The 57,671-nt window shown below is 64.3% G+C and carries 49 protein-coding genes and 2 pseudogenes (1 of these 51 running past the window's edge); 27 read left to right on the top strand and 24 right to left on the bottom strand.

Translation table 11 applies throughout. The features are described 5' to 3' along the window. Positions 1–537, top strand: the 3' portion of a protein-coding gene (locus Q2941_RS22830; RefSeq protein WP_458193796.1) for an ABC transporter ATP-binding protein. It extends 471 nt beyond the left edge of the window; 537 of the gene's 1,008 nt are visible here — the last part of the coding sequence; its start codon lies beyond the left edge, outside the window; it ends in the stop codon at positions 535–537. Next, positions 534–1,529 (top strand): ABC transporter ATP-binding protein, encoded by a 996-nt coding sequence (locus Q2941_RS22825; RefSeq protein WP_027521627.1) that lies wholly within the window; start codon positions 534–536, stop codon positions 1,527–1,529. The genes Q2941_RS22830 and Q2941_RS22825 overlap by 4 nt, the downstream gene beginning before the upstream one ends. Positions 1,530–1,628: 99 nt before the next feature. Here Q2941_RS22825 and Q2941_RS22820 read toward each other — a convergent pair whose 3' ends face one another. The 7 genes from Q2941_RS22820 to Q2941_RS22790 all read right to left on the bottom strand — a co-directional run bounded on the left by Q2941_RS22820 (position 1,629) and on the right by Q2941_RS22790 (position 10,553). Further along, complete coding sequence (locus Q2941_RS22820; protein WP_458193795.1) at positions 1,629–3,605, bottom strand: acetyl-CoA carboxylase biotin carboxylase subunit; 1,977 nt, start codon at positions 3,603–3,605, stop codon at positions 1,629–1,631. Further along, positions 3,602–5,218, bottom strand: a complete 1,617-nt coding sequence (locus Q2941_RS22815; RefSeq protein WP_027521629.1) for an acyl-CoA carboxylase subunit beta — start codon at positions 5,216–5,218, stop codon at positions 3,602–3,604. The genes Q2941_RS22820 and Q2941_RS22815 overlap by 4 nt, the downstream gene beginning before the upstream one ends. A gap of 113 nt (positions 5,219–5,331) precedes the next feature. Next, entirely contained in the window at positions 5,332–6,198 is an 867-nt protein-coding gene (locus Q2941_RS22810; protein ID WP_027521630.1) for a beta-keto acid cleavage family enzyme, read from the bottom strand. 202 nt (positions 6,199–6,400) lie between these two features. Further along, positions 6,401–7,201 (bottom strand): helix-turn-helix transcriptional regulator, encoded by an 801-nt coding sequence (locus Q2941_RS22805; protein ID WP_027521631.1) that lies wholly within the window; start codon positions 7,199–7,201, stop codon positions 6,401–6,403. Between the two features lie 218 nt (positions 7,202–7,419). Beyond that, on the bottom strand, positions 7,420–8,076 hold the full coding sequence (locus Q2941_RS22800) for a glutathione S-transferase family protein (protein ID WP_254109328.1): 657 nt from the start codon (positions 8,074–8,076) through the stop codon (positions 7,420–7,422). 62 nt (positions 8,077–8,138) lie between these two features. Then, positions 8,139–9,299, bottom strand: coding sequence for an acyl-CoA dehydrogenase family protein (locus Q2941_RS22795; protein WP_458193794.1), 1,161 nt, complete (start codon positions 9,297–9,299; stop codon positions 8,139–8,141). 117 nt (positions 9,300–9,416) lie between these two features. Then, entirely contained in the window at positions 9,417–10,553 is a 1,137-nt protein-coding gene (locus tag Q2941_RS22790) for an acyl-CoA dehydrogenase family protein (protein WP_458193804.1), read from the bottom strand. A 268-nt stretch (positions 10,554–10,821) separates the two neighbouring features. On the opposite strand from Q2941_RS22790, the gene Q2941_RS22785 reads away from it, so the two are divergent. Then, on the top strand, positions 10,822–12,369 hold the full coding sequence (locus Q2941_RS22785) for an acyl-CoA synthetase (RefSeq protein WP_027521635.1): 1,548 nt from the start codon (positions 10,822–10,824) through the stop codon (positions 12,367–12,369). A 3-nt stretch (positions 12,370–12,372) separates the two neighbouring features. On the opposite strand, the gene Q2941_RS22780 is transcribed toward Q2941_RS22785, so the two are convergent. Both Q2941_RS22780 and Q2941_RS22775 read right to left on the bottom strand, forming a co-directional pair. Then, entirely contained in the window at positions 12,373–13,848 is a 1,476-nt protein-coding gene (locus Q2941_RS22780; RefSeq protein WP_458193793.1) for a glycosyltransferase family 2 protein, read from the bottom strand. A 55-nt stretch (positions 13,849–13,903) separates the two neighbouring features. Then, positions 13,904–14,671 (bottom strand): helix-turn-helix domain-containing protein, encoded by a 768-nt coding sequence (locus Q2941_RS22775; protein ID WP_156944122.1) that lies wholly within the window; start codon positions 14,669–14,671, stop codon positions 13,904–13,906. Between the two features lie 181 nt (positions 14,672–14,852). Here Q2941_RS22775 and Q2941_RS22770 point away from each other — a divergent pair, with 181 nt between their 5' ends. The 6 genes from Q2941_RS22770 (at position 14,853) to Q2941_RS22745 (ending at position 23,078) form a co-directional block, all read left to right on the top strand. Next, positions 14,853–17,117, top strand: coding sequence for a marine proteobacterial sortase target protein (locus tag Q2941_RS22770; protein WP_458193792.1), 2,265 nt, complete (start codon positions 14,853–14,855; stop codon positions 17,115–17,117). Between the two features lie 192 nt (positions 17,118–17,309). After that, positions 17,310–17,879: a class GN sortase gene (locus Q2941_RS22765; RefSeq protein WP_458193791.1), complete on the top strand. Its 570-nt coding sequence runs from the start codon at positions 17,310–17,312 to the stop codon at positions 17,877–17,879. 70 nt (positions 17,880–17,949) lie between these two features. Then, positions 17,950–18,666, top strand: a complete 717-nt coding sequence (locus Q2941_RS22760; protein WP_458193790.1) for a DUF1614 domain-containing protein — start codon at positions 17,950–17,952, stop codon at positions 18,664–18,666. 176 nt (positions 18,667–18,842) lie between these two features. Then, on the top strand, positions 18,843–19,835 hold the full coding sequence (locus tag Q2941_RS22755; RefSeq protein WP_458193789.1) for a glycosyltransferase family 2 protein: 993 nt from the start codon (positions 18,843–18,845) through the stop codon (positions 19,833–19,835). A gap of 122 nt (positions 19,836–19,957) precedes the next feature. Next, complete coding sequence (locus Q2941_RS22750) at positions 19,958–22,171, top strand: acetate--CoA ligase family protein (RefSeq protein ID WP_458193788.1); 2,214 nt, start codon at positions 19,958–19,960, stop codon at positions 22,169–22,171. Between the two features lie 85 nt (positions 22,172–22,256). Continuing rightward, positions 22,257–23,078, top strand: coding sequence for an MlaD family protein (locus Q2941_RS22745; protein WP_027521643.1), 822 nt, complete (start codon positions 22,257–22,259; stop codon positions 23,076–23,078). A 165-nt stretch (positions 23,079–23,243) separates the two neighbouring features. Here Q2941_RS22745 and Q2941_RS22740 read toward each other — a convergent pair whose 3' ends face one another. Then, positions 23,244–24,746, bottom strand: a complete 1,503-nt coding sequence (locus tag Q2941_RS22740) for a flavin-containing monooxygenase (protein ID WP_458193787.1) — start codon at positions 24,744–24,746, stop codon at positions 23,244–23,246. 119 nt (positions 24,747–24,865) lie between these two features. Then, complete coding sequence (locus Q2941_RS22735) at positions 24,866–25,627, bottom strand: S1 family peptidase (protein WP_027521645.1); 762 nt, start codon at positions 25,625–25,627, stop codon at positions 24,866–24,868. Between the two features lie 136 nt (positions 25,628–25,763). Between Q2941_RS22735 and Q2941_RS22730 the strand changes: the two genes are divergently transcribed. Continuing rightward, positions 25,764–26,399: an HAD-IA family hydrolase gene (locus Q2941_RS22730; protein ID WP_254109335.1), complete on the top strand. Its 636-nt coding sequence runs from the start codon at positions 25,764–25,766 to the stop codon at positions 26,397–26,399. A 123-nt stretch (positions 26,400–26,522) separates the two neighbouring features. On the opposite strand, the gene mtnA is transcribed toward Q2941_RS22730, so the two are convergent. From mtnA to Q2941_RS22715, 3 genes are all read right to left on the bottom strand, one after another. Next, positions 26,523–27,632 (bottom strand): S-methyl-5-thioribose-1-phosphate isomerase, encoded by a 1,110-nt coding sequence (gene mtnA, locus Q2941_RS22725; RefSeq protein ID WP_027521647.1) that lies wholly within the window; start codon positions 27,630–27,632, stop codon positions 26,523–26,525. Between the two features lie 18 nt (positions 27,633–27,650). Next, positions 27,651–28,526, bottom strand: coding sequence for an S-methyl-5'-thioadenosine phosphorylase (locus Q2941_RS22720; protein ID WP_027521648.1), 876 nt, complete (start codon positions 28,524–28,526; stop codon positions 27,651–27,653). A 204-nt stretch (positions 28,527–28,730) separates the two neighbouring features. Further along, positions 28,731–29,003, bottom strand: coding sequence for a phosphopantetheine-binding protein (locus Q2941_RS22715; RefSeq protein ID WP_027521649.1), 273 nt, complete (start codon positions 29,001–29,003; stop codon positions 28,731–28,733). A gap of 338 nt (positions 29,004–29,341) precedes the next feature. On the opposite strand from Q2941_RS22715, the gene Q2941_RS22710 reads away from it, so the two are divergent. The 4 genes from Q2941_RS22710 (at position 29,342) to Q2941_RS22695 (ending at position 33,378) form a co-directional block, all read left to right on the top strand. Beyond that, complete coding sequence (locus Q2941_RS22710; protein ID WP_458193785.1) at positions 29,342–30,562, top strand: acyl-CoA dehydrogenase family protein; 1,221 nt, start codon at positions 29,342–29,344, stop codon at positions 30,560–30,562. Positions 30,563–30,630: 68 nt separating this feature from the next. After that, a complete protein-coding gene (locus tag Q2941_RS22705; RefSeq protein ID WP_027521651.1) occupies positions 30,631–31,611 on the top strand; it encodes an amino acid--[acyl-carrier-protein] ligase in 981 nt (326 codons plus the stop codon). A 36-nt stretch (positions 31,612–31,647) separates the two neighbouring features. After that, positions 31,648–32,523 (top strand): acyl-CoA acyltransferase, encoded by an 876-nt coding sequence (locus Q2941_RS22700; protein ID WP_458193784.1) that lies wholly within the window; start codon positions 31,648–31,650, stop codon positions 32,521–32,523. Positions 32,524–32,760: 237 nt separating this feature from the next. Beyond that, positions 32,761–33,378, top strand: a complete 618-nt coding sequence (locus tag Q2941_RS22695; RefSeq protein WP_458193783.1) for a class I SAM-dependent methyltransferase — start codon at positions 32,761–32,763, stop codon at positions 33,376–33,378. A gap of 6 nt (positions 33,379–33,384) precedes the next feature. Here Q2941_RS22695 and Q2941_RS22690 read toward each other — a convergent pair whose 3' ends face one another. Continuing rightward, complete coding sequence (locus Q2941_RS22690; protein ID WP_458193782.1) at positions 33,385–34,272, bottom strand: branched-chain amino acid aminotransferase; 888 nt, start codon at positions 34,270–34,272, stop codon at positions 33,385–33,387. Positions 34,273–34,425: 153 nt separating this feature from the next. Between Q2941_RS22690 and Q2941_RS22685 the strand changes: the two genes are divergently transcribed. From Q2941_RS22685 to recQ, 5 genes are all read left to right on the top strand, one after another. After that, positions 34,426–35,361, top strand: a complete 936-nt coding sequence (locus Q2941_RS22685; protein WP_458193781.1) for an alpha/beta hydrolase — start codon at positions 34,426–34,428, stop codon at positions 35,359–35,361. A gap of 178 nt (positions 35,362–35,539) precedes the next feature. Then, on the top strand, positions 35,540–36,841 hold the full coding sequence (locus tag Q2941_RS22680; RefSeq protein WP_458193780.1) for an O-acetylhomoserine aminocarboxypropyltransferase/cysteine synthase family protein: 1,302 nt from the start codon (positions 35,540–35,542) through the stop codon (positions 36,839–36,841). A gap of 12 nt (positions 36,842–36,853) precedes the next feature. Then, complete coding sequence (gene metA, locus Q2941_RS22675; RefSeq protein ID WP_458193779.1) at positions 36,854–37,849, top strand: homoserine O-succinyltransferase MetA; 996 nt, start codon at positions 36,854–36,856, stop codon at positions 37,847–37,849. A 111-nt stretch (positions 37,850–37,960) separates the two neighbouring features. Then, entirely contained in the window at positions 37,961–38,704 is a 744-nt protein-coding gene (locus Q2941_RS22670) for a polysaccharide deacetylase family protein (protein WP_458193778.1), read from the top strand. 252 nt (positions 38,705–38,956) lie between these two features. Next, positions 38,957–40,822 carry a DNA helicase RecQ gene (gene recQ, locus Q2941_RS22665; RefSeq protein WP_458193777.1) on the top strand — a complete coding sequence of 622 codons (1,866 nt, stop codon included), beginning with the start codon at positions 38,957–38,959 and terminating at the stop codon, positions 40,820–40,822. Between the two features lie 206 nt (positions 40,823–41,028). On the opposite strand, the gene Q2941_RS22660 is transcribed toward recQ, so the two are convergent. Next, on the bottom strand, positions 41,029–42,045 hold the full coding sequence (locus Q2941_RS22660) for a 1-aminocyclopropane-1-carboxylate deaminase (protein WP_458193776.1): 1,017 nt from the start codon (positions 42,043–42,045) through the stop codon (positions 41,029–41,031). 164 nt (positions 42,046–42,209) lie between these two features. Between Q2941_RS22660 and Q2941_RS22655 the strand changes: the two genes are divergently transcribed. Next, positions 42,210–42,674, top strand: a complete 465-nt coding sequence (locus tag Q2941_RS22655) for an Lrp/AsnC family transcriptional regulator (protein WP_027527028.1) — start codon at positions 42,210–42,212, stop codon at positions 42,672–42,674. Positions 42,675–42,727: 53 nt separating this feature from the next. Here the strand turns inward: Q2941_RS22655 and Q2941_RS22650 are convergent, their stop codons facing one another. Continuing rightward, positions 42,728–44,284 (bottom strand): serine hydrolase domain-containing protein, encoded by a 1,557-nt coding sequence (locus tag Q2941_RS22650; RefSeq protein ID WP_458193775.1) that lies wholly within the window; start codon positions 44,282–44,284, stop codon positions 42,728–42,730. Between the two features lie 97 nt (positions 44,285–44,381). Here Q2941_RS22650 and Q2941_RS22645 point away from each other — a divergent pair. Next, positions 44,382–44,499, top strand: a pseudogene (locus Q2941_RS22645) (Lrp/AsnC ligand binding domain-containing protein); the annotation flags it as partial. Positions 44,500–44,531: 32 nt separating this feature from the next. Here Q2941_RS22645 and Q2941_RS22640 read toward each other — a convergent pair. Genes Q2941_RS22640 through Q2941_RS22630 form a run of 3 tightly spaced genes read right to left on the bottom strand, consistent with a single transcriptional unit; the run spans position 44,532 to position 48,304 of the window. After that, entirely contained in the window at positions 44,532–45,839 is a 1,308-nt protein-coding gene (locus tag Q2941_RS22640; RefSeq protein ID WP_458193774.1) for a citrate-proton symporter, read from the bottom strand. 27 nt (positions 45,840–45,866) lie between these two features. Continuing rightward, positions 45,867–47,327: an NAD(P)-binding domain-containing protein gene (locus Q2941_RS22635; RefSeq protein ID WP_458193773.1), complete on the bottom strand. Its 1,461-nt coding sequence runs from the start codon at positions 47,325–47,327 to the stop codon at positions 45,867–45,869. Further along, on the bottom strand, positions 47,324–48,304 hold the full coding sequence (locus Q2941_RS22630) for a LysR family transcriptional regulator (protein ID WP_458193772.1): 981 nt from the start codon (positions 48,302–48,304) through the stop codon (positions 47,324–47,326). Before Q2941_RS22630 ends, Q2941_RS22635 begins: the two co-directional genes overlap by 4 nt. Positions 48,305–48,384: 80 nt before the next feature. On the opposite strand from Q2941_RS22630, the gene Q2941_RS22625 reads away from it, so the two are divergent. Genes Q2941_RS22625 through Q2941_RS22615 form a run of 3 tightly spaced genes read left to right on the top strand, consistent with a single transcriptional unit; the run spans position 48,385 to position 50,602 of the window. Then, positions 48,385–49,548 carry a PLP-dependent cysteine synthase family protein gene (locus Q2941_RS22625; protein WP_254109350.1) on the top strand — a complete coding sequence of 388 codons (1,164 nt, stop codon included), beginning with the start codon at positions 48,385–48,387 and terminating at the stop codon, positions 49,546–49,548. Further along, on the top strand, positions 49,545–50,033 hold the full coding sequence (locus Q2941_RS22620) for a CMD domain-containing protein (RefSeq protein WP_027527021.1): 489 nt from the start codon (positions 49,545–49,547) through the stop codon (positions 50,031–50,033). Before Q2941_RS22625 ends, Q2941_RS22620 begins: the two co-directional genes overlap by 4 nt. After that, positions 50,030–50,602, top strand: a complete 573-nt coding sequence (locus Q2941_RS22615; protein WP_458193771.1) for a peroxidase-related enzyme — start codon at positions 50,030–50,032, stop codon at positions 50,600–50,602. Before Q2941_RS22620 ends, Q2941_RS22615 begins: the two co-directional genes overlap by 4 nt. A gap of 24 nt (positions 50,603–50,626) precedes the next feature. Here Q2941_RS22615 and Q2941_RS22610 read toward each other — a convergent pair whose 3' ends face one another. Next, complete coding sequence (locus Q2941_RS22610; RefSeq protein ID WP_156944741.1) at positions 50,627–50,827, bottom strand: hypothetical protein; 201 nt, start codon at positions 50,825–50,827, stop codon at positions 50,627–50,629. A gap of 285 nt (positions 50,828–51,112) precedes the next feature. Between Q2941_RS22610 and Q2941_RS22605 the strand changes: the two genes are divergently transcribed. Next, positions 51,113–51,673, top strand: coding sequence for a carboxymuconolactone decarboxylase family protein (locus Q2941_RS22605; RefSeq protein WP_027527018.1), 561 nt, complete (start codon positions 51,113–51,115; stop codon positions 51,671–51,673). Positions 51,674–51,694: 21 nt separating this feature from the next. Here the strand turns inward: Q2941_RS22605 and Q2941_RS22600 are convergent, their stop codons facing one another. Continuing rightward, positions 51,695–53,275 (bottom strand): GGDEF domain-containing protein, encoded by a 1,581-nt coding sequence (locus Q2941_RS22600; RefSeq protein WP_027527017.1) that lies wholly within the window; start codon positions 53,273–53,275, stop codon positions 51,695–51,697. A 391-nt stretch (positions 53,276–53,666) separates the two neighbouring features. Between Q2941_RS22600 and Q2941_RS22595 the strand changes: the two genes are divergently transcribed. Further along, complete coding sequence (locus tag Q2941_RS22595) at positions 53,667–53,918, top strand: hypothetical protein (RefSeq protein ID WP_027527016.1); 252 nt, start codon at positions 53,667–53,669, stop codon at positions 53,916–53,918. A 346-nt stretch (positions 53,919–54,264) separates the two neighbouring features. Next, the gene (locus Q2941_RS22590) at positions 54,265–55,569 is read left to right on the top strand and encodes a TadE/TadG family type IV pilus assembly protein (RefSeq protein WP_458193770.1); all 1,305 of its coding nucleotides are present in this window, start codon (positions 54,265–54,267) and stop codon (positions 55,567–55,569) included. Positions 55,570–55,720: 151 nt separating this feature from the next. On the opposite strand, the gene Q2941_RS22585 is transcribed toward Q2941_RS22590, so the two are convergent. Both Q2941_RS22585 and Q2941_RS22580 read right to left on the bottom strand, forming a co-directional pair. Further along, the gene (locus Q2941_RS22585; protein WP_458193803.1) at positions 55,721–57,271 is read right to left on the bottom strand and encodes an amidase family protein; all 1,551 of its coding nucleotides are present in this window, start codon (positions 57,269–57,271) and stop codon (positions 55,721–55,723) included. Positions 57,272–57,448: 177 nt separating this feature from the next. Continuing rightward, a pseudogene (locus tag Q2941_RS22580) lies at positions 57,449–57,671 on the bottom strand (DDE-type integrase/transposase/recombinase); the annotation flags it as partial.

The following is a 57,671-nucleotide window of genomic DNA, read 5'->3' as shown; positions in this document are numbered from 1 at the left end:
CACCAGCTTTCCGGCGGCATGCGCCAGCGTGCAATGATCGCGATGGCGCTGGCCTGCCGGCCGGCGCTGCTGATCGCGGACGAGCCGACCACCGCGCTCGACGTCACCATCCAGGCGCAGATTTTGGCGCTGATCCTCGATCTCCAGAAGGAGCTTGGCACCGGGCTCGTGCTGATCACGCATGATCTCGGCGTCGTCGCGCAGACCGCGCAGCGCGTGATCGTGATGTATGCGGGGAAGAAGGTCGAGGAAGCGAGTGTCGAGGCGCTGTTCGCCGCGCCGAAACATCCCTATACGCGCGGGCTGATGGCCTCGATCCCGGCCGTGCCGGCCTCGGGTGTCGCGTCGCAGGCGCGGCTGAACGAAATTCCCGGCACCGTGCCGTCGCTGGTGCGGCTGCCAAAAGGCTGCGCCTTTGCGCCGCGCTGCAAGCTCGCCGTAAAACGCTGCGAGGAATACCCACCGCTGATGGACTGGGGCAGCGGTCACCTCGCCGCCTGCTGGCGCGCGGCCGAGGTTGAGGAGGAGGTGGCATGAGCGAGGCGCTGCTCGAGGTCACCGATCTGATGAAGCATTATCCGGTGCGGGCCGGCGTACTGCGGCGGCAGGTCGGGACCGTGCATGCGGTCGATGGTGTCAGCTTCTCGCTTGGCACGGGCGAAACGCTGGGCCTCGTCGGCGAATCCGGTTGCGGCAAGTCGACGGTGGCGCGCAGCGTGCTGCGGCTGATCGAGCCGACCTCGGGCCAGATTCGGCTCGACGGCGAGGACATCACGCATCTCTCCAAGACCGAGCTGCGGCCGCATCGCCGTTCGATGCAGATCGTGTTCCAGGACCCGTTTGCATCGCTCAATCCGCGCATGACCGCGGGCGACATCGTCGGCGAGCCGCTCGCGGTACATGGCCTCGCGAGCGGCAAGGCGCTGGAGACGCGCGTCGCACAACTGTTCGAGCAGGTGGGCCTGCGGCCGGACCAGATGCGCAACTTTCCGCACCAGTTCTCCGGCGGCCAGCGCCAGCGCATCTGCATCGCGCGGGCGCTCGCGCTTCAGCCACGGCTGATCGTCTGCGACGAGCCGGTCTCGGCGCTCGACGTCTCGATCCAGGCGCAGGTGATCAACCTCCTGATCGACCTGCAGCGGCAGCACGGCTTCTCCTATCTCTTCATCGCGCATGATCTGGCGGTGGTCGCCCATATCAGCCACCGCGTCGCGGTGATGTATCTCGGCCGCATCGTCGAGGTCGCGGGCAAGGACGAGCTATTCAGGAATCCGCGCCATCCCTACACGCAAGCCCTGCTCGCCTCGGTCCCGATCGCCAACCCGCACGCGAAGCGGCTCGCGCCGCTGGTCGACGGCGATGTGCCAAGCCCCGTCAATCCGCCATCAGGCTGCGCGTTCCACACCCGCTGCCGCTTTGCGATGGAGCGATGCAAGACGGAACGGCCGGCGCTGATGGAGGCCGGCGACGGGCATCAGGTGGCGTGCTTGCTGAATGAAGGGACGGGGCGGAGCCCTGTAGACTTGTAGAATGGGTTAGCGAAGCGTAACCTACCGCTTCTCTGTCAGCGCGGAAAGTAGAGAGGTGGGTTACGCCTTCGGCACCCTACGATTGCGGTACTTGCGGCACTATCTCGCCTCGATCTCCACCACGATCTTCCCCGTCGTCACCTGCTCGCCCTCCGCGACGTCGATCGCCGCGACCACGCCGTCGATGCCGGCCTTGTGGACGTGCTCCATCTTCATCGCTTCCAGTGTCATGACCGGCTGGCCGGTGGTGACGCGATCACCGGGCTTGACCAGCACCGCGACGACGCGGCCGTTCATGGCGGCGCGGACCTTGCCGTCGCCGCCATTGGTTGCGGCGGCCTTCGGCGGGGCGAGGGTGAGATCGGTGACCGCAAACGGGACGCCGCGGTGCTGGAGATAGAGCCGGTCGCCGTCGCGCAGGAATTTTGCGGCGTCCATGAGACCGTTGTGGCGGAAGCGAATGGCGTCGGGATCGAGCTGATCGATCTCGAACTTGTGGCTTTGGCTATCGAGCACCACCATGTACCCGCCATCGGGCTCGCGCGTGATTTCGAGCTCGTGCATGTGACCGTCCAACTCAATCTTCGCAGGGAGCGGAAACGTTGCCGCCAGACTCCGTCCGGCCCGCCATGGCGGGGCATGGGGGTTGGTGACGTAGAACAACAAGCCCGCCAGCGCCGTGTCGAACGCACCGTTCTTGCGCGGCGCCAGCAATTCGTGGCAATGGGCGCCGATGAACGCCGTCGTCGCCTCAGCCCCGGCAAAGCCGGGATGCCGCAGGCACGACATCAGGAACGCCTGGTTGGTGGTGACGCCGAAAGCGGTGAGCTGTTCCAGGCCGCAGATAAGGCGGCTGCGTGCTTCCTCGCGGCTCGCGCCGTGGCTGATGACCTTGGCGATCATGGAATCGTAGAACGGCGGGATCTCCGTGCCGGATTGCAACGCGTGCTCGACGCGCACGCCCTCCGGAACCTGCCAGCGCGCGATGCGGCCGGACTGCGGCATGAAATCGTGTGCAGCGTCCTCCGAGCACAGCCGCACCTCGATGGCGTGGCCGAAGAACCTGATGTCCTGCTGCTTCACCGGCAGCAGCTCGCCGCGAGCGACGCGCAGTTGCAACTCGACGAGGTCCAGGCCGGTGATCGCTTCGGTGACGGGATGCTCGACCTGGAGGCGCGTGTTCATCTCCATGAAGTAGAACGCGCCGCTTTCGTCGAGCAGGAACTCCAGCGTGCCGGCTCCCTCATAACGCAGCGCCTTCACCGCTGCGACGGCGACCTCGCCCATCTTCGCACGCAACTCCGGAGTTACGGCCGGCGATGGTGCCTCCTCGATCAGCTTCTGGTGGCGCCGCTGCACCGAGCAATCGCGCTCGCCGAGATGGATGGCGTTGCCATGGGCATCACCGAACACCTGGATCTCGATGTGCCGCGGGTTTTGGATCGCCCGTTCGAGGATGACAGTGGGATCGCCAAATGCCGCCTTGGCTTCGGACCGCGCGCTGCGCAGCGCATCCGGAAACGACACGGCATTAGTGACGAGCCGCATGCCGCGGCCGCCGCCACCGGCCACCGCCTTGATCATCACGGGAAAGCCGATCTTGTTGGCCTCCGCGAGCATCACCTCGTCGCTCTGGTCGACACCCTGATAGCCTGGCACGATAGGTACGCCGGCCTTCTTCATGATCTCCTTGGCGCCGGCCTTGTTACCCATCGCCTCGATTGCCTGCGGCGACGGGCCGATGAAGACGAGACCCGCATCCTTGCAAGCCTGCGCAAACGCCTCATTCTCGGCAAGGAAGCCATAGCCGGGATGCACAGCATCCGCGCCGCTCGCTTTCGCAGCTGCAATGATGGCTGGTATGTTCAGATAGGATTGCGCCGGCAAGGCTTCGCCGATCCGCACGGCCTGGTCGGCCTGCCGCACATGCAAGGCGTCGCGATCCGCATCCGAATAGACCGCGACGACGCCGAGGCCGAGCCGCCGCGCGCTCCGCATCACCCGCAGCGCGATCTCGCCGCGATTGGCGACCAACACCTTGAAGAACGGCCGGTGCTGCACTGATCCGTTCCTCATGGGCGGGCCACCGAGAATTGCATGCGCTGGGGAGTCCGTGCGTCGCCCTCGCGGCAGATCGCGAGAACCTCGGACAGAATTGCGCGGGTGTCGCGAGGATCGATCACGCCGTCGTCGAGCACGCGGGCGCTGGTCGAGAACACATCCATCTGGCCATCGAACACTCCGATGATCTGCGCTTTCATGGCCTCGAGCTTGTCCTGCTCGATCGGCTTGCCGCGTCGCGCAGCGGCAGCCTCCGTCACGATCGCCATGGTCTCGGCGGCCTGCTCGCCGCCCATCACAGCGGTCTTGGCATTGGGCCAGGAGAAGCAGAAGCGTGGGTGGAAGCCGCGGCCGCACATGCCGTAATTGCCTGCGCCGAAGGAGGCGCCACAATAGATCGTGATCTGCGGCACGGTCGCCGACGTCACCGCCTGGATCATCTTCGAGCCGTGCTTGATCATGCCGGCTTCCTCGTAGGCCTTGCCGACCATGTAGCCAGTGGTGTTGTTGAGATACAGCAACGGCGTGCGGGTCTGGCAGCAGGCCTGGATGAAGTGCGTCGCCTTGTTGGCGCCGGCCGGATCGAGCGGACCGTTGTTGGTGACAATGCCGATCGCCTGGCCCTCGATACGGGCATGGCCGCAGACCGTGGCGGGGCCATAGTTCGGCGCCATCTCGGTGAAATCGGAATCGTCGACGATGCGGGCGATCACCTGCTTCATGTCGACTGGGCGCTTATGGTCCATCGGCATGATGCCGAGCAACTCGTCCTGGTCGTAGCGCGGCGGCTTACATTGCGCGCTCGCCCGGCCCGGCCGTTCCCATTCCAGCGCCGCCATGATCTCACGTGCGATGCGCAGGGCATCGCGATCATCCTCGGCGAGATAGTCGCCGAGACCGGAGGTCTGCGTATGCATCTCGGCGCCGCCGAGCTCTTCTTCGGTCGCGATCTCGCCGGTTGCAGCCTTGAGCAGCGGCGGCCCCGCGAGGAATGCGCGCGTGCGGCCGCGCACCATGACGATATAATCGGACAGACCCGTCTGATAGGCCCCACCCGCGGTCGATGAGCCATGCGTCACGGTGACGACGGGAAGGCCCGCCGCCGAGAGCCGCGCGAGGTTGCGAAAGATGTTGCCGCCGCGAACGAAGTCCTCGACGCGATAGCGCAAGAGGTTGGCGCCGGCGCTTTCGACCAGCTGCACGTAGGGCAGCTTGTTCTCCAGCGCGAGCTCCTGCACGCGCAGCGTCTTGTCGAGGCCGTAAGGTTGCAGCGCGCCGGCATCGATGCCGGCGTCGCTGGCGCTGACCATGCATCGAATGCCCGAGACGAAGCCGATGCCTGCGATGACGCCGCCGCCGGGCACGCTCTTGTTGGCATCGGGAACATCGAACATGTAGCCGGCAAGCGTCGAGAGCTCGATGAAGGGCGCGCCGGGATCGAGCACCAGCGCGACGCGCTCGCGCGGCAAGAGCTGGCTGCGCTTGTGGAAGCGGTCCTTCGCAGCGGCGGACGCCGCGCGCGTGCGCTCTTCCAGCGCGCGCATCCGTTCGATCAGCGCGAGCATGCCGTCACGATTGGCGTGGTAGGTCGCGCTGCCGGGGGAGATGGTGTTTTCGATGATGGACATAGCTCTTTCCTACCCGTCATTGCGAGGAGCGAAGCGACGAAGCAATCCAGACTGTTTCCGCGGATACATTCTGGATTGCCTCGCTTCGCTCGCAATGACGGTGGGGGGAATACCTACCGATTCGTCCCAAAAATCCTCCGCGCCTCGGCCGGGCTCGCGATCTCGCGGCCGGCACGCCGCGCGCAGGCCGCCACCGCTTCGATCAACTGACCGTTCGACGTCACCTTCCTGCCGTCGGCGAGATAGAAGGTATCTTCAAGACCAGTGCGGAGATGACCGCCGAGATCGGCGCAGCGCTGGTGCAGCGGCCAGATGTCTTCGCGGCCGATTGCCGTGACCTGCCAATGCGCCTCGGGACGCTTCAGCTTGAGCAGGATCGGCAGCAGCTCGGGATCGGCGGGCATGCCGGAGGCAACACCCATGACGAAATTGTATTCGAGCGGTCCCTTGTACATGCCGACTTGAGTGTACATGCCGACACAGCGGACGATGCCGACGTCGAAACATTCGAACTCGGGGATGGTGCCGACCGCATTCATGACGTCGAGATAGTCCTTCACCTTCTCGACCGCGTTGTCGAACATCATCGGCGGCCAGGCCCAGCTGTTGTCAGCCTTCACCTTCAGATAGTTCAGCGAGCCGGCGTTGCAGGCGGCGATCTCCGGCTTGGTCTCGCGGATGCAATCGAGCGCGCCGCTGTAGTTCGGCCCCGACACGCCCGAGGTGTGATTGATGATCACACCGGGGCAGGCTTCGCGGATCGCCTGCTGGATCTCGCGCGAAACGCTGACCTCCCAGGACGGCAAGTGCCCCTTGTTCGGCGCCTGCTGACGCAGATGAATGTGCATGATGCTGGCGCCGGCATCGAATGCTGCCTTGGCCTCACGCGCCATCTCTTCGGGCGTCACCGGCACGTTGTGCTGCCGGGGATCGGTGAGAACGCCATTCAGCGCGCAGGTGATGACGGCCTTGTCGCTCATGCCTTGGATGTCTCGCAGGTTGAGAATGCAACGCTTGCGATCATGTGACGAGGGGGCTGCGGCTTCTTGCGCGGAGAAGCTAGAGCAGCCGAAGCTACCGTAGGGTGGGCAAAGGCGCTCTTGCGCCGCGCCCACCATCTCTCCAGACTTCAGCTGAAGCGGTGGGCACGCTTCGCTTTGCCCATCCTACAAGGTCCCTCGGCTAGCTTGCTTCCGCAAGCTTCACCGTCTCGCCGCTGCGATAGATCGCAAGATCGCGCGAGCCGACGAAGATCGCGCGCGGCTTCAGGCCATAGAAGCGGCGGATCGAGTGGCTGAAATGCGTGCTGTCGGGATAGCCGATGTCCTGCGCGAGATGGGCGAGGTTGAGGTCCTGGTTGGCGAAATTTAGGAGATACCGCGCGCGCTTCCAGGCGCGGAAGGAGCGGAAGGAGATGCCGGTCTCTTCCTTGAACAGGTGCAGGAAGCGCGAAGCCGAGAGGCCCGCTTCCGCCGCGCATGCTTCCGCCGTCACCGGCTCGCCGGAGAAGCGTTCGATGCGCGCGATCGCCCGCGTCACGCGAGGATCGAGCACGCGGCGCGGCAGCGCTTCGCCAAAACACGTCCCGTCGAATTCGGCGGTGGTGACGTCGCCATAGCGGCGCTGGCGCAGCAACGCGTAAGCCGCGAGGATCTTTCGCGCATAGGCCGCCTTGTCGGGCCCGGTGAGCCGCTCGGCCAGTGCCTCGATCACGCCGTCCGGCATGCTCTCCGGCTCGAGCGTCACGCTGATGACGGTGCGATAGTCGCTCGCGATGGTGTGCCGCTGGTTCGGCAGGGTCACGACAAGGATATCGGTGGTATGGACATCGTCGATGGTCAGATGCAGGCTGCCCTTCACCGCGACATAGACGTGGCAGCAGCCGGCGGTCCGCCGGCGCGGCCGGCCGAGCAACCCCGCATAGAACACGCGCTCCGGCGTGATCAGCATCAAATGGTCGGATTCGCGACCCTTATCTTCCATTGGCGTCTTCCATCGGCGGTCCTCCTCGCGCGGCTCTTCGGGCCGCTGCGGACGGGGCCACCTTAGCGGAATTTTGGGCGGTGTCACGACGGGATAGCGCTGTCATAAAACACGCTGCGTCGTTCCGGGGCGGTCCGCAGGACCGAGTCCGGAACCTGGAAATTGCAGCGCGAGATTCCGGGGTCGATGCTTCGCATCGCCCCGCAATGACGGCTTCGTTACGCCCTCAGCCTCGGCGCGACCTTCTGCTCGATGCCGGCCTTCTGTTCCGCCGCCACCGCGCGTTTGAAACCCTCGCGCCGTTGCAGCCGCGCCCAATAGGCTGCGACATTTGGCCCGAAATCCCGCGAAAGGCCGATGCTTTCTGCAAGCCGCAGGGCATAGCCGATCACGATGTCGGCGGCGGTGAAACGGCCGGCGCACAAGGCCTCGGTATTGGCAGTCGCTGCCTCGACCGCGCGCAGGCGCCCGAGGAACCATTTTGCATAGTCGCCGGCGACCTGCGGATTGCGCCGTTCCTCCGGCTCGAGCTGGGCGTAACGGAGCACCAGCGTCTGTGGGAAGGTTAACGTCGCATCGCTGAAATACATCCAGTTCAGGAAGGCGCCGAAATCGGGATCATTGGCATCGACCATCAGCGGCGTCGGCCCGTATCGGGTGCCGAGATAGTGGCAGATGCCGGACGATTCCGTCATCCGCGTCTCGCCATCGATCAGATAGGGAATCGTGCCCAGCGGATTGATCGCGAGGTACTCCCTGGCAAAGACGCGCGGCGGGAACGGCAGCATCTTCAGCTCATAGGGCAGGCCCATCTCCTCCAGCATCCAGAGCGGGCGGAAGGAGCGCGCAGCGTCGCAGTGGTAGAGCGTGATCATCAGGCGTTTCCCCTAGAGCATGATCCGGAAAAGTGTGCAGCGGTTTTCCGAAAAGATCATGCTCAAACCTTAAAGCTGCCGGGCAGCGTTCCCATCATCTTGCACAAGACCATCAGCATGACCTCATCGGCGCCGCCGCCGATCGAGGTCAGGCGGCTGTCACGATAGGCGCGGCTGACCGGCGTCTCGTTGGTAAAGCCCATTCCGCCCCAATATTGCAGGCAGGCATCGGTGAGCTCACGTCCCAAGCGGCCGGCCTTCAGCTTGGCCATGGTTGCAAGCTTCGTCACGTCCTCGCCCGCCACCAGCGCCTCGCCCGCACGATAGACCAGCGCGCGCAACAACTCGACCTCGGTCTGCATCTCCGCAAGCTTGAAGTGCACGATCTGGTTGTCAAGGATGCTCTGGCCGAAGGCCTTGCGGTTGCGGGTATATTCGATCGTCTCGTTGATGATGTATTCGTGCGCCTTTAGGCAGGCGGCCGCGCCCCACAGCCGCTCCTCCTGGAACTGGATCATCTGGTAGGTAAATCCCTTGCCCTCCTCGCCGATCCGGTTGCGCCTGGGCACTCGGACATTGTCGAAGAAGATCTGCGCGGTGTCGGAGGAGCGCATGCCCATCTTGTCGAGCTTACGGGCCACCGTGACGCCCCTGCTCTTCATGGGGACGCAGATCAGCGACTTGTTGCGGTGAACGGGCCCGTCGCCGGTGTTGGCGAGCAGGCAGATCCAATCGGCCTGGGCGCCGTTGGTGATCCACATCTTGCCGCCGTTGATGACATAGTCATCACCGTCCGAGCGCGCATTGGTCTTGATCGAGGCGACGTCAGAGCCTGCGCCGGGTTCGGAGACGCCGATGCAGGCGACATAGTCGCCAGCGATCGACGGCGCGAGGAACTCGCGCCGCACCTCGTCGGAGCCGAAGCGAGCCAGCGCCGGCGTCGCCATATCGGTCTGTACCCCGATCGCCATCGGCACCCCGCCGCAGGTGATGGCCCCCAGTTCCTCCGCCATCATCAGCGCGTAGGAGTAATCGAGGCCCGAGCCGCCGAACTCGACCGGCTTGTTCAGCCCGAGGAAGCCGAGGCTGCCTATCTTCTTGAACAACTCGTGCGCCGGGAAGATGTCGGCCTTCTCCCATTCATCGACATGAGGATTGATCTCGTTGGCGATGAATTTTTGCAAGGAGCGGCGGATGTCGTCGTGGTCGGCGGTGAACAGCATTTCTTTCCCTTCGTCATTCCGGGGCGCGCGAAGTGCGAACCCGGAATCCAGATATGAGTCCAAAATATCGAGATTCCGGGTTCGACGCTTCGCGTCGCCCCGGAAGGACGGTGAAGATCACAACCCCATCTGCCGCGACGCCAGATCCTTCATGATCTCCTCGGTGCCGCCGCCGATGGCGTTGACCTTGACCTCGCGGTAGATGCGCTCGGCCTTGATGCCGCGCATGAAGCCGGCACCGCCAAAGATCTGCACTGCTTCCGAGGCGCAGAACGCCATGGTCTGCGTGGCCTGGTTCTTCATCATGCAGATTTCGGCCACCGGGCTCTCGCCCTGCTCGAGCCGCCAGGCCAGCATTTCCAGCATCGCTTGGCTGGCTGCGACCTTCTGCGCCATGTCGACGATCTTGTGGCGGATCACCTGGTGCTGGGCAAGCGGCTTGCCGAACGTCTTTCGTTCCTTCGCATAGGCGATCGCCTCATCGAGGCAGACGTGGGCAAAGGCCGTGCAGCCGGCCGCCATGCCCATGCGCTCGCTGTTGAAGTTTTGCATGATGATCTTGAAGCCCTGCCCTTCTTCGCCGATCAGGTTCTCGGCCGGCACGCGGCACTCGTCGAAATGCAGCGTCGCGGTGTCCGACGCCCACCAGCCCATCTTCTTCAGCTTGGTGCGCGACAGGCCGGGCGTATCGCCCTCAATCAGCAGCAGGCTGACGCCGCCGGCGCCCTCGCCGCCCGTGCGCACGGTAACGGTCAGATAGTCGGCGCGCATGCCTGAGGTGATGAACGTCTTCTCACCGCTCACGACGTAGTGATCGCCATCACGCCGCGCTCTGGTGCGGAGGTTCGCGACGTCGGAGCCGCCGCTCGGCTCGGTGATCCCGAGCGCGGAGATCTTTTCGCCGGCAAGGATCGGCGGCAGCACCCTGGCCTTGATCTCGGCACGGCCCGCGCGCGCAATCGGCGGCGCGCCGATAGTGTGGCTCATCAGCGACGCACTGATGCCGCCGGCACCGGCCCGCGCCAGCTCCTGGCTCGCCACGATCCTCATGAACTGGTCGGCGGGGACGCCGCCAAATTCCTCGGGGAACCCAAGCCCCAAGAGGCCGATCTCCGCGGCCTTGCGATACAGCACGCGCGGGAATTCGCCGGCCTCGTCCCATTCATGGGCTTGGGGCTCGATCTCCTTTTCGACGAAGCGGCGCATCACGGCGCGGAAGGCGTCGTGCTCAGCGGTATAGAACGGGCTCGTCATCGCGTGGTCGCTTTCGCTGGCGGCGATTCTTGTTGCCACCATGGCCGGAACACCACCCGCCCACTTGCGTCGAGTGGCTGGCTTGGGACACCCGACTTCGGTCGGGCCACGCTCCAGCAACTCAACGCAAGACAGTTTAGCCCCTCGCGGACCAACTCCGAACCAAAAAAGAAACTTGCACAAAACTCCGGCCGGCCCCTCGGGGCTGGCCTGGGCATGTTTCACGGCATGACGGGCAGGCAGCGCACGACCGCAAATGGAGGGACACTTGACCGTTCGCCATTACGACTGGATCGCCCATCATAGCCGCCGCGCGCCAGACAAGATCGCGGTCCACGACCTCGCAAGCGAGCGCCGCTTCAGCTACGCGCAATTCGATGCACGGATCTCGCGCCTCGCCACACATCTGCGCGACAGCCTGAAGGTCTCGCGCGGCGATCGCGTTACGGTGCTGGCGCAGAACACGACCGACACGCTGGAGGTGCAGTTCGCCTGCTTCCGGCTCGGCGCGGTGTTCGTGCCGCTGAACACCCGCCTCACCGTTCCCGAATTGCAATTCATCGTCGCCGATTGCGCGCCGAAGGTGATGGTTCATGACCGCGATCTCGCCGACACCGCCCTTGCGGTGACAAAACTCTGCGGCGTCGGCACGACGCTGCTGCTTGGCCCAGGAGCCTCGTACGAAGCCGGCATCGCGACGGCAAAGCCGCTCGACAGGGTCGAGCAGGTGACGCTCGATGATATCTCGACCATCATGTACACCTCGGGCACCACGGGCCATCCCAAGGGCGCGACCATCACCCATGGCATGACGTTCTGGAATTGCGTCAATCTCGGTGGCCCTGCCGGCATCGGGCCGTCCACGGTGCTGCTCACTGTGCTGCCGCTGTTCCACACCGGCGGGCTCAACTGCTACACCAACCCCGCGCTGCATGCCGGCGGCACCGTGCTGATCATGCGCGCCTTCGATCCCGCCCTCGCGCTGCAGCTGCTCGGCGATCCCGCGCAAGGCATCAACGTCTTCTTCGGCGTGCCCGCGATCTACCAGTTCATGGCGCAGCATCCGGCCTTCGCGACCACCGATCTGAGCCGGCTGGCCACCTGCGGCGTCGGCGGCGCGCCGATGCCGGTGCCGCTCTTGAAGGTCTGGGAGGCGCGCGGCGTCGCGCTTCAGCAGGGCTATGGCATGACCGAGACCTCGCCGGCCGTGCTGGTGCTCGATCGCGAGGACGCGGCGCGCAAAGCCGGTTCCGCCGGCAAGCCGGTGCTGCACACGGAGGTGCGGATCGTGCGGCCGGACGGCCGCGATGCGGATGTCGGCGAGCTAGGCGAGCTCTGGGTGAAGGGACCGAACATCACGCCCGGCTACTGGAACCGGCCGGAGGCCAACAAATCCTCCTTCACCGACGGCTGGCTGCATACGGGCGATGCGACGCGCGTCGACCAGGAGGGCTTTTACTACATCGTCGATCGCTGGAAGGACATGTACATTTCCGGCGGCGAGAACGTCTATCCGGCCGAGGTCGAGAACGTCCTGCATCAGCTCAGCGCGATTGCCGAAGCAGCCGTGATCGGCATTCCCGATGCGCAATGGGGCGAGGTTGGCCTTGCCATCGTTGCGGTCAAGCCGGGACAACGCTTGAGCGAAGCGGACATCTTCGCGCACTGCGCTGCCAATCTCGCGCGCTTCAAATGCCCGCGCCAGGTCCGCTTCGTCGACGCGCTGCCGCGCAACGCCACCGGCAAGATCCACAAGCCGACGCTGCGAAAGGAATTTTCGGCGGCTTCGGAAGTCGACAAGGCCGCGACCGCCTGAGCGTCAAGCCTCGCGCGGCTGCACGTCGCTCGCCACTTCGATCGCCACCACCGGCAGGCCGAGGCGGCGCGAATCGCCCACGGCCGCAAAGCGCGGGCAGGTCCATGCCAGCGTGGCCTCACCGGGCGATGGCAGCTCAAGGCGCAGTTCGAAGCCATCCTCATGGATCGCGATCGATCGCTCCGCGATACGTTCGCCGTCGAGATAGAAGCGAAGCCCGATTCGATTAAAGGGTTCGCGGACATTGAGGCATTGAACACGAACCACGTTGCGGCCGGGCCGCGCGCTGATCCGGACCGCGGCTTCGGGCTCACTCCAGCGGAAGGCGCGGCCCTGCCAGGTCTCCACCGCATTGAAGCCGGCCTGCGCGAGCACAGGATCGCCCAACCGCTGCAAGGGACCACCTCCAGCCTCGCGAACGCGGCGGATGCAATCGAGACGCTGAAAATCGATCAGGGCCGCAATGTAACGCTTCATCCAGCGCGCGATGCTCTCGCGCGAGCCGACACGCGCCAGCGCGGTCAGGACGCAGCGGGCATAGGCCGCAGCGAGCCGCGCCGCACCGCGCGCCGAGAGGTTGCCAAACAACGCAGGTCCGACCCAGCGCCGGAAGCCGCGCCATGTCTCGTGAGGCCGCCTCGACCATGCACGGCCATCAAGCACCAAGGCGCGAAGCGCGCTTCGCGCAAGTGCGGGATCGAAATCGTCCTGACTGCTCCATTCGACCGGAATGTCCAGAAGCTCGCTGCCGGGTTCACGTCGTCCTTCGCTGAGGTAGCGGATCTCGCCTTCCACGAAATCGAGCGTGAACGTCTTCAGGTCGGACAGCCGTCCGATGTAGTAATGATGGAAGCGCGCCTCCTCGAGATAACCGATGACGTGGCCGCGCGCATGGTAGGCGGCTGCGAGCACCCATTCGGCGAAATGGCCGAGCTCCTCGCGCAGGCCGCCACATTCCTCATAGGCCTCGCGGCGCGTCACGAAGCATTGGTCCAGCACCTTGCGCCAGGGATGTACCTTCATGCCGAAATCGATGTCGGCCTGGTACATCGCGGCCTCCGCCTCCGACAGGCGGTTGCGGCAGACCGGAATCGACTTGCAGGAAAAGCCCGACCACTCGGGATGCTCCTCGAAGGCGCGGACACACAGCGCGAGCACATCGGGCTCCGGCCAGCAGTGCGATTCCGTGAAGAACAGATATTTCCCGCGCGCCCTCGCCGCGCCGATCGCGCAAAGGCCGATGTCATGAGCCGAATCGGAGAATTCGAGCCGCGCCTCACCGCCAGCAAGCGCGGACAGATTTTCACGCGGCGAAAAGTCCGGCGGCACGACCAGGATGATCTCGTAAAGCTGGCGCGCGATGGTCTGCGACATCCAGCCCTGCCATGACTGCTCCCACTGCCCGCGGTGAAATTCAAGCGGAATGATGACGGAGAACAGCGGACGCTCGGCGTCGGGCGCGGCTTGCGGACTGGGCATGAATGACACTGGCAAATAGATTCAATAAAAAGGCAATGCCGGGACGAAAGAGCCGCTAGACCGGAAGGAACAGCGCGAATGACTCGTCCACCGTGCGGCGCAGATGGTCACGGTACAGCGCGTAGTTGATATTGTCGGGAGCAATCCGTCCCAAGGTCGGCGTCTTGACGTTTCGCGCGGGCACGAGCGCGATCGGCGCCGCAATCGGCGTCAGCTGCGAGCCGGGGCCGGCACGCAGCGTCGAGATGATGCCATACATCTCGCCGGCCACCGTCGGCCGCGACACCGTGATCACGCGATGCTGACCGTGCCGGTTGATGACGAGATATATGAAGCCGGACTGATGGGGAACGGCGACCTCGCCGGTGTGCTCATAGGCGGCGTCGGTGCGCTCACCCTCGCGGAAGACCAGCGACGAAACTTTCGGCTCCCAGACGATCTCGGTGCGATAGGCAAAGAGCGCATCCTTATCGCCGAATGACGGCCGCAGCGTGATGTAGACGTCCTCGAGCCAGGTCACCGCGCGGTGCGAATAGGAGCCGAGACTGTCGGGCGCGACATCGTTGCCTGCGGCAGGCGCCGGCGGCGCGGCGTGATTTTTCCGCAAGGCGACCCCCAGGGCCTGCTCCAGCCGCACCGTGGTCGCCAGCGTGAACGGGCGCCGGCCGCCCAGCACCTTCTCCAGCGTCGACAGGCTGAGCTTGGCCTGCTCGGCCAGCGCCTGCCGGGAGATGCGCCGCTTGGCGAGCTCCTCGCGGATTTTCTCGGCGACCTCGCGGCTTTGCTCGTCGGTAAGCTGCTTGTCCGGCGTCTGCATCGTCATTCCCTGCTCCAGACGGACATTCTAGCAGGCCGGACAAATCAGCACAAAACCGCACAGGGCCGTCTCCACGACGGCCGGCCCGGGTGGCCGGCGGCCGAACATTGCCGATCATTCTGCTCGCGAAATCAGGGCTCCGAGGCCGAAATAGAGGCCAGCCAAACGTGCTTCGGGAGCAGATGAGATGAGCATTTATGACGAGACCGACAGTGACGAGCACCCCTTGCTGCGAAAGCTGATCAATCTGGGGCTGTTTCTGCTGGCGCAGGGCGTTGCCGTGATCCTGATCGCCTTCGTGGCCCTGCTCGTGAGCTTCGTGCCGAGCTGGTCGGCCACGTCAGAGCAGGCAAGCCTGCTGCAGCCCGGCGAGACCCGCTCGGGGACGCTGTTTCTGAAGGACGACGGCGCCACCACGGAGGCCGTCCGACTCGGCATCGACGTCGACATCACCGTCTCCGGCCCGACGCTGCGCGCCCGCGTCACGCAGGTGTTCAGGAATCCCTCGAAGAACTGGGTCGAGGCAACCTACGTGTATCCGATGGCCACCAACGGCGCGGTCGACACTCTGAAGATGGTAGTCGGCGACCGCGTCATCGTCGGCGACATCAAGGAACGGCAGCAGGCGCGCGTGATCTACGAGCAGGCGCGCCGGGACGGCCAGAAGGCCGCACTCACCGAACAGGAACGGCCGAACATCTTCACCAACTCGGTTGCCAATATCGGCCCGGGTGAAACCGTGCTGGTGCAGATCGAATATCAGGAGCCGGTGCACCAGTCCGGCAACGAATATTCGCTGCGCGTACCGCTCGTGGTCGGGCCGCGGTACAATCCGACGCCGATCGTGCAGAGCGTCGATTTCCGTCCCGACGGCTCTGGCTGGGGCGCGAGCAAGACCGACCCGGTGCCGGATCGTGACCGTGTCTCGCCGCCCGTGCTGGATCCCGCCAGGAATCCGCCGGTCAATCCGACCAGCATCACGGTTCGGCTCCAGGGCGGCTTCGCGCTCGGCGAGGTCAAGAGCCATCACCACGCCGTCAAGATCGAGAGCCCCGACAATGCAACGCGGATCGTTCGTCTTGCCGACGGGACCGTGCCCGCGGACCGCGATTTCGAGCTATCCTGGAAGCCCGCAGCCGAGAAAGCGCCCTCGGTCGGCCTGTTCCGCGAGCATGTCGGCGACGCCGATTACCTGCTTGCCTTCGTGACCCCGCCGTCGGTCGAGCAAGCGACGCAAAAACCGTTGCCGCGCGAAGTCGTGTTCGTGATCGACAATTCCGGCTCGATGGGCGGCACGTCGATCATCCAGGCCAAGGCGAGCCTCAACTACGCGCTCTCACGCCTCCAGCCGAATGATCGTTTCAACGTCATCCGCTTCGACGACACCATGGACGTGCTGTTCACGACGTCGGTGCCCGCCGATGCCGAGCATGTGCGGCAGGCAACCGCTTTCGTGGACGCGCTTCAGGCGCGTGGCGGCACCGAGATGGTGCCGGCGATGCGCGCCGCACTGACCGACAGTCTCGGCGACACCAGCATGGTCCGCCAGGTCGTATTCCTGACGGACGGCGCGATCGGCAACGAGCAGCAATTGTTCGAAACGATCACGGCGATGCGTGGCCGCTCGCGCGTCTTCATGGTGGGCATCGGCTCTGCGCCCAACACCTATCTGATGACCCGCGCCTCCGAGCTTGGACGCGGCGCCTTCACCCATATCGGTTCGGTCGAGCAGGTCGAGGAGCGCATGCGCGGCCTGTTCGCCAAGCTGGAAAATCCGGCCGTGACCGGCCTCTCCGCCAAGTTCTCGGATGCCTCGGCCGATATCACGCCGGCGATCATTCCCGATGTCTATCGCGACGAGCCGCTGGTGCTCGCGGCAAAGCTCGACAAGCTTGCGGGCTCGCTCGAGATCAAGGGGCGCGTCGGTGACCGGCCATGGTCGGTGACGCTGCCTCTGCAGAACGCCGCCGAGGGCAAGGGTCTGTCAAAGCTCTGGGCCAATCGCAAGATCGGTGACGCAGAGGTCGCGCGCACCATGCGCGAGATGAGCCCCGACGATGCCGACAAGACCATCTTGCGACTGGCGCTGGAGCACCAGATCGTCACCCGGCTGACGAGCCTCGTCGCCATCGACAAGACGCCGAGCCGCCCCGAAGGCGAACCGCTCAAGCTCAGTGAGCTGCCGATCAACCTGCCGGCCGGCTGGGACTTCGAAAAGGTGTTCGGCGAACGGCCGCAGCAAGTGCCGACGCAGCTGAAGGAGCGTCATGCGGATGCGAGCACCCAGCCGACCGCGCGGCGCCCGACGCCTGCGGCCGCCGACACGATCCGCCTGCCGAAGACGGCCACCTCGGCCGAGTTGAAGATGACCGCAGGACTGATCGTGTTGTTGCTCAGCCTGGTCCTGTTCCTGTTCAACCGGCGTCAGCCCTTGCTCACTGACGCCGGGTGAAAGAGGAGGTCTCAGCCACCTTCTCTCCTTCAGCGCGCGCGGCTGCCCGTCACCCGCCCCAAACAGCCGCGCGCGCCTTTTTTCTCAGCACCGTCATTGCGAGGAGCGAAGCGACGAAGCAATCCAGACTGCCGCCGCGGATGCAGTCTGGATTGCTTCGCTCCGCTCGCAATGACGAGAGAGTGAACACTCATGCGCCGCATCATCTCCTCCCTTATCCTGGCCCTCGTCGGCGTCATCCTGTTCGGCGACGGCGCCTATATCCACGCCAAGGCATGGCTGGCGCAGGTGCTGCTGGAGCGCGCGTTCACCAAGAGCATCGCAAGCGGTCAACCGACCAAGCCGTGGTCATGGGCGGATACGTGGCCGGTGGCACGGATCGAGGTGAAGCGGATCGGCGCCAGCGCCATCGTGCTCGCCGGCAGCAGCGGCCAGGCGCTCGCCTTCGGTCCCGGACATGTCGAACAGACCGCAGATGCCGGCGAGCGCGGCGTCGCCGTCTACGCGGCGCATCGCGACACGCATTTCCGTTTCCTGCAAGATGTTGTCGTTGGTGACGAGATCGAGCTCACGCGCAGCGACGGCAAGCGCTTCCACTACCGGGCCGACGCCTCGGCCGTGGTGCGCTTCGACGCTTCGGGTATCGATCCCAATACACAAGGCTACGAGCTCGTGCTGTCGACCTGCTGGCCGTTCGACGCGCTCACCTCAGGCCCGGACCGCTACATCCTGCACGCGACGCTGATTGGAACCGGCAGCTAGGTTTGTCATCGCCGCCGTCCCGTGAGATGCTGGCAGCAGGCATACTACTTCCAGATCCAGCCGTGTGACCATGCATTCACAAGTTCAGTACCTGCCGATCACACTGGGCCTGTTTTCTATCCTGGTACTGCTGTTCGCGGGGCTGATCATCCTGATCCAGCTCCGCATCCTGCGCTATGCCTATATGAAGCTTGGCGTCGGCCCGGGAGTTGCGCTGCTGCTGTTGTTCGGCTCGCTGGTCGGCAGCTATTTCAACATCCCGATCACGGTGCTGCCGGGAAAGGCGGTGCGCTCGGGCGAGATCGTCGATTTCTTCGGCATGCGCTATGTGGTGCCGCTGGTGACGCAATGGCCGGGCACGGTGCTTGCGGTGAATGTCGGCGGCGCCGTGATCCCGACATTGATGTCGAGCTATCTCGTGCTCCGCTACCAGCTCTGGCTGAAAGCTGCGATCGCGGTGATCGCGATCGCCTTCGTCATCCACATGATGGCGACGCCGGTGCAGGGTGTCGGCATCGCGGTTCCTGTCTTCGCGCCGGTCGTAGCCACGGCGATCCTGGCCTTCCTGCTGTCGCGCGAATATGCCGCGCCGCTCGCCTATATCGGCGGCTCGATGGGCACCCTGATCGGCGCCGATCTGCTCAACCTCGACAAGATCGGCAGTCTCGGCGCCCCCGTCGCTTCGATCGGCGGTGCCGGCACGTTCGACGGCATCTTCCTGACCGGCATCCTGGCCGTGCTGCTGGCCGGCATCGCCTCGCCCTCAAGACCCAGGGAGGTCTGGTGAGAGCTTCTCATGTTGCGCACAATTAACGATGGCTTCTAACCATGGCTTCCGGCACTCCGTTTTGAGCGAGGAACTGAACTGGCGTCTCCGGCAGTAGACCTATAGAGAACGACTTGTGGCGAGCGGCTTCGCCGGGGCGATTTTTGATACTGCATTCCTGTTGCGGAACTTTATTGATGGACGACGAATTCAAGCAGAAGGTCTTGCAACAGCTCGATCAGATCGAAGGCCGTATCGCACTTCTGGAGAGAAACCAGCATCTCATCGCCGCGGGACAACGACGGGAGTCGCTGCGCAGTCTCTGGCGACGACCGCCGATGTGGACGTTCGAGCAATATCCGCCGCGCCTGCTCAACGCGAACGGCTTTCAGCCCGCGCCATCGGCGCCCGCGAACGCACCGCGCATCGCGATGGTGACGCCGAGCTACAATCACGTGCACTATCTCGACGCCACCATCGACAGCATCCTCAACCAGAACTATCCGAACCTACACTATCACGTGCAGGATGGCGCCTCGATCGACGGAACGGCTGAGCTGCTGAGCAGGCGCGGCAACGGCCTGAGCTGGTGCAGCGAGCCCGACAAGGGCCAGTCCAACGCCATCAATATCGGCTTTTCCGGCATCGACTGCGAGATCATGGCCTACCTCAACAGCGACGACATGCTGCTGCCCGGCACGCTCGCCTATGTCGCCAACTATTTCATGTCGCATCCGGACGTCGACATCGTCTATGGGCATCGCGTGTTCGTCGATCGCGACGGGCTGGAGGTCGGCCGGGCCGTGCTGCCGCCCTATCACGGCAAGACGCTCAGATATGCCGACTACATTCCGCAGGAGACCATGTTCTGGCGCAAGCGGGTGTGGGACAAGGTCGGGCCGATCGACGAAAGTTTCCATTTTGCGCTGGACTGGGACTTCATCCTTCGCGCGCAGGCGGCGGGCTTCAAATTCGTTCGACTGCCGCGCTTCTTATCGTGCTTCCGCATCCACGATGCGCAGAAGACCGCCGCCACCTATGCGGTGGGCGTCAAGGAGATGGGAATTCTGCGGCGGCGCGTGCTGGGCTTCGATCCGACGCAGGCCGAGATCCGCCGTGTCATCGCCCCCTATCTCGCGCTCCAGATCGCCTATCACTACGGCTACAAACTCGGTCTCCTGAAATACTGATTGAGGCAGGCCTATTCCGCGCGGCGGCATACGCGCCGCGCGGTTGCCACTCGTTCGAACTCACCCTACAAAAGCGGACGTGCCAACAAGAACGCACGCCAAGAAGAACAAGGTGAGGAACCATGGAAGCAAAGGTAACCGCTGCAACCGCCCTGCCATGGTCTCCAGCTCCCGATGTCAGCGACGTCGTGAAGGGTATCCACGCGATGCTGCATCCGCGCAACATCGTGCTGGTCGGCGCCACCGACAAGCCCGGCAACTACGCCGAGCGCATCTGGAACAACCTGATCAAGTACAGATTCGCAGGCTCGCTGTTTCCGATCAACGCGAAGCGCGAAACGATCTGGGGCGTGACCTGCTACAAGGATTTTGCAAGCCTTCCCGAAAGGCCCGATCACGTGCTGGTGCTGGTGCCGGCGCGCTTCGCCGTGCAGGTGATCCGCGACGCGGCCGCAGCCGGCGCGCGCTCGGCCACCATCGTCACCTCGGGCTTCAGCGAGTTGCAGGACGAGGAGAGCCAGAAACTCGCTAGCGAATTGCAGCAGGCGATACGCGAGACCGGGCTCGCCGTCACCGGGCCGAACTGCCTCGGCAACTTAAGCGCCGGCGAAAACCTCTTCACCAATATCGACGATCGCGTCGTCACCATGGACCAGGGCGCGGTGGCGATCGCCGGACAATCCGGGGCCATCGTGATGGCGATCCGCCAGGCGCTGGAGGATCGCGGCGTCGGCGTCGGCTACATGGTGACAACGGGCAACGAGGCCGGACTCGAGACACCGGACCTCATGCGCTATTTCGCCGAGGATCCGAGCATCCGCGTGATTGTCGTCTATCTCGAGGGCGTGCGCAACACCAAGGCGTTTCGCGATGCCTGCAAGGCGGCGCGTGCCGCCAGCAAACCGGTGATTGCGCTCAAGCTCGGCGCCTCCGAAGGCGGCCGGGCGGCGGCAATGGCGCATACCGGCGCGCTTGCGGGCTCCATCGAAACCTTCGACGCGATCGCAACGCGCGAGGGCGTGATACGGGTGCGCGGTCTCGACGAGCTGATCGAGACCACGGAATGCTTCGTGCACAGCACTGTGCCGAAAGGCAATCGCCTTGCGGCGGTGACGCTCTCGGGCGGCAAGCGCGGGCTCCTGATCGATGCCTTCTACGCGGCCGGGCTCGACTTTGCGCCGCTGAGCCCGCATGTCAGCGGCGAGCTCGCAAAGATGCTGGGTCCCGGCTCGATCGTCGGCAATCCGCTCGACGCCGGCTTTGCCGCAGTGGTCGATCCCTCCGTCTACATGAGATCGATCAAGCTGATGATCGATGATCCCGACATCGACATCGTCATCATCGACGCCGAGCTGCCGAAGGCGCCGCATGAGCAGCGCGAGCGTAACCTGCGCATCGTCAACGAGATGGCGAGCCAGGCTGCAAAGCCGGTAATCTACATCAGCGCGATGTCGATCGGATTCACCGATTTTACAAAAGCCTTGCGCAAATCGCTGCCGCATATCGCAGTGATGCAGGGCCTCGACCGCGCGGTGACCGCGATCAAGTCGCTGCTCGACTATGCAAAGCTCGCCAAGGAAGTGCCCGATGTCGTCGCAAGCTCGAAGCGCGCGGCGCGCGCCTTGCTGGAGAAGACGCTGAAGGCGGCGAACGGCGCCGCGCTCGATGAGGTCGCATCGAAGAAGCTGTTGAAGGCCTACGGCATCCCGATTTCCAAGGAAGGGATCGCGCAGACGCCGGCCGAGGCCGTGAAGATCGCCAAGCAGATCGGTTTCCCCGTGGTCGCCAAGGTCGTGAGCGCCGAGATCCTGCACAAGTCCGACATCGGCGGCGTCGTGCTCAATCTCAACAGCGCGAACGAGGTGAAGCAGGCGTTCAACGACATCACCGCGCGGGTCAAGAAGCTGAAGCGCAAGCCCAGGCTCGACGGCATCCTGATCGCTCAGCAGGTCAAGGCCGATCTCGAGCTCGTGGTCGGCGCCGCGCTCGACGCCGAGATGGGACCGGTGGTGCTGTTCGGCACCGGCGGCGTCGACATCGAGCTGATGAAGGACGTCGCGTTGGCCGGCGCGCCGCTCAATGCGGCGGAGGCACGGCAGTTGATCGGCCGCACCAAGGCTGGCGTCAAGATGCGCGGCTATCGCGGCAAGCCGAAGCTGGACGAGGCCTCCGTCGTGAAGGCCCTGGTCGGCCTCTCCAACCTGATCGCGGACGCCGGCGACCGGATCGCCTCGATCGACGTCAACCCCTTCCTGATCAATGCCAGGACCGGTGTCGCCGTAGACGCATTGATCGTCCTGAACAACGCGGCCGCCCGGCGCGCGGCCGGGCATTGATCGGCTTCCACTGGCCGCGCTTTGCCCATAAAATCGGCGCGCGGCTCCGCTTTCCTCGGCGGCGGGGCGCGGGTCGGAACGGATAATGGCGCGCAGACGTAATTTGATGATCGGAACCGTGACGCTGCTGGCGATCGCCGTGGCGTTCGGCGGGCTGCTTGGCGTGCAGAAATATCGCGCGGCCCAGAGCCGCAGCCAGCTGCGCGTGGTGTTCGAGGGCGGCTCGGCCAGCGGCCTACGCCGGGGCGGCCCGGTGAATTTCGACGGCGTGCCGGCCGGCCAGATCCTCTCGATCAAGCTCGACAATCCGCGCAAGATCGTCGCGCTCGTCATGCTCGATAACGCAGCGCCGATCCGCAAGGACACCGTGGCGGGCATCGAGTTCCAGGGCCTGACCGGCATCGCCGCGATCTCGCTGATCGGCGGCGCGCCCTCGGCACCGCCCGTGCCGCTGGATGAAGACGGCATTCCTGTGCTGACGGCCGATCTCAGCGACGCCGAGTCGATCGTCGAGACCCTGCACAATGTCGACCGCATGATCGTGAGCAACTCGGGCGCGATCAAGGACGGCCTGCGCACATTCGAAGACTATACCGCCGACCTCAAGGGCAAGGGCGAAGAGATCGACGCCGTGATGGGCAAGATCGACAAGGGCTTCGCGAGTTTCGACAATGCGGTCACGAAGATCGAAAACGTCGTACCCGGCTTCGCCGACGGCAAGGCCGACGAGCTGTTCGAGAAAGTGAAGGGACTGCGCGAGCTAGCCGACACCATGAAGAAGAAGTCGGCGAGCTTCATCGAGGACGGGCGCCGCACCCTCCTCGACATCAGCGAAGCCGCCAACAAGATGGCCGGCACGCCGGTAGCCCCTCGCCCGCCGCGCAAGCCGCAGCAGCAGAAGCAGTGACGCTACGCGTCGCCCCGGACAAGCGAGCAGAGCAAGCGCAGATCAACCCCAGGGCATGGTTTGGCGAAGACTCGCGGTTATTGGCACACGCCACGACTCTTCCCTGGGGTTGGGTCCAGGCCTTCGCCGGGACGACGGCAGAGTGTGGGGCTAGACGCACCTACCTCACCCGTAGACAAACGCCTTGTCGTCCAGATCCGTCCTCGGGATCTCGTCCTTCTCGGTCCAGTAATCCTGGCTGTGCTGCCATTCCGGCTTGTCGCCGCGCTTCGGCAGCAGGTCCATGTTGCGCATCATGTAGCCGGGGTTGAAGTTTTCCGGATCGATCCAGGGCAGGATCGGCATGTTGTGGTCTTCGGGGCGCAGCTTGACCTCGATCTTCTTGGCGCCCTTGTCCTTCATATGGCCGAGCAGCCGGCAGACGAAGTCGGCGACGAGATCGACGCGCAGCGTCCAGCTGGCGCGGAAATAGCCGAAGACCCAGACCATGTTCGGCACGCCCGTGAACATCATGCCGCGATAGGTGACCGTGCCGCCGAAGGCGAGCGGCTTGCCGTCGATTTCGAAGGCGATGTCGCCGAGCGCGGCGAGATTGAAGCCGGTCGCGGTGACGATGACGTCCGCCTCGAGCAGCTTGCCGGATTTGAGCTGGATGCCGTCCTCGACGAAGCATTCGATCTCGTCGGTGACGACCGAGGCCTTGCCGCTGGCGATGCCCTTGAACAGATCGGCATCGGGCACGAAGGCGATGCGCTGCCGCCACGGCCGATATGTCGGCGTAAAATGCGTCTCGACATCGTAGTCCGGACCGAGGATCGCGGAGATCTGCCCGATCAGCTCCTTCTTCACCTGGTCGGGCTTGGCGACACAGAGCTTCGTGAACGCGTCCTGCTCGAACAGGATTTTCCGCCGGACGATCTCGTGGATCCATTCCTCATCCACCTGAAGCCTGCGCAATTCCTCTGCGATCTCGATGGCGTTGCGGCCGATACGGAAATAGGTCGGAGAGCGCTGCAGCATGATGGCGTGCGCGCATTTGTCGGCGATATTCGGCAGCAGCGTCGCAGCGGTTGCACCCGAACCAATCACCACGACCTTCTTCTCGGTGAGATCGAGATCATCCGGCCAGTTCTGTGGATGGACGATGCTGCCCTTGAACCGGTCCATGCCCTTCCATTCCGGCGTATAACCTTCGGAATGGCGATAATAGCCCTGACACATCCAGAGGAAATTCGCGGTGAAGGTCTTGGCCTCGCCGGTATCGGTCGTTATCGCTTCGATGGTCCAGCGATTGGTTTCGCTCGACCAGCGTGCCGAATTGATCTTGTGCTTGTAGCGGATGTGCTTGCCGAGATCGTTCTCTTCGATCACGTCGTTCATATAGGCGAGGATCTCCTCGGCAGTCGCAATCGGCGGTCCGACCCAGGGCTTGAAGCGATAGCCGAAGGTGTGGAGATCGCTGTCGGACCGGATGCCGGGATAGCGGTGCGTGATCCAGGTGCCGCCGAAGCTGTCCTTGGTTTCCAGGATGACGAAGCTCGTGCCAGGAAGCTGCTTTGTCAGGTGATAGGCGCTGCCGATGCCGGAAATGCCGGCGCCGACGATCAGGACATCGAAATGTTCAGTGACTTGCTGCGTGGTGGGCTGAGTACGGACGGCGACATTCATTGTTGATTCTTTGCCTTTTGAGGCCGCCCTTGATCAGGCGACGCGTTTCCTCCGCGAGGGGTTCATGGTCGCCCGCCGCGCTTCCGCTTCAAAATGGCATAGATCAAATCGCAATCAAATCACAGCGCCGCACCCCAGCTCCGCGCTGTCTGCAGAATCCAGTCGCGGTAGAGCGTGAGCGGCGTGACGCCGGTCAAGCCGCCGCAGCCCGCGCTGCCATTCGGCCCCGTCGACCAGCTGATGACGCCGACGACGACGGGACCGTTCGGCTTGTCCTCGAACGCGGGACCGCCGGAATCGCCGGTGCAGGCGCCGATTCCGGCGCGAACGCCGTTGGTTACGGGGTCCACGAGCCTCATTTGCAGCGTACCGGGCTGGCCCGCCACGACGAGGCCCGCAACGCGCGTCATGCCGCCGCTCTTGCCGTCGCCAGGCACCGTGACGCCGACGCCTGCGATGGTGAAGCGGCCACCGACCACAATCGGAATTTGCGGCGCACCGATCTGCGATGTTGATTTTCCTTTGAGTGGAATTTCGAGTTGCAACAGCGCCACATCGGCGGTCGCGCGATGCGACTGCATGGCCTGCATGTTGAAGCTCGGATGGATCGCGACCGCACGCACGTTCTGCAATTGCGGTTTGCGGTCGGCGGCATAGTCGAGGATCTTGTACTCCGCACCGGGCTGCACGCAGTGTGCTGCGGTGAGCACCAGCCTCGCTGCGATCAGGCTGCCGGTGCAGAAATTGCCGCGCGATCCGACGATCGTGACGATGGAACGCGCGACGCCTTCGGATTGCGGCGTGCCGCCGCCGACGATGGCCTGGGCGGGTGCGGTGAAGAGCAGCGCCGCCGCTGCGAGCAGGATCGACGTCTTGTTCATGGGCTAGTGTGGTAGCCGCTGGGACGCCGTTAGCCAAGAGACGCTTAGAAGAGAGCCTTGAAAGAGATCCTTCGTGCTGGCCGTTGCGGCGGCAGCGTGCTAGCGGTTTTCACCTGATATCGACGAGGGCAGGACGGTGGCGATCGGGGCTGTGATCTTTGACTTTGGCGGCGTGTTGACGAGCTCACCCTTCGAGGCCTTCACGCGCTTCGAGCAGGAGCGCGGCCTGCCCGCCGACATCATCCGCCGCACCAATGCCGCCAATCATCTCGAAAACGCCTGGGCGAAGTTCGAGCGCGCCGAGGTCGACATCGAGACATTTGACCGGCTGTTCGCAGCGGAATCGCTTGCGCTGGGAGCGGAGGTGCGTGGTCGCGACGTGTTGCCGCTGTTGCAAGGCAATCTGCGGCCTGAGATGGTCGAGGCGTTGAAGCGGATCAAGGCGCGTTTCAAGACCGGCTGCATCACCAATAATCTTCCCGCCAACGCCATCGGCAGCATGACCGGCCGCACACTCTATGTCGCCGAGGTGATGGCGCTGTTCGATCACGTCATCGAGTCCGCCAAGATCGGCCTGCGCAAGCCGGATCCACGGATCTACAGCATGATGGTCGAGGCGCTGCAGGTCGATCCGAACGCTTGCGTCTATCTTGACGATCTCGGCGTCAATTTGAAGCCGGCGCGCGAGATGGGGATGACGACGATCAGGGTCGTAAGCGGCGCGCAGGCGATCGCGGAACTCGAGGCAGCCACGGGATTGAAGCTCGGCTAGTTCAACTCGTCATTGCGAGGAGCGGAGCGACGAAGCAATCCAGACTGTCTTCGCGGAGGGATTCTGGATTGCTTCGCTGCGCTCGCAATGACGAGATTGCGGCGGCCTCCTTCGTCAAGCGCTTTACTCCGCCGCAGTCGCAATCCGCTCCGGGAAGGCGGCGGCGAGCGAGGCGCGATCTGGTTTCAGCACGCCACGCTCCGTGATCAAGCCCGTCACCAGCCGCGCCGGCGTCACGTCGAAGCCATAGTTGGCGACCGGCGAACCCTCGGGCACGATCCGCACCGTCTCGAGCCGCCCGTCGGCGGTGCGGCCGGTCATGTCGGTGACCTCGATGGCGCTGCGCTGCTCGATCGGGATGTCGCGGATGCCGTCCTTGACCGCGAAATCGATCGTCGGCGACGGCAGCGCGACGTAGAACGGCACATTGTTGTCGTGCGCGGCGAGTGCCTTCAGGTAAGTGCCGATCTTGTTGCAGACGTCGCCATTGGCCGCGACGCGATCGGTGCCGACGATGGCAAGGTCGACCATGCCGTGCTGCATCAAGTGACCGCCGGTGTTATCGGGGATCACCGTGTGCGGCACGCCGTGGTGCCCGAGCTCCCAGGCGGTGATCGAGGCGCCCTGGTTGCGCGGACGGGTCTCGTCGACCCAGACATGGATCTTGATGCCGCGATCATGCGCCAGATAGATCGGCGCCGTCGCGGTGCCCCAGTCGACGGTAGCAAGCCAGCCGGCATTGCAATGGGTCAGCACGTTGATGGTGTCGCCTGGTTTCTTTCTCGCGGCAATGGCCTCGATCAGTTCGAGACCATTGCGGGCAATGCCCCGGTTGATCTCGACATCTTGCTCCAGAATTTCGTCGGCGCGCGCGTAAGCCGCTTCGGCGCGCTCCAGGGGATCGATCGGCGCGAGCGTGGCGCGCATCTCGTCGAGCGCCCATTTGAGATTGATGGCTGTGGGGCGCGCCACCACCAGCGTCTCGTAGGCGCGCATCAACCCTGCATCCGAACTATCCTCGCGCATGGCGAGCGCCATGCCGAATGCAGCCGTGGCGCCGATCAGCGGAGCACCACGCACCAGCATGGTGCGGATAGCGTCGGCCGCTTCCTCGCTCGTGGTGAGACGGGCGATGACGAATTCGTGCGGCAGCCGGCGCTGGTCGATGGCACCGACCGACCAGCCGTCGCGCTCGCGCCAGATGCTGCGATAATGCTTGCCGTCGACCTTCATGGCGTTCTGCCTTTCGTCCTATGCGCGGAGCACGCGTCCCGCCACGGCATCGAGCTTCCTGAGAAGTTCCGGATCACGCGCCTCGGGCGCGGTGATCAGCGCCGTGTCAAGCGCGCGGTCCGAGCCGATCGGGCACGGCTCATGCTCGCGCGGAAAATCCTTTGCCAGCCGCGCCACCAGGGCCTTGGCCTTGTCCGCGTTCGACGTCAGAACACGGATGATATCCTGAACGGTGACGGCGTCGTGATCGGGATGCCAGCAATCGAAGTCCGTCACCATGGCAACGGTGGCGTAGCAGATCTCCGCCTCGCGGGCGAGCTTGGCCTCGGGCATGTTGGTCATGCCGATCACGGAATAACCCAGCGTCTTGTAGGTCATGCTTTCCGCAAGCGTCGAGAATTGCGGCCCCTCCATGCAGACATAGGTGCCGCCGCGCGCGATTGCGATGCCTTCGGCTTCGGCGGCGGCCGCGAGATGGATACGCAGCCGCGGCGAGACCGGATGCGCCATCGACACATGCGCGACGCACCCCTTGCCGAAGAACGAACTCTCGCGCTTGTGAGTGCGGTCGACGAACTGATCGATGAGCACGAAGGTGCCGGGCGGCAGTTCCTCCTTGAAGGAACCGCAGGCCGACAGCGACACCAGGTCGGTAACACCGGCGCGCTTCAGGACGTCGATATTGGCACGATAGTTGATGTCGGAGGGCGACAGGCGGTGGCCCTTGTCATGCCGCGGCAGGAACACGATCGGCAGACCGGCGATGGTGCCGCGCCTGACTGGCGCCGACGGCTCGCCCCAGGGGCTTTCGATCACCTCTTCGTGCGCACTCTCGAGTCCCGGCAGGTCGTAGATGCCGGAGCCGCCGATGATGCCCAATACCGCCTGCGTCATGCCTGCTTCACCCCGTCCGCGATGTGCAACGTGGTTAAGCTATGCCAGTTTTCGGACCGATTTGGAACGGGGAGGCCGCCCGTTGAGGGCGTCATTCCGGGGCATCGCCTTAGCGACGAACCCGGAATCTCGAGATTCTCAGGTGCGCAATTGCGCACCATAGTTCGATGCTGCGCATCGCCCCGGAATGACGGGGGTCTTCGGCTACGCCGCCGTCGCCGGCTGCAACTGGCTCGCCACCATCCGATGCAGCGTATCGACCGACTGGAAATTCTCCGGCGTGATTTCGGATTGCGGGATGGTGAAGTCGAACTCGGCTTCGACGCCGAGCATCAGGTTGACCATGTCCATCGAGGTGAGGCCGATGTCGACGAGGCGCGCACCCGGCTTCACATCCGCGGCGAGCGAATTCTGTTCGAGGATGCCCTTCACCAGCTTGATGATGCGATCCCGCACATCGGTATCGAACGCCTGCATCTGCAATATCCCATCCTCTGATAAGGTCCGGAGCGCCGTCTACGATGGGCATGACCGGCCGATCCCGCAATGGGCGCGACTCTTAACTCGCGTTTCTTAGTAAACGATGACTCAGATTGACTAAAACTCGTGGCTTCCTTGCATTGTTAACGCGATCTCGGAAAGTCCGGTGGCGCAAAAAACCAGGTCTTAACTGCTCGTTCCGAATTAGGCCTTGTTTACCTTCAATTTCGTCGACGAATTTGAATTAAATCCGTAAGCCTCCAGGCCAAGCAAACATGGTCGGATGATCGTCACGGCGTGACCGATCTCGAACGACGAACCGGAGGCGAACCAGCATGAACGTGCGTGAAGCGGCCCTTCAACCTGTCGACGACGCTCAGGCAAGCTTTCTCGATCACAGCCCTTCTCTGGTGGAGCGCGCCGCGCGCATGGCGACGGTGGCCGCCGGCGAAGCCGAGAGCGTCGATCGCGACGGCCGCTTTCCCAACAAGGCATTCGACGCCGCGCGCGAACAAAAACTGCTCGGCGTGATGATCCCCGTCGAATTCGGCGGCTTCGGCGCCTCGATCTACGACGTCACCGACATCTGCTACACGCTCGGGCGCGCCTGCGCTTCGACCGCAATGATCTATGCGATGCATACGACGAAGGTCGCCTGCGTTATCAGACACGGCCACGGCATTCCCTGGATGGAAACCATGATGCGCCGGGTCGGCCGCGACCAGTGGCTGCTCGCCTCCTCCACCACCGAAGGCCAGAACGGCGGCAATATCCGCGCGAGCGCGGCCGCGGTCGATCATGAAGGTGACATGATCGCGTTGACGCGCGATGCCACCGTGATCTCCTACGGCGCGGAGGCCGACGGCCTCGTCACCATCGCGCGCCGCGCGGGTGATGCTGTCGCCTCCGACCAGGTGCTGCTGGCGCTCGCCAAGGACGATTATTCGCTGAAGCGGACGCTGGGCTGGGAAACGCTCGGCATGCGCGGCACCTGCTCGACCGGCTTCGAGCTGAGGGTCGACTGCCCCGCCGACCGCGTCTTCCCGGAATCCTATGACAAGATCCACGCACAGACGATGACGCCGTTCGCGCATCTGTGCTGGTCGTCGGCCTGGGCCGGCGTTGCGGCTGCCGCCGTGACGCGCGCGCAGGCATTCGTCCGCAAGGCGGCACGTGCCTCCGGCGGGCAGATGCCGCCGGCAGCGGCCCATTTCACCGCCGCGAAGATGTCGCTGGCAAAGCTCCGCGCGCTGATCGCCTCCAATATCGACGCCTTCGCCCATCACGAGCATGACGAGCGCGCGCTCGGCTCGCTCGATTTCCAGTCTTCGATCACGCTCCTCAAGGTGCAGGCCTCCGAGCTTGCGGTCGAGACCGTGATGCACGCGATGCGCACGACCGGCCTTGCCGGCTACCGCAACGACGGCGACTTCACCATGGGCCGCCACTTACGTGACGTGCTGTCCGCACCGATCATGATCAACAATGACCGCATCCTTGCCAACGCCGCGACCTCGACCTTGATGAGCGGCGTGCCGGCAAGCCTTCGCGACTGACAAGCCTTCGAGACCGACGAGCCTACGCGACCAACAAGAAGAATTGCAGATAACAGGAAGTTTTGGCCATGAACGTTGCCGTTCTCCCGACCTCGCCCGACACTGCGCCGCAAGCCATCGATCCGCTCGACCATCTCACCGACGTGCTGTTCCACCGCATGGGTTCGGACGGCGTCTACGCCCGCACCGCGCTCTATGAGGATGTCGTGGAGCGGCTCGCCGCGCTGATCACGCGGCACCGTGAGGCCGGCACCGAGGTGATGCGCTTTCCGCCGGTCATGAGCCGGGCGCAGCTGGAGAAATCCGGTTATCTCAAAAGCTTCCCGAACCTGCTCGGCTGCGTCTGCGGCCTGCATGGAACCGAGCGCGAGATCAACGCCGCCGTGAGCCGTTTCGACGCCGGCGGCGACTGGACCACATCGCTCTCGCCCGCCGATCTCGTGCTGTCACCGGCGGCCTGCTATCCCGTCTATCCGATCGCCGCGAGCCGCGGGCAGCTGCCGAAGGGCGGCCTGCGCTTCGACGTCGCCGCCGACTGCTTCCGCCGCGAGCCGTCGCGTCATCTCGACCGGTTGCAATCGTTCCGGATGCGCGAATATGTCTGCATCGGCAGCCCCGATGACGTTGCCGATTTCCGCGAGCGCTGGATGGTGCGCGCGCAGGCAATCGCACGTGATCTCGGTCTCACCTTCCGCGTCGACTATGCCAGCGATCCCTTCTTCGGCCGCGTCGGCCAGATGAAGGCGGTGAGCCAGAAGCAGCAGCAGCTCAAGTTCGAGCTGCTCATCCCGCTGCGCTCGGAAGAGCAGCCGACGGCCTGCATGAGCTTCAACTATCATCGCGAGCACTTCGGCACGACCTGGGGCATCCAGGACGCCAATGGCGAGCCCGCCCACACGGGCTGCGTCGCCTTCGGCATGGACCGCCTCGCCGTTGCGATGTTCCACACCCACGGCACCGATCTTTCCGCCTGGCCCGCCAAGGTGCGGGATATCCTGGGCCTGTCGCCGCATGTGGCGACTGACGCCCATGTCGAAGGCTGGCGCTAAGCGACGAGGCCGATCATTTCCACGGGCATTACGAGCGTGATCCACACCAAGGTCCGATGCCGCGAGATCACGGAGTCCGATGTCGATGCCATCGCGGACCTCTTGACGCGCGGCTTTGTCGGCCGCTCGCGCGACTACTGGATCCAGGGCCTGCGCAGGCAGGCCTTCCGGCCCGTGCCCGAGGGCTATCCGCGCTTCGGCTACATGCTCGACAATGAAGGCCTGCCGGTCGGCGTGCTGCTTCTGATCTACACGGCGCGCAAGGACGGCGAGGCCATCGCCATCCATTGCAACCTGTCGAGCTGGTATGTCGAGCCGGCGTTCCGCAACTACGCGCCGCTGCTGACCAAGATCGCGCAGCGTCACAAGGACGTGACCTATCTCAACATCAGCCCGGCGGTGTGGACCTGGCCGATCATCGAGACCCAGGGATTCAAAGCCTATTGCCGCGGCCTGTTCTTCTCGGTGCCGGTGCTGTCGCGCGTGCCGCGCTGGACCAAGATCGAGGTGATCGCGCCGCACGCCAAGCGAATCGAGGGCCTCGGCGAGGCCGAGACCGAGCTTTTGACGCGGCATGCGCGCTACAATTGCCTGAGCCTTGTGGTCCGCACGCCGAAGGGCGTGTTCCCCTTCATCCTGCAACCGGTGCGCATCCGCCGCGGCTGGATCGCGCCGCCGGCGATGCAACTGATCTATTGCCGCAGTGTCGCCGAATTCGTCACCTGCACCGGCCGCATCGGCCGCCTGCTGCTGCGGCTCGGCAAGATCTCTGTCATCGTCGATTCCAACGGTCCCATCCCCGGCCTCACCGGCGTCTACACCGAGCGGCGCGGCCGCAAATATTTCAAGGGCCCACACCGGCCGCAGCTGGCCGATCTCACAGACACGGAGCTCGTGCTGTACGGGCCGTAGAGGTCAGCGGGCGGCAAGAGATCGCAAGTCTGCCCCCTCTCCACCGTCATGCCCCGGCTTGACCGGGGCATCCAGTACGCCGCGGCCTGTCCGTATCCCATCACTGTCTCTGGAATACTGGGCGGTTTCAACCGGTCAAGCCGGGCGATGACGGCTGGGTGTGTGGCGAGCTCGCGCCTTTCACGGCCAATGACACGGCCGACGTGGTAAGCTCTAGCGATTACGGGGAGCCAACCCATGTCCGAACGCAGCACACATTGGGAAAAGGTCTACGCGACCAAGGGCGAAAACGAGGTGAGCTGGTTCCAGGAGAGCCCAGCCATCTCGCTTCAGATGATCCACGCAGCCAATCCAGGACGAGACGCCGCCATCATCGACATCGGCGGCGGCGCGTCGCGCCTCGTCGATGCGCTATTGCGGGAGGGCTATCGTTCCATTGCGGTGCTCGATCTTTCCGCCCATGCGCTGGACACTGCAAAGGCGCGCATCGGCCCTGCCGCGGCGCACGTCGACTGGATCGTTGCCGACGTCACGACATGGCGGCCGTCACGCACATACGACATCTGGCACGACCGCGCCGCGTTTCATTTCCTGACCGAGCCTTCCGATCGGGAGGCGTATATCGATCGCCTGCGGTCGGCGGTCTGCGAGGGCAGTCACCTCATCATCGGCACCTTCGCGCTCGACGGACCCGAGAAATGCAGCGGCCTTCCGGTGCAACGCTATGACGGCAACAGTCTCGCCACAGAGCTCGGCCCGGATTTCGAGCTGCTGGAGACGCGTCACGACATCCACCGCACGCCCTGGGATTCGACGCAGGCGTTTCAGTTCAGCCGTTTTCGCAGGCTCAGGTAAGCAGTCCTACGCCGCGAGCTTCACGGCATGCGCAAAATCCCAATAGAGCTTGCGCGCCTTGGTGTAGAACGGACCCGGCTTCAGCTCGCGCTCGTCGATACGGATGACGGGGGCGACCTTGGCGAAGTTGCCGCTCGAGAAGATCTCGTCGGCGGTGAGGAAATCGGCATAGCGCAAGGTCTTCTCGACCACTGTGACGCCGTCGGCACGCAGCAGGCCGATCACGCGCTGGCGCGTGATGCCGTTCAGGAACGTGCCGTTCGGCGCCGGCGTGTAGACCACGCCGTCTTTCGCCATAAACACGTTGGAATTGCCGAACTCCGCGACATTGCCGAGCATGTCCAGCATCAGGGCGTTCTGGAAGCCGCGGGAGGCAGCTTCGGCGAGCGCGCGCGAATTGTTCGGATAGAGGCAGGCCGCCTTCGCCTCGACCGGCGCGCATTCCGCCGTCGGCCGGCGGAACGGCGACAGCGTGATCGCGTTGCCGACCGGCTTTGGCATCGGCGCCTCGTAGATACACAGGCACCAGTTGGTGGTTTCGGGATCGAACAGCACGCCGCCGCCCGCGCCATTCTGCGCCCAGTACATCGGACGGATGTAGAGCTCGGCGTTCGGCGCAAAGCGCGCAATGCCGTCGCGCGCGAACGTCATCCAGCTGTCGGTGTCGACCACCGGCTTGAGGCCAAAATTGATCGCGGATTGATTGGCACGGGCGACGTGGCGATCGAGATCGGGCGCAACGCCTTCGAACGCACGGGCACCGTCGAACACGACCGAGCCCAGCCAGGCGCCATGCGTGCGCGGTCCCATGATCGGCACGTTGCCTTCGTGCCACTTGCCTTCGAAAAAGGTCCAGCTCGGCGAGTATTCGATGGGTTTTGTGCTCTCGGCCATTAGCGAGCCTCCCCTGATTGTGATGCCGCAATATGCGTCACTATTAGCCCAATTCCTAAAGGATTTCCTGCTTGAAACTACCATTAACCTGCGTGCGCGCGCGTTCAGATTTGCAGTAATATCCGGCCATCATTTGTCGTTCACTGGTGCCCCATGCCGCTCGATCCACTTGCAAAGCGCTTGTTGACCATGATGGCCGCGGCAGGTCCCGCGGCGCGCGCCCGCCCCAGCGTCGAGGCGCGACGGCAATCGCTGGCGAAGCTGATGCAGTTTGCGCGCGCGGAGGCTCCCGGCGTTGCAACATCGGACGGCACGCTGCCCGGCCCCGGCGGCGAGCTGGCTTACCGTCTCTATGCGCCGGAAAACGCCGCACCGCGGGCGCCGGGCTTCGTGTTCTTCCACGGCGGTGGGCTCGTCGCCGGCAGCATCCAGACCCATGACCGCATCGCCGCCGGCATCGCGCACGTGACCGATTGCCGCCTGGTGTCGGTCGACTACCGGCTCGCGCCCGAGCACAAATTCCCCGCCGCGATCGACGATGCGATCGCTGCGACCGAATGGGTGGCGCGGAACGCTTCTCTCCTCGGCATCGACGCCGAGCGGCTGGTGATCGGCGGCGATTCCGCCGGCGCAACGCTTGCCGCCGTCGTGTGCCAGGAGGCGACGCAGAACGCCGGCCTCTCCGTCGTCGCGCAATGCTTGATCTGCCCGGTGCTTGATTTCGAGGAGACCTCGCCCTCGCGCGAGGCCTTTGCCGAAAATTACCTGATCGACCGTGTCACGATCGACGCCGATCTCGCCGATTATCTACCCGACGGCATCAACGCCGCCGATCCCCGCATCTCGCCGCTCCGCGCGTCGCGGTTGACGGGCTTGCCACCGGCGATCATTCACACGGCCGAGTTCGACCCGATGCGCGACGAAGGCAACGCCTATGCACGCAAGCTGCTGGCGGCCGGCGTTGTCGTCGAGCATGTCTGCCACGACGGCATGGTTCACAATTTCCATGCCATGGGTGCGATCCTGCCGCAGGCGCAGCTCGTGCTGTCGCAGATCGGCGAACAGGTGCGGCGGGCCGTGGGCGCGTGAGCCCTCCCGCAATTTGGTTCAAATTTTAGCTAATTCGACAACGATCGTTAGGGTTACTTCGTCGATCTCTAGACGAATTATTGCCCGCTTTACCACCCGCCTCTAACACGAGGACGGCGGATAACGCACATCCATTGACGTGCCAATAAGTGCGACCCGCCGGACGCGGAGGTGGACGATGCGCAACGAAACGATCGCTATTCACGCCGGCTACGAACCAGAAGCGACCACGCATGCGGTCGCCGTGCCGATCTACCAGACCGCCGCCTATTCGTTCGATAGCGCCGATCATGGCGCAGCTCTCTTCAATCTCGAAGCGGAAGGCTATCGCTACAGCCGCATCGCCAATCCGACCACCGCGGTACTCGAGAAGCGCATCAGCGAGCTCGAAGGTGGCGTCGGCGCTCTTGCGGTCGCAACCGGACAGGCGGCGCTGCATTTCGCCTTCGTCAACGTCGCCGATCACGGCGGCAACATCGTTTCCGTGCCGCAGCTCTACGGCACGACGCACACCCTGCTCTCCCACATCCTGCCGCGCCAGGGCATCACGGGCCGCTTCGCCGAGAGCGACAAGCCCGATGCACTCGCGCGCCTGATCGACGAGAACACCCGCGCGGTGTTCGCCGAGACCATCGGCAACCCGGCCGGCAATGTCTGCGACATCGAGGCGCTGGCGAAGATCGCCCATGCCCATGGCGTGCCGCTGATCGTCGACAACACGGTGGCGACGCCGATCCTGCTCAAGCCGTTCGACTACGGCGCCGACATTTCCGTGCATTCGCTGACGAAGTTTCTGGGCGGCCACGGCACCACGCTCGGCGGGGCCATCGTCGACTCCGGGCGTTTTCCCTGGGCGCAGCACGCCGCGCGCTTCCCGGCCTTCAACACGCCCGACGCGTCCTATCACGGCCTCGTCTATGCCGAGCGCTTCGGCAAGACCGCCTTCATCGAGCGCGTGCGCAGTATCTATCAGCGCACCATGGGCTCGGTGCTATCGCCTTTCAACGCCTTCCTGTTGCTGCAGGGTATCGAGACCGTGGCACTGCGCATGGAGCGCCATGTCGAGAACGCACGCATGGTCGCCGAATTCTTGCGCGCGGATCCGCGCGTGGCCTGGGTCAATTATGCAGGCTTCCCGGACAGCCCGTATTATCCGCTGGTGCAGAAATATCTCGCGGGCAACGGCTCGTCCCTGTTTACCTTCGGCATCAAGGGCGGCATGGAAGCCGGCAAGGCATTCTACGACGCGCTGAAGCTGATCACGCGGCTCGTCAACATCGGCGACGCAAAATCGCTTGCCTGTCATCCGGCCTCGACCACGCACCGCCAGATGTCGGCCGAGCAGCAGCGTGCCGCCGGCGTGCTGCCGGAGACGATCCGCCTCTCGATCGGCATCGAGCATATCGCCGACATCATCGAAGACATCGACCAGGCGCTGGCAAAGGCCCGCCCGTCGGAACGGCTTCAGGCTGCGGAGTAGACGGCAGCGCCGATGACCATCTTGATCGACAAGGATCAAGGTATCTTGAGCCCGGCCCTGGTGCCGGCGCTGGACGACGCACGGGGCAATGGTCGCGAGATCACGATCGGGCTGATCAACAACATGCCGGATCCGGCACTGAAGGCGACCGAGCGACAGTTCATGAAGCTGTTGCAAGCCGCCGGCCGCGGACGCCGCATCCGCTTCCAGTGTTTCTCGCTGCCCTCGGTCAAGCGCTCACCGGAGGCGCGCTGGCATGTCGAGAGCGAATATTCCGATCTCTCCGATCTGAAGCGGCAAAGGTTCGACGGCTTGATCGTGACGGGCGCCGAGCCGGTCGCGCCCGATCTCGACCAGGAGCCCTACTGGCGCGATCTCACCGACATCATCGATTGGGCGAGGACCAATACGCGCTCGACGATCTGGTCGTGCCTTGCCGCGCATGCAGCGGTGCGGCATCTCGACCGGATCACGCGGCGGCCGCTTGCCGCCAAATGCCATGGCATTTTCGACTGCGAGACGATCGGCAGCGACCCGCTGACGCGCGCCGCGCCGGCAACTCTCAAAGTCTCGCATTCAAGGCTGAACGAGGTCGCAGAGGCCGACCTCACCGAGCATGGCTATCAGGTGCTGACGCGCTCGGCGAAGGCCGGCGTTGACGTTTTCGTCCGGCAATATGCCAGCCGTTTCGTGTTCTTCCAGGGCCATCCCGAATATGACGCACTGTCGCTGCAGCGTGAATATCTGCGCGATATCGGTCGCTTCCTCGCGCGCGAGCGCGAGGCCTATCCAGCGCTGCCCATGAGCTATTTTGACGCGGCGACCGAGGAGAAGCTCATCCGCTTCGAAAAGCGCGCCAGGCATCAGCGTCATCCCGCAATGGCGAGCGAGCTGCCTGCACTGAACTTGCGCAGCGATATCGCCGCAGGAAGTGCCGCGGCCGTGCTCTTCAGGAACTGGCTCGATTTTCTCGCCGAGGATGCGGCCGCGCCGTTGTCTCTGCGCTGAGGAACCGAGCGGGTTCTCCGTTAGGCATAACGAATCGTTAAGCTTGCGTCAGGCCGAGGGCGGATGGTTCATTGCTGCCGCCCCATTTGGAAATACAGGGAAACAACCCCCGTGTGGTCGGCGATCAACGGACGTGTAAGCAATCGGCTGGCCCGGCATTTCGCGGTCTCGCCGCATCGGCTGTCGGCTCATGCGCCAATGGTCAGCTTCACCTTCGATGACGCTCCCGACAGCGCCGCGAACCTTGGCGCCCCCATGCTGGAAGAGCATGGCGGCCGCGCCACGTTCTATCTGGCCGGCAGCCAGATCGGGCAGTGGTCGGGTCACTGGCTCGGGTTGTCCAACGACGCTATCCTGAGGCTCCATCATCGTGGCCATGAGATCGCTTGCCACACGTTCTCGCATCGCCGCGCGGCAGATCTCGATCAGGCCGGGCTCGCGCGCGAGATCGAGCAGAACCGCAACTACTTTCACGCGCTCGACCCGACGATCAGGCTCGAGAATTTCGCCTATCCGTATGGTCTCGCCTCGATCTGGCGCAAGCCGCAGCTCACCAGGAAGTTCCGCTCGGCACGCGGCATCCTTCCCGGCGTCAATCGCGACGTCATCGACCTGCAGCTCCTGCGTTCCACGCCCTTGATCGACAAGGATATCGATGCCGGCGGCATCGATCGCTATTTCGACGAGACCGCTGCGAGTGGCGGCTGGCTGATCTTCTATGGCCACGATGTCATCAACCAGCCGAGCCCCTATGGCTGCTCGCCGTCGTTGTTGCACCACGCATTGAAGGCGGCGCAAAAGCGCGATGTTCCGATCGTGACGGTCGCCGAAGCCCTGCGGCGAATCGGGGCTTAGCGCTCTTTCCTCCTTCTCCCCTAGTGGGAGAAGGTGGCGCGCGCAGCGCGCCGGATGAGGGGTTGCTTCAGCGAATTCGAACGCCAAAGTTTCACTTGTGGAGAGAACCCCTCACCCGCCGAGCTTCGCTCGGCACCCTCTCCCACAAGGGGAGAGGGTAAGCACTGTCCGTTCCGCGCAAACACTCTTGCCACAACCGTGCCGGCATGCGACTGCCGTTCAGCTCTTCTCACGGCCCGGTTCGACACGCCCATGTCCGCCCCCTCCAATGCCCCGCTGCCAGCGCCGGCCGATGGCCGCGACCCGTTGTCGGTGCTGCATTCGGTATTCGGGCTCTCCGGTTTCCGCGGCGCGCAAGGCGAGATCGTCAGGCACGTGACGTCGGGCGGCAATTGCCTGGTGCTGATGCCGACCGGCGGCGGCAAGTCACTCTGCTACCAGCTGCCATCGCTCTTGCGCGAGGGCTGCGGCATCGTGGTGTCGCCGCTGATCGCGCTGATGCGCGACCAGGTCGCAGGGCTGATTGAATCCGGCGTCAACGCCGCCGCGCTGAATTCTTCGCTGACGCCGCAGGAGGCTTCCGAAGTCGAGCGACGCCTGATCGCGGGCGATCTCGACCTGCTCTATGTCGCGCCCGAGCGGCTGGTCACGCCGCGCTGCCTGTCGATGCTGGCGCAGGCCAGGGTCGCGCTGTTTGCGATCGACGAGGCGCACTGCGTCTCGCAATGGGGGCACGATTTTCGTCCTGAATATGTCGCGCTCTCGGTCATCGCCGAGCGCTTTCCCGACGTGCCGCGGATCGCGCTCACCGCCACCGCCGACGAACTGACGCGGAAGGAGATTGTCGAACGGCTGCAACTCTCAGGCGCGCCCCAATTCGTCTCCAGCTTCGACCGGCCGAACATCCGCTACGAGATCGTCGACAAGCGCAATTCCGTGGCGCAATTGAAGGAGTTCCTCCGGGAGCGCCATGCCGGCGACGCCGGCATCGTCTATTGCCTGTCACGCAACCGGGTCGAGGAGGTCGCGGCTGCCTTGAGCGATGCCGGCATTCCGGCGCTGCCCTATCATGCCGGCCTCGACGGCAGTGTGCGCTCGCGCAACCAGGATCGCTTCCTGAACGAAGACGGCATCGTCATCGTCGCGACCGTCGCCTTCGGCATGGGCATCGACAAGCCCGACGTACGCTTCGTCGCGCATCTCGACCTGCCCAAGAGCATCGAGGCCTATTACCAGGAGACAGGGCGCGCCGGCCGCGACGGCAATCCGTCCGCAGCCTGGATGGCTTATGGCCTCTCCGACATCGTGCAGCAGCGCCGGATGATCGACGAGTCCGGCGCCTCCGACGAGTTCAAGCGGGCGTCGATCGGCAAGCTCGACGCGCTGGTGGGGCTTGCCGAGACCGCGCATTGCCGGCGCAGGCGGCTGCTCGCCTATTTCGGCGAGACGGTTACGGTGGAGAATTGCCGCAATTGCGACAACTGCCTGACGCCGCCGCAGATGCGCGACGGCAAGGTGCTGGCGCAAAAGCTGCTCTCCTGCGTCTACCGCACCGGACAGCGCTTCGGCGCCATGCACCTGATCGACGTGCTGGTAGGGCGCCTGACCGAGAAGGTGACGCAGTTCGGCCACGACAAGCTGACGGTGTTCGGTATCGGCCGCGAGCTCAACGAGAAGCAGTGGCGCACGGTGCTCAGGCAATTGGTGGCGATGGGGCACTTGCAGAGCGACAGCGAGGCTTTTGGCGCGCTGAAGCTGACGGAGTCCTCGCGCGGCGTCTTGCGCGGCGAGACGGAAGTCTGGCTGCGCGAGGAAACTCCTGGCACCCACCTTCGCGCCAGCCGCGCGAAATCTCGTCGCGGCGATCTTGCGCCGGCATCGAATGCGCCACAGGGCGACGTCGATCCCGAATTGCGCGCGCGCCTGCGCGCCTGGCGCTCCGAGGTCGCCCGTGAGCGCGGGGTGCCCGCCTATGTCGTGCTGCATGATGCAACGATCGACGGCATCGTGCGCGCCTGGCCGACGACGCTGGATGAACTGCGCAATGTGCCAGGGATCGGCGACAAGAAGCTCGAGCACTACGGCGAAGAGCTGCTGCGGCTGGTGCGAACGAAATGAAATCGCGCGCCAATCACTCAGCTGTCATCCCCGGACAAGTGAGCGTAGCGAGCGCAGATCCGGGATCCATAGCCACAGGCAGATGTCGTTAGCGCAAGCTGGTAACCACGAGTCTTCGCCAAACCACATCCTGTGGTTATGGGTCCCGGGCTCGCGACTTGGTCGCGCCCCGGGACGATAGCCTTGATGGGGCTACAGTGTGCGCCTCAGCCGTTGCGGAACGCGTAGGCGTAGCCGTTGAGCGCGGGTGCACCGCCGAGATGCGCATAGAGAATCTTCGCGCCCTTCTCGAAATAGCCCTTCTTGGTGAGGTCGATCAGGCCCTGCATCGACTTGCCCTCGTAGACGGGGTCGGTGATCATGCCTTCGAGACGCGCGGTGAGGCGGATGGCTTCCTTGGTCTCTTCCGACGGCACGCCGTAGGTCGGATAGGCGTAGTCCTCGACCAGCACGACGTCGTCTTCGACGATCTCCTTGCCGAGTTCGACGAGTTTTGCGGTGTTCTGCGCGATCGAAAGAACTTGTGCCTTGGTCTGCGCCGGCGTGAAGGATGCATCGATGCCGATCACTTTTCGCGCACGGCCGTCCGCGGCGAAGCCGACCAGCATGCCGGCATGGGTCGAGCCGGTGACGGTGCAGACGACGATATAGTCGAACTTGAAGCCGAGCTCCTTCTCCTGCTTGCGGACTTCTTCCGCGAAGCCGACATAGCCGAGGCCGCCATATTTATGCACGGAGGCGCCGGCCGGAATCGCGTAAGGCTTGCCGCCCGCGGCCTTCACTTCCTCGAGCGCCTGCTCCCAGCTCTTGCGGATGCCGATGTCAAAACCGTCCTCGACGAGACGGACATCGGCGCCCATCACGCGCGACAGCAGGATGTTGCCGACGCGGTCGTACACGGCGTCCTCGTGCGGCACCCAGGCTTCCTGCACCAGGCGGCACTTCATGCCGATCTTGGCTGCAACCGCGGCGACCATGCGGGTGTGGTTGGACTGCACGCCGCCGATCGACACCAGCGTGTCGGCGTTCGAGGCAATCGCGTCGGGAACGATGTATTCGAGCTTGCGCAGCTTGTTGCCGCCATAGGCGAGACCGGAATTACAGTCCTCACGCTTGGCATAGATCTCGACATTGCCGCCGAGGTGCTTGGACAGACGGTTCAGCTTCTCGATGGGGGTCGGCCCGAAGGTCAGCGGGTAGCGTTCGAATTTTTCCAGCTTCATTGCGAAATCATCCCGATTTGCCGTTGAACTGAAGGGAGGAACTATCACCCCCTAGATGAAATGTGCTCTCGAATATTGCGAGGATTTTGCGGGAGTTATTGCGACGTTGGCGCAATTGACTAACATCTCTTCCGAAATTTTGTGCTTTGACGGAATTTTCTTCCATGTCCGGCAGGTTAGACCGCACCGACCTTAAGATATTGCGATTGCTGCAGAATAACGGCCGGCTGAGCAACGCGGAGCTGGCGGAAACCGTGGCGATCAGCCCGGCAACCTGCCACCGGCGCACCCAGCGGCTGCTCGAAGAGGGTTTTATCACGGGCGTCCGCGCCATGGTGGCGCCGCGCAAAGTCGCCAAGGGCACGCTGGTGATGGTCGGCGTCGTGCTCGACCGCTCGACGCCGGAGAGCTTTGCGCTCTTCGAGCAGGCGGTAGCGAAGCTGAAATGCGTGCTCGACTGCCACCTCGTCGCCGGCGACTTCGATTATTTCCTCAAGATCCGGGTCGGCGACATGGAGGACTTCAACCGCATCCATGGCGAGCAGCTCATCGCGCTGCCCGGCGCGCGCCAGACCCGCACCTTCTTCGTGATGAAGGAGGTCGTCGACAACGCACCGCTGGAGTTTTGAGCGGCCGGCGCCGTGGCAGGCCACGTTGCTCGCGTCAATCCGGACCGAGATCGCTAGCCGCCCACCGCCCCTTCCGCCGACTCCTCGCGTCCGTCCCTCGCCTTGCCGCGTAGCGCGATCTTGTCGCCGTCGAAGGTGAGCGTCCATGTCCAGGCGTCGCCGCCTCCGACATATTGGAGGTCGATGACAAAGGTTCGCTCGTTCTGCCACGTGCCCTTGGCGGCGCGAACACCGAGAATGCCTGGCGGACTTTTGCGGTACAGGCCATCGAGACCGATCGGCCCGTCGAGGCGGCGCCGCGCGGGATCGCCCGCGCTCGTCTCCACGACGTAACGCGGGTTCTCATCGGCCAGGAACAGCGTCAGTGTTTTGATGCCCGAGGCGTTGTCGGACAATTTGTAGGTCTTGCCCGAGATCGCAGAGGCGGTTGCGGGCGTGGCGCCGACCGATGTCGGCTTCTCCATGGACACGTCCGCGACCAGCTTTGCTAGCTCTTCTGCCGCGGCTGCATCGGCCGGCAAAGCAGACTCGGATTTGACGGCGGCAGAGATCTCGTCGGCCAGCTTGCGGAATGGACAGAAATTGGTCGCCGTCATCACGGCGACGATGTCCTGCTCCGGCAGCACTATGATCACCTGGCAGTGATATCCGACGGTCATGAAGACGGGCTTGTCGGGAATGGCCCAGAACTGGTTGGCGTAGCGCAGCCCGGGCTCAAATCGCGCATTCATGTTGACGGTGGCATGGTTGACGGCATCGAGGAAATCCGCCGGTAGCAATTGCTTGCCGGCCCACTCGCCGTTGCGCAGATAGAGATAGCCGATCTTCGCCATGTCCCGCGGCCGCATCGCAAGGCCGAAGCCGCCGATCGGGAGCTTTTGCGGATCGCGACGCCAGAACGGCTGAGCGATCCCGAGTGGCCCGAACAGCTTCTCCTGCGCATAGTCAGCGGTGCTCTTGCCGGTGATCCTTGCCACGATCGCGGATAGCAGATGCGAACCGCCGCTGTCGTAGTAGAACACTTCGCCCGGCGCATGCGCCATCGGGCGATCGAGGATGAATTGGACCCAATTGGAGCTCGCGCCCATGTCGCGAAGCGACTGCTCCCGGCCGCCGACATACCCCTCGTCCCACTCGAGGCCGGATGTCATGTTGAGCAACTGCTGGACCGTAATGGCCTTCTTGCGCTCGTCGAGATTGGCGACGTCGCGATCAGAAAAGAAATCCAGCATCGGGCGATCGAGACGATCCAGCAGGCCATCCTTGTAGGCCATCGCCAGCAGCGTCGCGACCACCGCCTTGGTGGAGGAGTTGATCACGTGCGGCATATCAGCCGTATAAGGTGCGTAATAGGCATCGAGCACGATGCGGCCGTGGCGCGTCACCAGCAGGCTGTCGAAGCTGCGCGGGATGCCGGACGCGACCAGTTTGGCCAACGCAGCCGAATCCATGCCCTGCTCTTCTGGCGTAGAGGTCTGCCATTGAGCGGTCGGCCAGATCGGCTCAGTGCCCTGTGCACTTGCGGTGCCGGAGTAGACTGACGTGAGGAGGACGAGCGTGCCAAGCAGGGCCTTGCTTCGTGATGAAAGCCTGACGACGAAATCAGCCACCTGCATGCTCTACCCTGCCTGTGATCGTTGCGCAGAGGCATATACCACAGGCGGCATCTGCTCAATGACACAATCTTCTGATTTGCACGACCTCCGCCACCTCGTCGCCGGCGACTTCGATTATTTCCTGAAAAATCCGGGTCGGCGGCATGGAGGATTTCAACCGCATCAATGGCGAGCAGCAGACCCGCACCTTCTTCGTGATGAAGGAGGTCGGCGCCGCTGGAGTTTTGAGCGGCCCGCGCCGTCACGAGACCTGTTCGGCGACGCGCTCCGCCGCGACCACGCCGCGCTCGCTGTCCTCGGGCCGCATCGCGATCACCGAGATCAGGCCGAGACCGACGCCGATCATGACGTAGAAGATCGGCGCGAGCGGGGAACCCGTCAGCGTGATCAGCCAGGTCACGAAGAACTGGGCGAAGCCGCCGAAGATCAGTACCGCGACGTTGTTGACGATCGCAAGCGCGGTCGAGCGGACGCGGATCGGGAACAGCTCGACCAGCGTGGTGCAGTAGACGCCGAGGAAGAACGCGCTGAAGAAGCCGATCACGACCTGGGCGACCAGGAGCTTTGCGATCGACGGTTCGGAAATCACCCAGGCATAGAGCGGATAGAGCGAGACGAAATAGCCGGTGAGCGATGCGAGCAGCAGCGGCTTGCGCGGATAGCGGTCGGAGAAGGCGCCGGCGATGGGGACAACGACGACCATCACGATCGCCGCGATCATCTGCACCAGAAAGCTCTGCATCAGCGGCAGCTTCAGCACTTCCTTGGCGTAGGTCACGGTATAGCCGAAAGTGACGTAGAACGAGACCGCGCTCGCGACCACCATGCCCATCCCGATCAGGAAGTTGCGGCCGGGGTGCTTCAGCGCGGCGATGAAGCGCTCCTTGTGCACGGCCGCCATGTTGCGCTGGGACGCATCGGGCTCGACGACTTTGGCGCGCATGTAGAGCAGGATCGGAACGATCACGAGGCCGACGAAGAACGGGATGCGCCAGGCGCCGGCCGCGAGCTGCTCCCGCGTGAACGCGAGCGTGAGGACGGCACCGAGCACCGCGCCCAGAACATTCGCCATGAGCTGGCCAGCGATCTGCCAGGAGCCGTAGAAGCCGGTGCGGCCGGCAGGCGCCGCCTCGATCAGATAGGCCGTCGAGGTGCCGAACTCGCCGCCGACAGAGAAGCCCTGGAGCAGCCGCGCCAGCAGCACGATCAGCGGCGCGGCGATACCGGCCGTCGCATAGGTCGGCGTCAACGCGAGCAGTGCGACCGAGAGCGCCATGATGCCCATGCCAAGCGTCATCGCCGCCTTTCGCCCCTTGCGGTCGCCGAAATAGCCGAGCACGAGACCGCCGACCGGCCGCATGAAGAAGCCGGTGCCGAACAGCGCGGTGGTGAGCAGCAGCGCGTTGATCTCGCTGCCCGGGACCTTCGGGTCGACGGAGAAGAACAGGTTCTTGATGACCGGCGTCATCAGCGCGAACACCGTGAAGTCGTACCACTCCATCGCGTTGCCTGCGATCGCCGCCACGATGGCTTTTCTGTTCGTCTGCATCTCGCGCTTGCCTGTCAGGTTGGTGGGTTACTCGGCGGGTTGATGAATGGCGTCGGCGTCGATCCATTCGTCGCCGAGGATCTCGGGCGTGGCGAACGCCTTGAGATTGGCAAAATGGATCTCGCGATCCTCGACGAAGAGGCGGCGGACGATGCCGCGGGCGAGCCGGTCGGCGCCTTCGCTGATCGCGGGGATATCGCCGGAGAGCTTTCCATGGCTCAGCGTGGCCGGATAGTTGAAGCCGTAGAGCCGCGACAGCATGGGACAGGCGCCGGTTACCCTCTCCTGGAACTGGAAGATGTCGCCGAGATCGGGCGAGCCTTCGAGCTCGGCATTATCCGTGCCGACAGGCGTCGGGAAGCGATCGCGCCAGAAGCGGATATGGGGCGCGAACTCCTTCAGCTCGGGCCGCAACGCGAGATCGACCTTGAAGCCGGTGCCGAAGATGATGAAGTCGGTCTCATAACGACCCTTCGGCGTCGTCACGACGAGATGATCGCCTTCGACGACGAGATCATCGATCGGGCTTGCGAGATGGAAATGCGCGTGCGGATAGGCGGCGACGCGCAGCACGCTCTGCCGCGGCGGCGGCGTCTGCGCTTTCAGCGTGTGGTCGAGGAAGCGCCATTTCCACTGGTCTGTGAGGCCGGCAAAGCCGTGCACGACGCCCTGGCTGCCGATGCCCGTGAATTTGTTGATGCGCGGAATGTCCGCGCGCCGAATGAAGAGATCGAGCCGCGCGGCGCCGCTCTCCAGCGCCACCGCCGCATTGTCCATCGCCGATGCGCCCGCGCCGATCACGGCGACGCGCTTGCCGCACAGCTTTTCGAAGTCGATCGCATCGGACGAATGCGCCCAGAAGCGCCGGTCGATGCCATCGGCCAGCGGCGGCACGTAGGCGCCGCCAAGGCCGTCGCGCCCGGTCGCCAGCACGACATGGCGCGCCAGGATCTTTCGCGGCGCGCCGCGCTCGCTGACATCGAGCTCGAACAGCTCGTCGGCACGCGCGTGGATGCGCGCGACCGTCACCTCGTTGCGGACCGGCAGGTTGAGCACCTTGCGATACCAGACGAGATAATCCATCCACATCGTGCGCGGTGCGCGGTCGAGCGCCTTCCAGGCGTCGCGGCCGTATTGCGCTTCATAGAACGCGCGAAAGGTCAGCGCCGGCATGCCCATCGCGGGGCCGGTCAACTCCTTCGGCGAACGCAGCGTGCGCATCCGCGCGAAGGTAACCCATGGCCCCTCTTCGCCGGCGCGCGCACGATCGAACACCAAATGGTTGTCGACGCCGAGCCGCTTCAACACGGCGGAGGCAACGAGGCCCGCCATGCCGGCGCCGACGATCACGACGTCGACGACGGCTTCGCCATCCACGACACGACGCGGCACCCAGGATCTGGCCGGCAGTTCCAGCCAAGACAAATCCTGCTTGAGTCGCTCTTCGAGCGCCGCGAGGCCGGCTGCGTTTGGCGTCATCGTCGTCATGAGTTGGCTTTCTCGAATTCGTCGGCTGCCTCATTGGGCTCGAGGCTTGCGGCGGCGCCGCTGTGCAGCTTTGCGCCGGGCATCAGCGCCACCGCCGCGCGTAACGCGTCGTTGAGTGCCGCAACCGTCGGCGTCAGCTCGCGCCCGGTTGGCGAGAGGGCAGCAAACAGGAAAGGAATGGAGACATCGAGACGCCGGGTGACGACGCCTTCTACCGGAAGGCTCGACGTCAGCACCGGCTCGACGATGGCGATGCCGAGCGACTGCTTGGCCATCGCGATCGCGGTCATCGAGGAATTGGTGTCGATGATCTCTGCGGGCATCACGGCCTCGCGCTCCAGCGCTTCGTCTACCCGACGGCGCAGCCGGTAGGGATTGGCCATCGTCAGAAGACGGCCGCCGCCGAGATCTTTCAGCCGGATCACTTTCTTCTTCGCGAGCGGATGATCCATCGCGAGGCAAGCGACGCACGGCACCTCGCAGACCCATTGCACGTCGAGGCCGGGATGCTGGACCGGCAGGCTGGCGAGCCCGAAATCCACCGATTGCGACAGCACCGACTGCACGACGTTCTCGGCCGAAAGCGCCTGCACATGCACTTGGCCCGGCAGCAGATCGCGCTCCAGCGCGGCAAGCGCGGCCGGGATGAAGCCCGCTGCGAGCGCCGGGATCGCGGCGAGGCTCAGCACCGGAAGCGCACCGGCGCCGATCGCGTTGGCGCGCTGGCGGATGTGCTTCAGGCCCATCAACAGCCGTTCGACCTCGGCATGAAACAGCACGCCCTTCGCCGTCGGGCTGATGCGCGGACCATTGCGGGTGAACAGGAGGTAGCCGACATCGGCCTCGAGGTCCTGGATCTGCCGTGTCACCACAGGCTGCGAACGGCCGAGCAGCCGCGCCGCGCCAGTGATGCTGCCGGCCGACATCACCGCCGCGAAGGCCTCCAAGAGCCGGATGTCGATAATTTCATTGTTCATGGGCGCGCCGCTTGGATTATTCGAATACAGCATGAATGATATTTCTTGATGCGCAAGAAGAATTATGAGAGATTTTTGTCATGCCAAAGGAGCCAGTCCCTTTCCGTCATCAAGACCCGGCCGGACCGGCCTACAGGCGCGGCTGGGTCGACGAGGCCGTGGCGGCGATCGAAGCGGACCAGTGCCGCACGGCTGATACGCATCTGATCCGCCTGATCGTGCCGGCGCTGGCAGGCATCGACATCTATCTCAAGGATGAGTCGACCCATCCGACCGGCAGCCTGAAACACCGGCTGGCCCGATCGCTATTCCTCTACGCGCTCTGCAACGGCCACATCCGCGAAGGTACGCCTGTGATCGAGGCCTCGTCGGGATCGACGGCAGTCTCGGAGGCCTATTTCGCGCAGATGATCGGCGTGCCCTTCTATGCCGTGATGCCGCGCACGACCTCGGCGGAAAAAATCGCCGCGATCGAGCATTACGGCGGCAACTGCCATCTGATCGACGACGGCCGCGCGCTCTATGCGGAAGCCGCTGCGCTCGCCGCGCGGCTGAACGGCCACTACATGGATCAGTTCACCTTTGCCGAGCGTGCCACCGACTGGCGCGGCAACAACAACATCGCCGAGTCGATCTTCACCCAGCTCAAGGGCGAGCCGCGCCCGGTGCCGGACTGGATCGTGATGGGCGCCGGCACCGGCGGCACTTCGGCGACGATCGGCCGCTATTTGCGCTATCGGCAATATCCGACACGACTGTGCGTCGCCGACGTCGAGCATTCCGCCTTCTTCGACTGCTTCAGCACCCAGGACCGCACGCAGATCTGCGAGCGGCCCTCGCTGATCGAAGGCGTCGGCCGTCCGCGCTGCGAGCCCTCCTTCGTGCCCGGTGTGGTCGACCGCATGATGAAGATTCCGGACGCCGCGACGATCGCCGCGATGAATTTGCTGACACGCCGGCTGCGCCGGGCGGTCGGCGGATCCACCGGCACCAATTTCCTGGCGCTGTGCCGGCTCGCCGACGAGATGCGCAACGCGGGCGAGACGGGATCGCTGGTGACGCTGATCTGCGATTCCGGCGAGCGCTACCGTCAGACCTACTATGAGCCGCAATGGCTCGCCGCGCGCGGGCTCGACCCCGCGCCCTATGAAGCCGAGTTGTCGGCCTTCCTGGAAACAGGCAAGCCGCTCAGCTTTGCGGTCGCGGATGCCGCGAACCCACAGAGTTCGCGAGGTGCCGCGTGACGCTGATCGAAACGATGGCCGGCGTGCCCGAGGGGTCACGGCTTGGTCAGGCGCTGAAAGCGCGTGCCGAGATTCTTCGGCTGAGCGAAGCCGCCCATGACGCGGTGCTGGTGCCGCGGGAGCCGGGCGGGCTGAGCCACGGCCTGCGCGCTGCGCTCGCGGCACGGATGTGCCGGCATGTCGGCGATGCCGCGCTGACCGCACATTACGAATCCTATCTCGCGCATTCGCATGATCTGGATGTCGTCGCCCTCGCCGAGCCCGGCGGCGCTTGCGGCAATGCGCTGGACGACGCCATGGCGCGTCACGCCGACCTGTTGACGCTCTCCCCGCGCGAGGCGACGCGACAGGACATCGAGACGCTGAAGGCCGCCGGCGTCAGCGAGGCCGACATCGTGCGGCTCTCGGAGCTCGCCGCCTTCGTGAACTATCAGTTGCGGGTCGTTGCGGGCCTAAAGCTTCTCAAAGCAGTCGAGGCCCGATGAGCAAGGTCGTTCACACCTTCACCGCTGCGATACCGACCTGGTCGCCCTACGTCACCCCGGTCGAGCTCGCCTCCGCAACGCCGGAGCAGCTCGCGGCGATGAAGGTCACGCCGTCGAACAAGGGCGTGTCGCCTTACGTGCTGACGCTGGCGCACGATCCGGAATCGCTCGAGGTCCGCTCGCCGCTGTTCAACATGATCATGTACGGCAAGGACGGCCTGTCCTCTGCCGAGCGCGAGCTCGGCGCGCTCAGCGCCTCCATCGTCAACCGCTGCATCTACTGTGCGGCCGTCCACGCCTCGCGCTTCATCGGCCTTACGGGGCAGAACGATGTCGTCGAAGACATCTTTGCCGACGAGCGCGACGCCACGCTGGAGACGCGGCAGCAGGCCTTGTTCGATTTCGCCACGAAACTCTCGACCACGCCGATCGAAGCCACGGCGGACGACGCCCTCAAACTGGCTAACGCCGGTCTCAGCGAGCTCGAGCAGCTTGACATCGTGCTCTCGGCCGCGATCTTCGGCTGGGCCAACCGGCTGATGCACACGCTCGGCGAGCCGCGGGCGTGACGCCTGATGTCACCGGTTGGGAGCTCAGTCCTCCCATGTCCGAATGCTGAGCGCCGGCGCCAGAAAATCGGTCCAGAGCAGATAGCCGCCCAGCAAGGCCAGGAAACCGCCGACGAAGAGCAGCCGGAAATAGACGGCTTCACTCAAAAAAAGCTCAACGCCCGCGATATACAAGCCGGCGGCGAACATCGCGCTGGCAAGAACAAACACGACGAACTTTCGCATCCCGGGCGCTCTCTTGATCAAACCTACCCGCCTTTGTCGGCGATCGGGAGAGACCGGTTCGCAAACTCGAGCCTAATTCCGCCAACCAGGGTTATGGCGCCATCGCAGCGTCACGAAGCGTCTTCGCAAGCCCGTCAGCCGCGGCGAGATTGGCCGGCAGCACTGCCGCGGAATTTACGGCGCCTGCGACCTCAAAAGACCGCGATGCGCATGTCACGGCAACTTCACTTGCCTCGCGCGAGCATGCGGGCGACGTTCGCCGTTCCCAGAACGAGGAGACCTGCCGTGCGCCTTCCCATTCTCGATCCGAAAGAGCTGACCGCCGAGCAGAAGCCGCTCTATGACGACATGCGAGCGGGCATCAAGGATCATTTCAAGGGCTTTGTGAACATGCGCGAGGACGGCGCGCTGCTCGGCCCCTGGAATCCGTGGCTCCGCGAGCCGCGCTTCGGCGGGCCGGTGTGGGAGCTGGTCAAGGCGATCGCGTCGAACCCATTGCTGCCGGCGCCGGTGCGCGAGGTCGCGATCCTCGTGACCGGCTCGCATTTCCGCTCCGGCTACGAGCTCTATGCCCATGTACTGGTCGCCGAGCAGCGCGGCCTGTCCGACGAGAAGCTCGCGACCATCGTAGCCGGCCAGCGGCCGGTCGACCTGACCAAGCAGGAGGCCGTCGCCTACGACATGGCGTCCTCTCTCGTGAGCGGTGGCGTGCTGCCCGAACTGACCTGGCGCGCGGCGGTGAAGGAGTTCGGCGAGCATGGCGCGGCCGAATTGTCTTATCTCGTCGGCGTCTATTGCATGGTCTCGGTCACGCTGAACACGTTCGACGTGCCGGTGCCGGATTAGACGCCGGCCTCGCTTGCCCGATCACTCCGCCGCCTTGCTTGCGGGCGGCGGTGGCGACCAGGCGATGCAGCGATTGCGGCCTTCAGCCTTGGCCTGGTAGAGCGCGTGATCGGCCGCGCTCATCAACGCATCGGTGCCGGACATGCTGACGCTGGCCTCGGCGATGCCGATGCTCACAGTGACGCCGAACCGGATCTTGTGGGCGACGATATGCGAGCTCATCACGCGCTTGCGGATGCGCTCGGCGACCGTTCTCGCACGGGACAGGCTGGTCTCGGGCAAGAGGACCGCGAACTCCTCGCCGCCAAGGCGGCCGACGATATCAGACTTGCGCTTGCCATCGAGGCACGCGGCAGCGACCGTCTTGATCGCGGCGTCGCCGACCCCATGGCCATAGCGGTCGTTGACCGACTTGAAGTGATCGATGTCGAGCATCAACACCGAGACCGAGCGATAATAGCGCTGGAAGCGGCTCCATTCGGCATCGAGGCTTTCCAGGAAATGGCGGCGGTTGAAGAGGCCGGTGAGCGGATCGGTCGTGGCCAGCGTCTCCAGCATCTTGGCCTTTTGCGTGAGGTCGGTGATGTCGACATAGGTCAGCATGCGGCCGCCATTCGACATCGTCGTGCAATGAGCGCGGATGCGCCGACCATCGGGCGTCTGAAGGTCGCGCACGTGATCGCCGGCCTTGACCTCTTCGACGCGCTTGGCCGGAAACCTTGCCAGCTCGCCTGGGGGAAGATCCGGCGCGCTGGCACGATGCACGCGCCGCACCAGCGACGCGTAGGCCGGCCGGGCCGCCGCTTCCTCTTCGCTCACCTCCCAGAACCGCCGCATCCGCCGGTTCATGAAGCTCGCGTTCAGGTCGGAGTCGAGGAGAAGCACGCCATCCTGGACGTTCTCCAGCGCGTCACGCAGAAGCTTCAGTTCGTCGGAGGAGCGCACGATATCGGTGACGGGGGTGTAGGTCAGCATCCGCCCGCCATCGGGCAGAGGGGTACACTGCACGCGCATGACATCGCCGTTGGTTCGGCGCAGATCGACCGGCGTGGGATCTCCTGCCTCAATCTGGCGAACACGCATTGCAACGAGCGCATCGAGCTCCGCGGCCGGCACTTCGTAGGCCCCGGTATCCCTTCCGTGATAGAGCAGCGTGAGGATTGAGGGATTGCTGTCGGCGACCTCCTCGGGCAGCCGCCACATCTGGCGGAATGACCGGTTGATCAGGCGCGCCCTGAGCTGCGCGTCGAGCAGCACGATGCCGGTCGGCACGTGATCGAGCGCGGCGCGCAGCGCCAGCATCTGGCTGCGCATCAAGGCGTCGCCGCGCCGCGCCGGCGGCCCCTCGTTCCTCGCCTCGCCACTGGCCCTGCCGAGAGCGACACCGATCTCGCGGTCGGAACGCCAGACCACGCGACAGGCCAGCAACTCGTCGTCCGCCAGCTTCAACTGGAACTGGTCAGGCACGCCAAGGCCGGTGTCGAGCTGGAGCATCGCCCCCTCCTCCGACATGCGGCGCACCACGCAATCGAGCGACGATTGCCCAAAGTTGAAGATAATCTTCCCGGCCAGGAACGTTCGTTCCGGCGTCAAGCGGGGCATCACAACCTCCCAGACGAAACCGGTTTCAGTCTGCCGCAGCGCTCCTTGCGGCAGGATAACGCAGCTGGCGATTTCACGAGAAAGGCTAACGATCGGTTGACGCGCGCAGCTCAAGGCGCGCCCGGCGCGCGAAAACGCCCGTTGCTCATCAGTGCGCACGAGTGGCGGCCGCGCACCACCATCCGGACAATTCCGGGACATCGGACATCCACTCAACCGAACGATCCACTCCGCCCGAAAATCAGTTGCGCACGACGTAAATGGGCGCCCGCAGCGTCAAGCCGCATCCGCAATGTGTGGACTGCCCGGGCGCGCGCGGTTACCCTGCCGTGATCGCAACGACACACTCGCCTGCCAGGCTCGAGCAACCAGACGAGAGAGGATGAAAGCAATGAAGACATCACGCCGTGTTTTGCTGGCCGGAATGGCGGGACTCGTCGCCGCACCGCAGGCCGCAAGCAGCGCCTTCGCTTCGACCGCCGATGCCGCGGACACGACGGTCGCCGAAGAACGCTTCGCTAGGCTGATCGCAGCCGCGCACGCGCCCGACATCCTAGGCGCACGGCAGGCCGAGCACTACGCGGAAACGCATTGGCGCGAGTATGTGGCGGCCGCGCGAGTAGTGCTCGGCGCAAGAGGGTGAGAACGTCTTCTTCCTTCTCCCCTTGCGGAAGAAGGTGGCGCGCGTAGCGCGCCCGTCCTCAGAGGACGCTGAAGGGAAGCTTCGGCGATGGCGCCGCATGAGACGTTCTATCTGCGCGCTCAATTGAGAGAGCGGCACTTCGGAGTACTACCGACTCGATCTCAGCAGTACCACGGGATGATCGACGCCCGCCTCTCCATGTCGATGATTCGATACTGTTTGCCGCGAGTGCGCGACATCCTCAGCAACACACCGGAAACGTCTTCTCACGCATTGAGCAACCGACCCCGCAAGCATCTGGGCGCTACGTTGAAGCGTTCAATTCTTCGCTCAGGGGTTCGCCAAGTTGACGTTTGCCACCACGCGTTTTGGTCGCCTGCTCTCGCGTTTCCGCTGCGATCGCAGCGGCAATATCGTCGTGATCTTCGCCATTGCATCGCTGCCCGTTCTCGCCGCCGTCGGCGCCGCGGTCGATTACTCCCTCGCGGTGCGGGCCCGAGCCAAGCTGATGGCGGCACTCGACACCGCGGTGCTGGTCGCCACCGCCAAGAGCGAGATCACAAACACCGCAGCCACGGCACAGAGCAATGCACTGAATACGTACGCCGCGCAGATGTCCGCTTACGGCATGACAACGAGCTCGGTGACCATCACCGTGACGGACACCGTGACCACCCGGACGGCTACCGGTACGGCAACATTGTCCGTTTCGAATTATTTCATGGGTCTGCTGGGTTACAAGACCATGACGGTGTCGGCGAGCTCGTCGGCGGCGGCCTCGCTCCCTAGCTATATCGACTTCTACGTGCTGCTCGACAACTCGCCATCGCAGGGGCTGGGCGCGACCACTGCTGACATGACCGCCTTGCAGGCCGCGACCTCCGACAGTTGCGCCTTCGCCTGCCATGACACCTATACGTCGAGCTCCAAGAAGACGAAGCAAACCAACAGCTACTATTCGATCGCGAAGAAGCTCGGCATCACGATGCGGATCGACCTGGTGCGGACCGCGACGCAGTCATTGACGGATACGGCCACGTCAAGCGAGCTCGTCAGCAACCAGTACCGCATGGCCGTCTACACCATGGGAAGCGATTGCGGCTCCATCGGCCTGACGACGATCTCATCGCTCACGTCGAGCCTCTCGTCGGTCAGGACGGCCGTCTCTTCGGTCGACCTGATGACGATTCCCTACACCAACTACAACAACGATATGTGCACCGACTTCGACGGCATTCTGTCATCGATGAACAGCACGATTCCGACTCCCGGGACCGGTACTGCATCCTCGCCGCAAAAATGGCTATTCTTCATCTCGGACGGGGTGGCCGACTACTACTACCCGTCGAGTTGCTCCGAGACCGTCATCGCTTCGTCGGGGCGATGCCAGGAGCCGCTCACGACCACGATCTGCGATACGATCAAGAATCGTGGCATCAACATCGCGATCCTTTACACCACGTATCTCGCGATCACCAGCAACAGCTGGTACACCACCTACATCGCGCCCTGGCGCAGCTCGATCGCGACCCAGATGAAAGCCTGCGCAACCTCAGGTTATTACTACGAGGTGTCGAGCGACAGCAGTATCAGCGACGCGCTGACCGCGCTGTTTCAGAAGGCCATCTCCTCTGCACACCTGACGCAATAGCCGCCGCCGGAAGGCCCCGCGCCCTTCGCGCGAAGCCGCGAGCATGATCCGGAAAAATGTGAAGCGGTTTTTCGAAAGGATCATGCTCAAAACCATAACCCAGCTAAGGCGCGATGACGATTCATCTCAATCTCATCGCGCTTTAGCGGGCTCAATCCATCATCTCCCAGAGCCGGTGCGCCAGCACGCCGGCGCGCTTCTCGATCGCCGCTGCGGCATCGAGCGCAAGATCCTCGCGATAGCGGCCGGCGATCAGCTGCACGCCGATCGGCTTGCCGTCATGCAACGTCACGGGGACCACGGCACCGGGCAGCCCGAGCACGTTGATCGCGGAGATGAAGCGGATGTCGTTCCAGAAGATCTCGCGCACGCGCTCGGGGCTGAGCGTATCCTCGCGCGGGCCCGGCGTCGGCTTCACCGTGGTCGGCGCCAGCACCACCGGATAGTCCTCGAAGAACAATTGCCAGGCGCGGATATGGCCGTTGCGCGCGGCGGTGGCCTGCATCCAGGACTTGAGATCGAGCACGTTGGCCTTGGTCTTCATGCCGTTCCACGCCTTGTGGAAGTCCTCGGAGGTCACCTTGAGCATGCCGGCTTCCTGCATCACCACGGTTTCGTTGGTGATGATGTCGCACCAGGTCTGCCAGACACCGCTGATGTCGGGCACCTCGATCTCGCTGACACGATAACCGGTTCGTTCGAGATGATCGGCCGCCTGCCGCAGCGCATCGCGCACCGACGGATCGACGTCCATGTCCGCCGGGATCCTTGCCAGCGCGACCTTGATCGGGCCCTTCGGCGTCGGACCCGACAGCGGCGCCGGCACCCACCAGGGATCGCGCGGATCGCGCTGGCTCATCACCTCGAGCGCCAATTTGATGTCGCCGACATGGCGCGCGAGCGGCCCCTGCGCCGACATCAGATGCGCAAGCATCGGACGCTCGGAGGTGGCGCTCTGGTTGAACGCGGGGATGCGGCCTTGCGTCGGCTTGATGGTGACGACCCCGTTGCAATGCGCCGGCCAGCGCAGCGAGCCGCCGATGTCGTTGCCATGCGCGATGGTACCGATGCCGGCAGCGACCGCCGCGCCCGCGCCGCCGGACGAGCCGCCGCAGGTGATGTTCTGATCCCAGGGGTTGAGCGTCAGCCCGTGCAGGGGATTGTCGGTGAAGCCGCGGAAGGAGAATTCCGGCGTGTTGGTCAGCCCGATGACGATCGCGCCGGCCTTCTTCAGGTTGCGCACGACCGGCGAATCCGACGGCGCGATGATGCTCATGTTCGCCGGCACGCCGTTGGGATTTGGCCGGCCCTGATAGTCAACGTTCTCCTTGATGGTGATCGGCACGCCATGCAGCAGGCCGAGCTCGCCGCCCTTCGCCCGCTGCTTGTCCGCGGCATGCGCCGCCGCAAGCGCCTCATCCGAGAGATCGACGACGACCGCGTTGAGCTTCGCATTCACCGCACGCATCCGCTCCAGATGCGCCTCGACGGTCTCGACCGCTGAAATGGCGCCACCGCGAATCGCAGCCGCGGTGTCGGCTGCCGACCATTGCCAGATCGCCCCCTTGGGCCGCCGGGCCGGGGCAGCTTTGGTCGTCGCCTTCGCTATCTTCCTGGCTGCTTTCTTGGCCGGCTTTTTGGTTGCCTTGGCGACGGCGCCCTTGCGCGCGCGGCGATTGCCGGCCGCCTTCTTCGTTACCATCGTTCTGGACGCATTCTTTTTCTTCTTCTTCGTTGCAGCCTTGGCCACTACTTTTCTCCTGACTTTGCGCGGCGGAGGTTACGTGCGGCATGCGCGCATGTACAGGTGCGTTTCTGCATGCAAAGGTGAGCGAGCGATGCGGCGTATGGTCAGTGGCGATCGGCCGGCGATGACCGTGTCCTTGCTCCAGGCCAGCATGGCGTTGCAGGTGAACTCGGTGCCATGGTCGGACACGATCATTCCTGGCTTGCCGCGTCGCTCGACGATTGCCGTCAGTTCGCGGGCGACGCGCCGTCGTGAGATCGACGTCTCCGGAATGGCGACCAGGCATTCCTTAGTGACGTCGTCGACGATGTTGAGAATGCGGAAGCGCCGGCCGTTGGCGAACTGGTCGTGGACG

The sequence above is a fragment of the Bradyrhizobium sp. UFLA05-153 genome, from assembly GCF_054185185.1.
This window is presented reverse-complemented; position numbering and strand designations above follow the sequence as displayed.

Bases quoted from the DNA above. Each gene is read 5' to 3' on its own strand.
- Q2941_RS22720 (WP_027521648.1), bottom strand. From the start codon at position 28,526: ATGACGCAGGCGGTATTGGGCATCATCGGCGGCTCCGGCATCTACGAC.
- Q2941_RS22655 (WP_027527028.1), top strand. From the start codon at position 42,210: ATGTCCGGCAGGTTAGACCGCACCGACCTTAAGATATTGCGATTGCTG.
- Q2941_RS22815 (WP_027521629.1), bottom strand. From the start codon at position 5,218: ATGTCCATCATCGAAAACACCATCTCCCCCGGCAGCGCGACCTACCAC.
- metA (WP_458193779.1), top strand. From the start codon at position 36,854: ATGACCATCTTGATCGACAAGGATCAAGGTATCTTGAGCCCGGCCCTG.
- Q2941_RS22705 (WP_027521651.1), top strand. From the start codon at position 30,631: ATGAACGTTGCCGTTCTCCCGACCTCGCCCGACACTGCGCCGCAAGCC.
- Q2941_RS22775 (WP_156944122.1), bottom strand. From the start codon at position 14,671: ATGACGATGCAGACGCCGGACAAGCAGCTTACCGACGAGCAAAGCCGC.
- Q2941_RS22825 (WP_027521627.1), top strand. From the start codon at position 534: ATGAGCGAGGCGCTGCTCGAGGTCACCGATCTGATGAAGCATTATCCG.
- Q2941_RS22660 (WP_458193776.1), bottom strand. From the start codon at position 42,045: ATGAAGCTGGAAAAATTCGAACGCTACCCGCTGACCTTCGGGCCGACC.
- Q2941_RS22640 (WP_458193774.1), bottom strand. From the start codon at position 45,839: ATGCAGACGAACAGAAAAGCCATCGTGGCGGCGATCGCAGGCAACGCG.
- Q2941_RS22770 (WP_458193792.1), top strand. From the start codon at position 14,853: ATGAGCATTTATGACGAGACCGACAGTGACGAGCACCCCTTGCTGCGA.
- Q2941_RS22625 (WP_254109350.1), top strand. From the start codon at position 48,385: ATGCCAAAGGAGCCAGTCCCTTTCCGTCATCAAGACCCGGCCGGACCG.
- Q2941_RS22820 (WP_458193795.1), bottom strand. From the start codon at position 3,605: ATGAGGAACGGATCAGTGCAGCACCGGCCGTTCTTCAAGGTGTTGGTC.
- Q2941_RS22740 (WP_458193787.1), bottom strand. From the start codon at position 24,746: ATGAATGTCGCCGTCCGTACTCAGCCCACCACGCAGCAAGTCACTGAA.
- Q2941_RS22680 (WP_458193780.1), top strand. From the start codon at position 35,540: ATGCGCAACGAAACGATCGCTATTCACGCCGGCTACGAACCAGAAGCG.
- Q2941_RS22805 (WP_027521631.1), bottom strand. From the start codon at position 7,201: ATGGAAGATAAGGGTCGCGAATCCGACCATTTGATGCTGATCACGCCG.
- Q2941_RS22635 (WP_458193773.1), bottom strand. From the start codon at position 47,327: ATGACGACGATGACGCCAAACGCAGCCGGCCTCGCGGCGCTCGAAGAG.
- Q2941_RS22760 (WP_458193790.1), top strand. From the start codon at position 17,950: ATGCATTCACAAGTTCAGTACCTGCCGATCACACTGGGCCTGTTTTCT.
- Q2941_RS22695 (WP_458193783.1), top strand. From the start codon at position 32,761: ATGTCCGAACGCAGCACACATTGGGAAAAGGTCTACGCGACCAAGGGC.
- Q2941_RS22585 (WP_458193803.1), bottom strand. From the start codon at position 57,271: ATGGTAACGAAGAAGGCGGCCGGCAATCGCCGCGCGCGCAAGGGCGCC.
- Q2941_RS22615 (WP_458193771.1), top strand. From the start codon at position 50,030: ATGAGCAAGGTCGTTCACACCTTCACCGCTGCGATACCGACCTGGTCG.
- Q2941_RS22745 (WP_027521643.1), top strand. From the start codon at position 22,257: ATGGCGCGCAGACGTAATTTGATGATCGGAACCGTGACGCTGCTGGCG.
- Q2941_RS22595 (WP_027527016.1), top strand. From the start codon at position 53,667: ATGAAGACATCACGCCGTGTTTTGCTGGCCGGAATGGCGGGACTCGTC.
- Q2941_RS22600 (WP_027527017.1), bottom strand. From the start codon at position 53,275: ATGCCCCGCTTGACGCCGGAACGAACGTTCCTGGCCGGGAAGATTATC.
- mtnA (WP_027521647.1), bottom strand. From the start codon at position 27,632: ATGAAGGTCGACGGCAAGCATTATCGCAGCATCTGGCGCGAGCGCGAC.
- Q2941_RS22790 (WP_458193804.1), bottom strand. From the start codon at position 10,553: ATGACGAGCCCGTTCTATACCGCTGAGCACGACGCCTTCCGCGCCGTG.
- Q2941_RS22780 (WP_458193793.1), bottom strand. From the start codon at position 13,848: ATGCCCAGTCCGCAAGCCGCGCCCGACGCCGAGCGTCCGCTGTTCTCC.
- Q2941_RS22690 (WP_458193782.1), bottom strand. From the start codon at position 34,272: ATGGCCGAGAGCACAAAACCCATCGAATACTCGCCGAGCTGGACCTTT.
- Q2941_RS22735 (WP_027521645.1), bottom strand. From the start codon at position 25,627: ATGAACAAGACGTCGATCCTGCTCGCAGCGGCGGCGCTGCTCTTCACC.
- Q2941_RS22800 (WP_254109328.1), bottom strand. From the start codon at position 8,076: ATGATCACGCTCTACCACTGCGACGCTGCGCGCTCCTTCCGCCCGCTC.
- Q2941_RS22630 (WP_458193772.1), bottom strand. From the start codon at position 48,304: ATGAACAATGAAATTATCGACATCCGGCTCTTGGAGGCCTTCGCGGCG.
- recQ (WP_458193777.1), top strand. From the start codon at position 38,957: ATGTCCGCCCCCTCCAATGCCCCGCTGCCAGCGCCGGCCGATGGCCGC.
- Q2941_RS22685 (WP_458193781.1), top strand. From the start codon at position 34,426: ATGCCGCTCGATCCACTTGCAAAGCGCTTGTTGACCATGATGGCCGCG.
- Q2941_RS22755 (WP_458193789.1), top strand. From the start codon at position 18,843: ATGGACGACGAATTCAAGCAGAAGGTCTTGCAACAGCTCGATCAGATC.
- Q2941_RS22715 (WP_027521649.1), bottom strand. From the start codon at position 29,003: ATGCAGGCGTTCGATACCGATGTGCGGGATCGCATCATCAAGCTGGTG.
- Q2941_RS22610 (WP_156944741.1), bottom strand. From the start codon at position 50,827: ATGCGAAAGTTCGTCGTGTTTGTTCTTGCCAGCGCGATGTTCGCCGCC.
- Q2941_RS22710 (WP_458193785.1), top strand. From the start codon at position 29,342: ATGAACGTGCGTGAAGCGGCCCTTCAACCTGTCGACGACGCTCAGGCA.
- Q2941_RS22765 (WP_458193791.1), top strand. From the start codon at position 17,310: ATGCGCCGCATCATCTCCTCCCTTATCCTGGCCCTCGTCGGCGTCATC.
- Q2941_RS22810 (WP_027521630.1), bottom strand. From the start codon at position 6,198: ATGAGCGACAAGGCCGTCATCACCTGCGCGCTGAATGGCGTTCTCACC.
- Q2941_RS22795 (WP_458193794.1), bottom strand. From the start codon at position 9,299: ATGCTGTTCACCGCCGACCACGACGACATCCGCCGCTCCTTGCAAAAA.
- Q2941_RS22750 (WP_458193788.1), top strand. From the start codon at position 19,958: ATGGAAGCAAAGGTAACCGCTGCAACCGCCCTGCCATGGTCTCCAGCT.